The organism is Mycolicibacterium palauense (genome assembly GCF_002592005.1).
Classification (GTDB): domain Bacteria; phylum Actinomycetota; class Actinomycetes; order Mycobacteriales; family Mycobacteriaceae; genus Mycobacterium; species Mycobacterium palauense.
Genome location: NZ_NVQF01000024.1, coordinates 1 through 55282 on the forward strand (window position 1 = coordinate 1; position 55282 = coordinate 55282).

56 protein-coding genes, 1 tRNA gene and 1 other RNA gene are annotated in these 55282 nt (G+C 70.4%); 25 read left to right on the forward strand and 33 right to left on the reverse strand.

Translation table 11 applies throughout. From position 1 onward, the window contains the following. The first annotated feature begins 180 nt into the window (after positions 1 to 180). Complete coding sequence (locus tag CSR00_RS11825; protein WP_099022600.1) at positions 181 to 1428, forward strand: Mur ligase family protein; 1248 nt, start codon at positions 181 to 183, stop codon at positions 1426 to 1428. Continuing rightward, positions 1421 to 2134 carry a type 1 glutamine amidotransferase gene (locus tag CSR00_RS11830; RefSeq protein ID WP_099022601.1) on the forward strand — a complete coding sequence of 238 codons (714 nt, stop codon included), beginning with the start codon at positions 1421 to 1423 and terminating at the stop codon, positions 2132 to 2134. Before CSR00_RS11825 ends, CSR00_RS11830 begins: the two co-directional genes overlap by 8 nt. Positions 2135 to 2146: 12 nt before the next feature. On the opposite strand, the gene recR is transcribed toward CSR00_RS11830, so the two are convergent. Both recR and CSR00_RS11840 read right to left on the reverse strand, forming a co-directional pair. Next, entirely contained in the window at positions 2147 to 2758 is a 612-nt protein-coding gene (gene recR, locus CSR00_RS11835; protein ID WP_099022602.1) for a recombination mediator RecR, read from the reverse strand. Positions 2759 to 2769: 11 nt separating this feature from the next. Next, entirely contained in the window at positions 2770 to 3108 is a 339-nt protein-coding gene (locus CSR00_RS11840; RefSeq protein WP_176562029.1) for a YbaB/EbfC family nucleoid-associated protein, read from the reverse strand. A 160-nt stretch (positions 3109 to 3268) separates the two neighbouring features. On the opposite strand from CSR00_RS11840, the gene CSR00_RS11845 reads away from it, so the two are divergent. Beyond that, positions 3269 to 3985 carry an Rv3717 family N-acetylmuramoyl-L-alanine amidase gene (locus tag CSR00_RS11845; protein ID WP_099022656.1) on the forward strand — a complete coding sequence of 239 codons (717 nt, stop codon included), beginning with the start codon at positions 3269 to 3271 and terminating at the stop codon, positions 3983 to 3985. A gap of 43 nt (positions 3986 to 4028) precedes the next feature. On the opposite strand, the gene CSR00_RS11850 is transcribed toward CSR00_RS11845, so the two are convergent. Then, entirely contained in the window at positions 4029 to 4946 is a 918-nt protein-coding gene (locus CSR00_RS11850; protein ID WP_099022657.1) for an SDR family oxidoreductase, read from the reverse strand. A 77-nt stretch (positions 4947 to 5023) separates the two neighbouring features. Here CSR00_RS11850 and CSR00_RS11855 point away from each other — a divergent pair, with 77 nt between their 5' ends. Then, positions 5024 to 5590, forward strand: a complete 567-nt coding sequence (locus CSR00_RS11855) for a TetR family transcriptional regulator (protein ID WP_099022604.1) — start codon at positions 5024 to 5026, stop codon at positions 5588 to 5590. Positions 5591 to 5605: 15 nt separating this feature from the next. On the opposite strand, the gene CSR00_RS11860 is transcribed toward CSR00_RS11855, so the two are convergent. Next, positions 5606 to 6043 carry an SRPBCC family protein gene (locus CSR00_RS11860; protein ID WP_099022605.1) on the reverse strand — a complete coding sequence of 146 codons (438 nt, stop codon included), beginning with the start codon at positions 6041 to 6043 and terminating at the stop codon, positions 5606 to 5608. Positions 6044 to 6144: 101 nt separating this feature from the next. On the opposite strand from CSR00_RS11860, the gene CSR00_RS11865 reads away from it, so the two are divergent. Further along, the gene (locus CSR00_RS11865) at positions 6145 to 7524 is read left to right on the forward strand and encodes an FAD-binding oxidoreductase (protein WP_099022606.1); all 1380 of its coding nucleotides are present in this window, start codon (positions 6145 to 6147) and stop codon (positions 7522 to 7524) included. Beyond that, positions 7521 to 8840: a class I SAM-dependent methyltransferase gene (locus CSR00_RS11870; RefSeq protein ID WP_099022607.1), complete on the forward strand. Its 1320-nt coding sequence runs from the start codon at positions 7521 to 7523 to the stop codon at positions 8838 to 8840. Before CSR00_RS11865 ends, CSR00_RS11870 begins: the two co-directional genes overlap by 4 nt. An 11-nt stretch (positions 8841 to 8851) precedes the next feature. Here CSR00_RS11870 and CSR00_RS11875 read toward each other — a convergent pair whose 3' ends face one another. The 3 genes from CSR00_RS11875 to ffs all read right to left on the reverse strand — a co-directional run bounded on the left by CSR00_RS11875 (position 8852) and on the right by ffs (position 12339). Continuing rightward, on the reverse strand, positions 8852 to 10852 hold the full coding sequence (locus tag CSR00_RS11875) for a DNA polymerase III subunits gamma/tau (protein ID WP_099022608.1): 2001 nt from the start codon (positions 10850 to 10852) through the stop codon (positions 8852 to 8854). A 62-nt stretch (positions 10853 to 10914) separates the two neighbouring features. After that, complete coding sequence (locus tag CSR00_RS11880; RefSeq protein WP_099022609.1) at positions 10915 to 12204, reverse strand: aspartate aminotransferase type Ic; 1290 nt, start codon at positions 12202 to 12204, stop codon at positions 10915 to 10917. Positions 12205 to 12244: 40 nt separating this feature from the next. After that, positions 12245 to 12339, reverse strand: an RNA gene (gene ffs / locus CSR00_RS11885) — signal recognition particle sRNA small type. Positions 12340 to 12447: 108 nt separating this feature from the next. On the opposite strand from ffs, the gene CSR00_RS11890 reads away from it, so the two are divergent. From CSR00_RS11890 to CSR00_RS11905, 4 genes are all read left to right on the forward strand, one after another. Next, positions 12448 to 12533: transfer RNA gene (locus CSR00_RS11890), tRNA-Ser, on the forward strand. A gap of 68 nt (positions 12534 to 12601) precedes the next feature. Beyond that, positions 12602 to 13429, forward strand: a complete 828-nt coding sequence (locus tag CSR00_RS11895; protein ID WP_099022610.1) for a lipid uptake coordinator LucA — start codon at positions 12602 to 12604, stop codon at positions 13427 to 13429. Between the two features lie 119 nt (positions 13430 to 13548). After that, positions 13549 to 14592: an NAD(P)H-dependent amine dehydrogenase family protein gene (locus CSR00_RS11900; protein ID WP_176562033.1), complete on the forward strand. Its 1044-nt coding sequence runs from the start codon at positions 13549 to 13551 to the stop codon at positions 14590 to 14592. Between the two features lie 66 nt (positions 14593 to 14658). Continuing rightward, positions 14659 to 15741: a S1C family serine protease gene (locus CSR00_RS11905; RefSeq protein ID WP_099022612.1), complete on the forward strand. Its 1083-nt coding sequence runs from the start codon at positions 14659 to 14661 to the stop codon at positions 15739 to 15741. A gap of 9 nt (positions 15742 to 15750) precedes the next feature. On the opposite strand, the gene ligD is transcribed toward CSR00_RS11905, so the two are convergent. Further along, a complete protein-coding gene (ligD, locus tag CSR00_RS11910) occupies positions 15751 to 16809 on the reverse strand; it encodes a non-homologous end-joining DNA ligase (protein ID WP_099022613.1) in 1059 nt (352 codons plus the stop codon). Between the two features lie 13 nt (positions 16810 to 16822). After that, positions 16823 to 17887, reverse strand: a complete 1065-nt coding sequence (locus tag CSR00_RS11915; RefSeq protein ID WP_176562030.1) for an ATP-dependent DNA ligase — start codon at positions 17885 to 17887, stop codon at positions 16823 to 16825. Positions 17888 to 18093: 206 nt separating this feature from the next. Between CSR00_RS11915 and CSR00_RS11920 the strand changes: the two genes are divergently transcribed. The 3 genes from CSR00_RS11920 to CSR00_RS11930 all read left to right on the forward strand — a co-directional run bounded on the left by CSR00_RS11920 (position 18094) and on the right by CSR00_RS11930 (position 20507). Then, positions 18094 to 18549 (forward strand): hypothetical protein, encoded by a 456-nt coding sequence (locus tag CSR00_RS11920; protein WP_099022615.1) that lies wholly within the window; start codon positions 18094 to 18096, stop codon positions 18547 to 18549. A gap of 114 nt (positions 18550 to 18663) precedes the next feature. Beyond that, positions 18664 to 19320, forward strand: coding sequence for a response regulator transcription factor (locus CSR00_RS11925; RefSeq protein WP_099022616.1), 657 nt, complete (start codon positions 18664 to 18666; stop codon positions 19318 to 19320). Then, on the forward strand, positions 19317 to 20507 hold the full coding sequence (locus CSR00_RS11930; protein WP_099022617.1) for a sensor histidine kinase: 1191 nt from the start codon (positions 19317 to 19319) through the stop codon (positions 20505 to 20507). Before CSR00_RS11925 ends, CSR00_RS11930 begins: the two co-directional genes overlap by 4 nt. On the opposite strand, the gene CSR00_RS11935 is transcribed toward CSR00_RS11930, so the two are convergent. Further along, a complete protein-coding gene (locus CSR00_RS11935) occupies positions 20501 to 20875 on the reverse strand; it encodes a hemophore-related protein (protein ID WP_099022618.1) in 375 nt (124 codons plus the stop codon). The genes CSR00_RS11930 and CSR00_RS11935 overlap by 7 nt on opposite strands. A 174-nt stretch (positions 20876 to 21049) precedes the next feature. On the opposite strand from CSR00_RS11935, the gene gluQRS reads away from it, so the two are divergent. Further along, complete coding sequence (gluQRS, locus tag CSR00_RS11940; RefSeq protein ID WP_099022619.1) at positions 21050 to 21925, forward strand: tRNA glutamyl-Q(34) synthetase GluQRS; 876 nt, start codon at positions 21050 to 21052, stop codon at positions 21923 to 21925. Positions 21926 to 21971: 46 nt separating this feature from the next. After that, on the forward strand, positions 21972 to 23342 hold the full coding sequence (locus CSR00_RS11945; RefSeq protein ID WP_099022658.1) for a flavin monoamine oxidase family protein: 1371 nt from the start codon (positions 21972 to 21974) through the stop codon (positions 23340 to 23342). Here CSR00_RS11945 and CSR00_RS11950 read toward each other — a convergent pair whose 3' ends face one another. Continuing rightward, entirely contained in the window at positions 23343 to 24107 is a 765-nt protein-coding gene (locus CSR00_RS11950; protein WP_099022620.1) for an SDR family oxidoreductase, read from the reverse strand. Positions 24108 to 24129: 22 nt separating this feature from the next. Further along, on the reverse strand, positions 24130 to 24972 hold the full coding sequence (locus tag CSR00_RS11955; RefSeq protein WP_099022621.1) for an alpha/beta fold hydrolase: 843 nt from the start codon (positions 24970 to 24972) through the stop codon (positions 24130 to 24132). Positions 24973 to 25191: 219 nt separating this feature from the next. Between CSR00_RS11955 and CSR00_RS11960 the strand changes: the two genes are divergently transcribed. Beyond that, on the forward strand, positions 25192 to 25845 hold the full coding sequence (locus CSR00_RS11960; RefSeq protein WP_099022622.1) for a response regulator: 654 nt from the start codon (positions 25192 to 25194) through the stop codon (positions 25843 to 25845). On the opposite strand, the gene CSR00_RS11965 is transcribed toward CSR00_RS11960, so the two are convergent. Continuing rightward, the gene (locus CSR00_RS11965; protein WP_245905960.1) at positions 25823 to 26242 is read right to left on the reverse strand and encodes a response regulator transcription factor; all 420 of its coding nucleotides are present in this window, start codon (positions 26240 to 26242) and stop codon (positions 25823 to 25825) included. The two genes, CSR00_RS11960 and CSR00_RS11965, sit on opposite strands and share 23 nt — an antisense overlap. A 241-nt stretch (positions 26243 to 26483) precedes the next feature. On the opposite strand from CSR00_RS11965, the gene CSR00_RS11970 reads away from it, so the two are divergent. From CSR00_RS11970 to CSR00_RS11980, 3 genes are all read left to right on the forward strand, one after another. Then, the gene (locus CSR00_RS11970) at positions 26484 to 28286 is read left to right on the forward strand and encodes a sensor histidine kinase (protein WP_245905961.1); all 1803 of its coding nucleotides are present in this window, start codon (positions 26484 to 26486) and stop codon (positions 28284 to 28286) included. Positions 28287 to 28349: 63 nt separating this feature from the next. After that, positions 28350 to 30080, forward strand: coding sequence for an oxalyl-CoA decarboxylase (gene oxc, locus CSR00_RS11975; RefSeq protein WP_099022623.1), 1731 nt, complete (start codon positions 28350 to 28352; stop codon positions 30078 to 30080). Between the two features lie 19 nt (positions 30081 to 30099). Then, entirely contained in the window at positions 30100 to 31623 is a 1524-nt protein-coding gene (locus CSR00_RS11980) for a FadD7 family fatty acid--CoA ligase (RefSeq protein ID WP_099022624.1), read from the forward strand. Between the two features lie 151 nt (positions 31624 to 31774). Here CSR00_RS11980 and CSR00_RS11985 read toward each other — a convergent pair whose 3' ends face one another. From CSR00_RS11985 to CSR00_RS11995, 3 genes are all read right to left on the reverse strand, one after another. Further along, positions 31775 to 33007, reverse strand: coding sequence for a cytochrome P450 (locus tag CSR00_RS11985; protein ID WP_099022662.1), 1233 nt, complete (start codon positions 33005 to 33007; stop codon positions 31775 to 31777). Between the two features lie 34 nt (positions 33008 to 33041). After that, positions 33042 to 34268 (reverse strand): tRNA guanosine(34) transglycosylase Tgt, encoded by a 1227-nt coding sequence (gene tgt / locus CSR00_RS11990; protein ID WP_281259702.1) that lies wholly within the window; start codon positions 34266 to 34268, stop codon positions 33042 to 33044. A gap of 114 nt (positions 34269 to 34382) precedes the next feature. Beyond that, the gene (locus CSR00_RS11995; protein ID WP_099022663.1) at positions 34383 to 35129 is read right to left on the reverse strand and encodes an HAD family hydrolase; all 747 of its coding nucleotides are present in this window, start codon (positions 35127 to 35129) and stop codon (positions 34383 to 34385) included. A 137-nt stretch (positions 35130 to 35266) separates the two neighbouring features. On the opposite strand from CSR00_RS11995, the gene CSR00_RS12000 reads away from it, so the two are divergent. Together CSR00_RS12000 and CSR00_RS12005 are read left to right on the forward strand one after the other, a co-directional pair. Then, positions 35267 to 35713 carry a lipoprotein LpqH gene (locus CSR00_RS12000; RefSeq protein WP_328514705.1) on the forward strand — a complete coding sequence of 149 codons (447 nt, stop codon included), beginning with the start codon at positions 35267 to 35269 and terminating at the stop codon, positions 35711 to 35713. A 186-nt stretch (positions 35714 to 35899) separates the two neighbouring features. Then, positions 35900 to 36421: a lipoprotein LpqH gene (locus tag CSR00_RS12005; protein WP_099022625.1), complete on the forward strand. Its 522-nt coding sequence runs from the start codon at positions 35900 to 35902 to the stop codon at positions 36419 to 36421. A 91-nt stretch (positions 36422 to 36512) separates the two neighbouring features. On the opposite strand, the gene CSR00_RS12010 is transcribed toward CSR00_RS12005, so the two are convergent. The 6 genes from CSR00_RS12010 to CSR00_RS12035 form a co-directional block, all read right to left on the reverse strand. After that, complete coding sequence (locus CSR00_RS12010; protein WP_099022626.1) at positions 36513 to 37010, reverse strand: NUDIX hydrolase; 498 nt, start codon at positions 37008 to 37010, stop codon at positions 36513 to 36515. Between the two features lie 2 nt (positions 37011 to 37012). Next, positions 37013 to 38401 carry a WS/DGAT/MGAT family O-acyltransferase gene (locus CSR00_RS12015; RefSeq protein ID WP_099022627.1) on the reverse strand — a complete coding sequence of 463 codons (1389 nt, stop codon included), beginning with the start codon at positions 38399 to 38401 and terminating at the stop codon, positions 37013 to 37015. 65 nt (positions 38402 to 38466) lie between these two features. Then, positions 38467 to 39738, reverse strand: a complete 1272-nt coding sequence (locus tag CSR00_RS12020; RefSeq protein ID WP_099022628.1) for a sulfotransferase family protein — start codon at positions 39736 to 39738, stop codon at positions 38467 to 38469. Continuing rightward, positions 39735 to 40844: a DUF1214 domain-containing protein gene (locus CSR00_RS12025; RefSeq protein ID WP_245905962.1), complete on the reverse strand. Its 1110-nt coding sequence runs from the start codon at positions 40842 to 40844 to the stop codon at positions 39735 to 39737. The genes CSR00_RS12020 and CSR00_RS12025 overlap by 4 nt, the downstream gene beginning before the upstream one ends. Further along, positions 40841 to 41437 carry a TetR/AcrR family transcriptional regulator gene (locus tag CSR00_RS12030; protein ID WP_099022629.1) on the reverse strand — a complete coding sequence of 199 codons (597 nt, stop codon included), beginning with the start codon at positions 41435 to 41437 and terminating at the stop codon, positions 40841 to 40843. Before CSR00_RS12030 ends, CSR00_RS12025 begins: the two co-directional genes overlap by 4 nt. 75 nt (positions 41438 to 41512) lie before the next feature. Next, the gene (locus CSR00_RS12035) at positions 41513 to 42856 is read right to left on the reverse strand and encodes an NAD-dependent succinate-semialdehyde dehydrogenase (RefSeq protein WP_099022630.1); all 1344 of its coding nucleotides are present in this window, start codon (positions 42854 to 42856) and stop codon (positions 41513 to 41515) included. A gap of 77 nt (positions 42857 to 42933) precedes the next feature. Between CSR00_RS12035 and CSR00_RS12040 the strand changes: the two genes are divergently transcribed. The 3 genes from CSR00_RS12040 (at position 42934) to CSR00_RS12050 (ending at position 46966) form a co-directional block, all read left to right on the forward strand. Further along, positions 42934 to 43593: an SGNH/GDSL hydrolase family protein gene (locus CSR00_RS12040; protein WP_099022631.1), complete on the forward strand. Its 660-nt coding sequence runs from the start codon at positions 42934 to 42936 to the stop codon at positions 43591 to 43593. 86 nt (positions 43594 to 43679) lie between these two features. Further along, positions 43680 to 44102: an MmpS family transport accessory protein gene (locus tag CSR00_RS12045; protein ID WP_328514706.1), complete on the forward strand. Its 423-nt coding sequence runs from the start codon at positions 43680 to 43682 to the stop codon at positions 44100 to 44102. Then, positions 44099 to 46966 carry an MMPL/RND family transporter gene (locus tag CSR00_RS12050; RefSeq protein ID WP_407662430.1) on the forward strand — a complete coding sequence of 956 codons (2868 nt, stop codon included), beginning with the start codon at positions 44099 to 44101 and terminating at the stop codon, positions 46964 to 46966. Before CSR00_RS12045 ends, CSR00_RS12050 begins: the two co-directional genes overlap by 4 nt. 26 nt (positions 46967 to 46992) lie before the next feature. On the opposite strand, the gene CSR00_RS30660 is transcribed toward CSR00_RS12050, so the two are convergent. From CSR00_RS30660 to CSR00_RS12080, 7 genes are all read right to left on the reverse strand, one after another. Continuing rightward, the gene (locus tag CSR00_RS30660; protein ID WP_176562031.1) at positions 46993 to 47169 is read right to left on the reverse strand and encodes a hypothetical protein; all 177 of its coding nucleotides are present in this window, start codon (positions 47167 to 47169) and stop codon (positions 46993 to 46995) included. A 301-nt stretch (positions 47170 to 47470) separates the two neighbouring features. Then, entirely contained in the window at positions 47471 to 47809 is a 339-nt protein-coding gene (locus tag CSR00_RS12055) for a hypothetical protein (protein ID WP_099022632.1), read from the reverse strand. Then, positions 47806 to 48732 (reverse strand): hypothetical protein, encoded by a 927-nt coding sequence (locus CSR00_RS31245; protein ID WP_245905963.1) that lies wholly within the window; start codon positions 48730 to 48732, stop codon positions 47806 to 47808. Before CSR00_RS31245 ends, CSR00_RS12055 begins: the two co-directional genes overlap by 4 nt. A 1-nt stretch (position 48733) precedes the next feature. Next, the gene (locus CSR00_RS12065; RefSeq protein WP_099022633.1) at positions 48734 to 49612 is read right to left on the reverse strand and encodes a phage major capsid protein; all 879 of its coding nucleotides are present in this window, start codon (positions 49610 to 49612) and stop codon (positions 48734 to 48736) included. A gap of 128 nt (positions 49613 to 49740) precedes the next feature. After that, positions 49741 to 50232: a hypothetical protein gene (locus tag CSR00_RS12070; RefSeq protein ID WP_245905964.1), complete on the reverse strand. Its 492-nt coding sequence runs from the start codon at positions 50230 to 50232 to the stop codon at positions 49741 to 49743. Beyond that, positions 50229 to 51590, reverse strand: a complete 1362-nt coding sequence (locus tag CSR00_RS12075; RefSeq protein WP_099022634.1) for a phage portal protein — start codon at positions 51588 to 51590, stop codon at positions 50229 to 50231. The genes CSR00_RS12070 and CSR00_RS12075 overlap by 4 nt, the downstream gene beginning before the upstream one ends. After that, complete coding sequence (locus CSR00_RS12080) at positions 51587 to 53044, reverse strand: terminase large subunit domain-containing protein (protein WP_099022635.1); 1458 nt, start codon at positions 53042 to 53044, stop codon at positions 51587 to 51589. Before CSR00_RS12080 ends, CSR00_RS12075 begins: the two co-directional genes overlap by 4 nt. 14 nt (positions 53045 to 53058) lie before the next feature. Here CSR00_RS12080 and CSR00_RS12085 point away from each other — a divergent pair, with 14 nt between their 5' ends. After that, positions 53059 to 53466 (forward strand): hypothetical protein, encoded by a 408-nt coding sequence (locus CSR00_RS12085; protein WP_099022636.1) that lies wholly within the window; start codon positions 53059 to 53061, stop codon positions 53464 to 53466. Here the strand turns inward: CSR00_RS12085 and CSR00_RS12090 are convergent. From CSR00_RS12090 to CSR00_RS30110, 4 genes are all read right to left on the reverse strand, one after another. Beyond that, entirely contained in the window at positions 53412 to 53939 is a 528-nt protein-coding gene (locus CSR00_RS12090) for an HNH endonuclease (protein WP_099022637.1), read from the reverse strand. The genes CSR00_RS12085 and CSR00_RS12090 overlap by 55 nt on opposite strands. Beyond that, complete coding sequence (locus tag CSR00_RS12095) at positions 53936 to 54229, reverse strand: hypothetical protein (protein WP_099022638.1); 294 nt, start codon at positions 54227 to 54229, stop codon at positions 53936 to 53938. The genes CSR00_RS12090 and CSR00_RS12095 overlap by 4 nt, the downstream gene beginning before the upstream one ends. Next, positions 54226 to 54534 (reverse strand): hypothetical protein, encoded by a 309-nt coding sequence (locus tag CSR00_RS12100; protein ID WP_141564343.1) that lies wholly within the window; start codon positions 54532 to 54534, stop codon positions 54226 to 54228. Before CSR00_RS12100 ends, CSR00_RS12095 begins: the two co-directional genes overlap by 4 nt. A 69-nt stretch (positions 54535 to 54603) precedes the next feature. Further along, the gene (locus CSR00_RS30110) at positions 54604 to 54900 is read right to left on the reverse strand and encodes a hypothetical protein (RefSeq protein WP_141564344.1); all 297 of its coding nucleotides are present in this window, start codon (positions 54898 to 54900) and stop codon (positions 54604 to 54606) included. Positions 54901 to 55282: the final 382 nt, after the last annotated feature.

A 55282-nucleotide genomic window follows, 5' to 3' on the forward strand; every position in this document is an offset into this window, starting at 1 on the left:
GTGTGATGGCAGTCTGAGACGGGGAGAGGGTGGGTACGGTGGGTATCGTCGGATGTGTATAAGCGAGAGGGCTACGCGGGCGCCCGCGCCCGCGTATCCCCGCGCGCCCGCGCCCGCGTATCCCGGGCGCCCGCCCCCGCGCCGGCGGAGCCCTCGTCGCGATCGAACTAAACTGCTGCGATGATCACCACCCGAGGTCGTCTGGCCCTGGCCGCCGGCGCCGGCGCCCGCTGGGCGTCCCGGGTCAGTGGCCGCGGCGCCGGGGCGATGATCGGCGGCCTGGTGGCCATGACGTTGGACCGGTCGATCCTGGGCCAGCTCGGCCGGGGCCGCCGCTCGGTCGTCGTGACCGGCACCAACGGAAAATCCACCACCACCCGGATGACCGCCGCCGCACTGGGCACGCTCGGCCCGGTCGCGACCAACGCCGAGGGCGCCAACATGGACGCCGGGCTCATCGCGGCGCTGGCCGCCGCGCCCGACGCGCCGCTGGCCGCCCTCGAGGTCGACGAGATGCACGTCCCGCACGTCGCCGACGCGATCTCCCCCAGCGTCATCGTGCTGCTCAACCTCTCCCGCGACCAGTTGGACCGCGTCGGAGAGATCAACCACATCGAACGGACCCTGCGCGCGGGCCTGGCCCGCCACCCCGACGCGGTGATCGTCGCCAACTGCGACGACGTGCTGATGACCTCGGCCGCCTACGACAGCCCGCACGTGGTGTGGGTGGCGGCCGGAGGCGGGTGGGCCGGCGACTCGGTGAGCTGCCCGCGCAGCGGCGAGATCATCGTGCGCGACGGCGGAACCGACCCCGCATGGTGGTCGACCGGCACCGACTTCAAACGCCCGACCCCGCACTGGTGGTTCGACGACACCACCCTCTACGGGCCCGACGGCCTGCAGTTGCCGATGACCCTGGCGCTGCCCGGCGCGGTGAACCGCGGCAACGCCGCCCAGGCCGTGGCCGCCGCGGTCGCCCTCGGGGCCGCGCCCGCCGCGGCCGTCACCGCCGTCTCCGGTGTCGACGAGGTCGCCGGCCGCTACCGCACCGTCCGGCTGGGCGAGCACAGCGTGCGGATCCTGCTGGCCAAGAACCCCGCCGGCTGGCAGGAGGCGCTCTCGATGGTCGACACCGCCGCCGGCAGCGTCGTCATCGCCGTCAACGGTCAGGTCCCCGACGGCGAGGACCTGTCGTGGCTGTGGGACGTCAATTTCGAGCACTTCCGGGATCTGCCGGCAGGCAGGGTGGTCGCCGCCGGGGAACGGGGCACCGATCTCGCCGTGCGGCTCGGATACGCCGACGTCGCGCACCGACTGGTGCACGACACCGTCGCGGCCATCGAGTCCTGCCCGCCCGGGCACGTCGAAGTGGTGGCGAACTACACCGCGTTCCTGCAGCTCAACCGGATCCTGGAGCGCCATGGCTGACGTCGTGCGGATCGGGCTGGTGCTGCCCGACGTGATGGGCACCTACGGCGACGGCGGCAATGCCGTGGTGCTGCGGCAGCGGCTGCACCTGCGCGGTATCGCCGCCGAGATCGTGGCGATCACGCTGGCCGACCCGGTCCCCGAGTCGCTGGATCTCTACACCCTCGGCGGCGCCGAGGACTACGCACAGCGGCTGGCCACCAAACACCTGCTGCGCCATCCGGGTCTGCAGCGCGCGGCCGCCCGGGGGGCACCGGTACTGGCGATCTGCGCGGCCATCCAGGTGCTGGGGCACTGGTATGAGACCTCTGCCGGGGAACGTGTGGACGGGGTGGGTCTGCTCGACGTCACCACCTCCCCCCAGGAATCCAGGAGCATCGGCGAGGTCGCGTCGACACCGCTGCCGGAGGGACTCACCGAGCCGCTGACCGGCTTCGAAAACCATCGGGGCGGCACGGTGCTGGGGTCGGCGGCCCGCCCGCTGGCCGCCGTGACCAAGGGGGCGGGCAACCGGGCCGGCGACGGCTACGACGGCGCGGTGCAGGGCAGCGTGGTGGCCACCTATCTGCACGGCCCGTGCCTGGCGCGCAACCCGCAGCTGGCCGACCATCTGCTGGCCCAGGTGGTCGGGCCGCTGGCCCCGTTGGACCTGCCCGAGGTCACGCTGCTGCGCCGCGAGCGGTTGGCCGCCCCGCGGCGGGTGTGAGGCGGGACGGGATCAGGCCAGGGCGCGCCGGCCGGCCAGGGCCCGGCCCAGGGTCAACTCGTCGGCGAACTCCAGGTCGCCGCCCATCGGCAGCCCCGAGGCGATGCGGGTGACCGTCAGCCCGGGGATGTCGCGCAGGATGCGCACCAGGTAGGTGGCCGTGGCCTCGCCCTCGGTGTTGGGGTCGGTGGCGATGATCACCTCGGCGACGTCGACGCCGTCGACGCGGTCGCCGAGGCGGTTGAGCAGCTCGCGGATACGCAGCTGCTCGGGCCCGATCCCCGACAGCGGGTCCAGGGCCCCGCCGAGCACGTGGTAGCGGCCCCGGAACTCGCGGGTTCGCTCCACGGCCTGCACGTCCTTGGGTTCCTCCACGACGCACACCAGGGTGCCGTCGCGGCGGGGGTCGCTGCAGATCCGGCAACGCTCGGCGTCGGAGACGTTGCCGCACACCGCGCAGAAGGTGACGCCGTCACGCACCCGGCCCAGCGCCGCGGTGAGCCGGTCGATGTCGGGCGGTTCCACCGACAGCAGGTGAAACGCGATGCGCTGCGCGCTCTTCGGGCCGATGCCCGGCAACTTGCCCAGTTCGTCGATCAGATCCTGGACGGGACCTTCAAACATCGCGGTGCGGCTCAGAACCCGGGCAGGCCCAGGCCCTCGCCCATGCCCCCGGCCAGCGGACCCAGCCGCGACTGGGCCAGCAGCGTCACCTGCTTGGATGCGTCGGCCAGCGCCCCCACGATGAGGTCCTGCAGGGTCTCGATGTCATCGGGGTCGACGACCTTGGGGTCGATGGACACCCCGACCACCTCACCGCTGCCCTTGACCGTCACCTGCACCAGGCCGCCGCCGGCCTGTCCGTGCACCTCGGAGTTGGCGAGCTTCTCCTGGGCCTCCATCAGCTGCTGCTGCATCTGCTGCGCCTGGGCGAGCAGTGCCGACATGTCGGGTGCGTCTCCACCGGGTTGCATGACTTGGTCCCCTTCACGTGCCGGTTGCGGCTGGGTCTCGACTTGATTTCGCATCTGCGTTTTGGCGTTCTGGCCCCTTCAAGCCTAGACGCCGCCGGGCTACGGTGGCGCCGTGCACGTACCAGCCTGCCTGCGTGTCGGCGCGCCGCTCGTCGCCGGCATGCTCGTCGCCGCCAGCATTCTCGTCTCGCCCACCGCCCAGGCAGTGCCGGGCAGCATCGCGGGCATGATCGTGTTCCTCGACCCCGGACACAACGGCGCCAACGACGCCTCGATCAGCCGCCAGGTTCCCAACGGGCGCGGCGGCACCAAGGACTGCCAGGCCAGCGGCACCGCCACCGACGACGGTTACCCCGAGCACACCTTCACCTGGGACACCACCCTGCGTATCCGGCAGGAGCTGACCAAGCTGGGGGTGCGCACCGCGATGTCGCGCGGCAACGACAACGCGCTGGGGCCCTGCATCGACGAACGCGCCGCCATGGCCAACGCGATCCGGCCCAACGCCATCGTCTCCATCCACGGTGACGGCGGGCCCGCCTCGGGCCGCGGGTTCCACATCCTGTACTCCAACCCGCCGCTGAACAACGCCCAGGCCGGGCCGGCGATCCGGCTGGCCCAGTCGATGCGCGACCAGCTGGTGGCCTCCGGAATCCCGGCGGCCAACTACATCGGGTCCAACGGCCTGGACCCGCGCTCGGACATCGCGGGACTGAATCTGGCGCAGTACCCGGCGATCCTGGTGGAGCTGGGCAACATGAAGAACCCCGCCGACTCGGCGCTGATGAAGACCGAGTCGGGGCGCCAGAAGTACGCCAACGCCGTGGTGCGGGGGGTGGCCGCCTACCTGGCCACCCAGCAGTCCGGCGCGGCGTGACCGGCCCGGGCCACGGCGCCCGGGGTGATCGGCACGTCGACGGTCATCGGGGTCCGCCCCGGGCGGCCGTCGCGGCGAAGTAGTGCCGGTCGAGATCGTCGAGCAGCCCGATCTCGGTTGGCTCCCATCCGAATTCGCGCCGGGTTGCGGCACTGGAGGCGGCCAGGTCGGTGCCGAAGAAGCCGCCCAGCCAGCCGAAGTGCTCGGCGACCGACTCGGGCGCGACAGCCGCCGCGGGCAGGCCCAGCCGCCGGGCGATGACCTCGGCGATATCGCGCACCGGGATGCCCTGCTCGCCGACGGCGTGCAACACCGTTCCGGCCGGCGCGGACTCCACGGCGAGCCGGTACAGCCGTGCGGCGTCATACCGGTGCACCGCCGACCAACGGTTGGCCCCCTGCCCGGGATAGCCGGACACCCCGCGCCGGCGGGCGATGTCGATCAGCCGCGGCACGAAGCCGTGGTCGTGCTCGCCGTGCACCGTCGGCGGCAGCCGCAGCACGCTGGCGCGCACCCCGCGCTCGGCGAACGGCAGGCAGGCCTGCTCGGAGACCCGGGGCAGGCCGCCGGGGGCCCGCCGGTCCTCGGTGAGCACCTCACCGGGGGCATGGCCGGCGATGCCGCTGGTCACCACGAGGGGCCGGCCGCTACCGGCCAGCGTCTCGCCGAGCGCCTCGATCGCGCGCCGGTCCAGCTCACCGGCCTCGGCGAACACCTCGGCGAAGTTGTCGAAGTCGTGGTGGAAGGCCAGGTGGATGACGGCGTCGGCGGCCTCGGCGCCCCGGCGCAGGCTGTCGAGGTCGGTGAGGTCGCCGCGGTGGGCATCGGCCCCGGCCGCGGTGACGGCGGCCGCCGAGGCGTCCGAGCGGGCCAGGCCCGACACCCGGTGACCGGCCCGGATCAGCTCGGTGACCACGGCGGATCCGACGAACCCGGATGCACCCGTGACGAAGACGTGCATGGAGGACTCCTTCATGTCAGTTACTGTCGTCACTCGCAACGCGATGTCAGCCGCTGTCATTCCCATAGGATCGGCACATGGCCCGATGGCAGCCCAACGCACGCCTGCGGTTGGAGGAGGCCGCACTGCAGCTCTACGCCGAACGGGGGTTCGACCACACCACCGTGGCCGAGATCGCCGAACGCGCCGGCCTCACCGAGCGCACGTTCTTCCGGCACTTCGCCGACAAGCGCGAGGTGCTGTTCTGGGGTCAGTCCACGTTGATGCAGGAGATCGTCGACGGCATCGCCGCGGCGCCGGGGTCCATGACCCCCATCGACGCGGTCGCCGCGGCGTTGAAGCGGGGCGGCGCCGTCTTCGACACCCGCCGGGAACGCGCCCGGCAACGCCGGGCCGTCATCGCGGCCAACCCGGCTCTGCACGAACGCGAGCTGAGCAAGCTGGCGACGCTGGCCGACGCCATCACCGAGGCGCTGAGCGCGCGGGGCGTCGCCGCGACGACGGCGCGGCTGACCGCGGAGACCGGTGTGGCGATGTTCAAGGTCGCCTTCGAGCGCTGGGTCGCCGACCCGGCGGACCCCGACTTCGGCGCCGTCGTCGACGCGTCGCTGCGGGAGCTGAAGTCACTGACCGGCCCGCCCTGAGGACGGGCCGCGGGTTCAGCCCTCCAGCTGCTTCTTGAGGTTCTCCAGGACCTCGCCCTGGATCTTCTTCAGCCCCAGCGGCGCGAATGTCTTCTCGAAGAAGCCCTTGACCCCGCCGGCGCCGGTCCAGGTGGTCTTGAGGGTCACGGTCGACCCGGTGCCGGCCGGCGCGACGGTCCAGTTGATCACCATCGAGGAGTTGGCGTCCTTCTCGATGACGGTGCGGCCCGCCACATCGACGTGGGCCTGGACCTCCCGCACCCGGGACTTGGTGGCCTGCAGCCGCCACTTGGCCACCGTTCCGGCGCCCTGCCCGCCCTGCAGCACCTGGTAGTCGCTGTACTGCGGGGACAGGATCTTGGGCCGCACGTTCTGGTAGTCGGCGACCGCGGTGAGCACGGCGTCCGGCGTCGCGTTGATCAGGACCGTACTGGCAGCGCTGACCTGTCCCATCAGGTGAAACTCCTCGTGTCGCGGAAGGTCGGTTCGGACCTCGAAACGGATACGGCAGCAGTGCGGTCGCATCGGCTGCGGCTGCGGACTAGCGTATATGTGTGTCTGTTGTGGCAACCGACGCGCTGTCTGCCCATGCGGCTGGTGTCGAGAAACTCCTCACCAGCTACCGCGCCATACCGTCGTCGTCGACCGTGCGCCTGGCCAAGCCCACCTCGAACCTGTTCCGGGCGCGGGCCAAGCGCGACGCCCCCGGCCTGGACACCTCGGGACTGACCGGGGTCATCGCCGTGGACCCCGACGCCCGCACCGCCGACGTGGAAGGCATGTGCACCTACGAGGACCTGGTCGACGCCACCCTGCCGTACTGTCTGGCCCCGCTGGTCGTCCCCCAGCTGAAGACCATCACCCTCGGCGGCGCGGTCACCGGACTCGGTATCGAGTCCACCTCGTTCCGCAACGGGCTTCCGCACGAATCCGTGCTGGAGATGGACATTCTGACCGGGGCGGGCGAACTGGTCACCGCCTCCCCGGACCGGCACGCCGACCTGTTCCGCGCGTTCCCCAACTCCTACGGGACGCTGGGCTACTCGGTGCGGCTGAAGATCGAACTCGAGCCGGTCCGGCCGTTCGTCGCGCTCAACCACCTGCGCTTCGGTTCGCTGTCCGAGCTCATGGCCACCATGGACCGGATCATCGAGACCGGCGGCTACAACGGGGTGCGGGTCGACTACCTGGACGGGGTGGTGTTCAGCGCCGAGGAGTCCTACCTGTGCCTGGGCATGCAGACCGGCACCCCGGGACCGGTCAGCGACTACACCGGCCGTGACATCTACTACCGGTCGATTCAGCACGCCGAGGGCGAGAAGCACGACCGGCTGACCATCCACGACTACCTGTGGCGCTGGGACACCGACTGGTTCTGGTGCTCCCGCGCGTTCGGCGCGCAGAATCCCGCGATCCGACGGTGGTGGCCGCGGCGGTACCGCCGCAGCAGCTTCTACTGGAAGCTGATCGGCTACGACCAGCGCTTCAACATCGCCGACCGGATCGAGAAGCGCAACGGCCGGCCGCCGCGCGAACGCGTGGTGCAGGACGTCGAGGTGCCGCTGGAGCGTTGCGCGGAATTCCTCGACTGGTTCCTGACCAGCGTGCCGATCGAACCGCTCTGGCTGTGCCCGTTGCAGCTGCGCGGTGGCGACAGCTGGCCGCTGTATCCGTTGCGTCCCGGCCGTCCCTACGTCAACGTCGGTTTCTGGTCCTCGGTGCCCGAAGGCCCGACACCCGGGTATACCAACCGGATGATCGAAGACAAGATCACCGAGCTCGACGGCCACAAATCGCTGTATTCGGATGCGTTCTACGGCCGCGAGGAGTTCGATCAGCTCTACGGCGGCGAAACCTACAAAGCGGTCAAGAAGGCCTACGACCCCGACTCCCGGTTGCTGGATCTCTACGCCAAGGCGGTGCAACGACGATGACCACGTTCAAACAGAACACCGACGATCCCCGCGCCGGGGGCCGGCTCAGCCTGGCCGAGATCCTGGAGATCTTCGCCTCCGGCGACAGTCTGCCCCTGCGGTTCACCGCCTACGACGGCAGTGCCGCCGGGCCCGAGGACGCGACGCTGGGGCTGGATCTGCTGACCCCGCGGGGTACCACCTATCTGGCCACCGCCCCGGGTGATCTCGGGTTGGCGCGCGCCTACGTCTCCGGGGACCTCGAGCCCCACGGCGTGCACCCCGGCGATCCCTATGAGCTGCTCAAGGCGCTGGCGCACCAGCTGGACTTCAAGCTGCCCAAGCCCAGGGTGCTGGCCCAGATCGTGCGCTCCATCGGGATCGAGCACCTCAAGCCGATCGCACCGCCGCCGCAGGAGGCGTTGCCGCGCTGGCGCCGTATCGCCGAGGGCGTGCGGCACAGCAAGACCCGCGACGCCGAGGCCATCCACCACCACTACGACGTCTCGAACACCTTCTACGAATGGGTGCTGGGCCCGTCGATGACCTACACCTGCGCGTGTTACCCCGGCGCCGAGGCGACGCTGGAGGAAGCCCAGGACAACAAGTACCGGCTGGTCTTCGAGAAGCTGCGGCTCAAGGAGGGCGACCGGCTGCTCGACGTGGGCTGCGGCTGGGGCGGGATGGTCCGCTACGCGGCACGCCACGGGGTGCGGGCCGTGGGTGTGACGCTATCGGCCGAGCAGGCGGACTGGGCGCAGAAGGCGATCGCCGAGCAGGGTCTGTCGGAGCTGGCCGAGGTGCGCCACGGCGACTACCGCGACGTGGCCGAGTCCGGGTTCGACGCGGTGTCCTCGATCGGGCTGACCGAGCACATCGGCGTCGCGAACTATCCGGCGTATTTCCGTTTCCTGCAGTCCAAGCTGCGTACCGGGGGGCTGTTGCTCAACCACTGCATCACCCGGCACGACAACCGCACGGGTGCGGCCGCGGGAGGTTTCATCGACCGCTACGTCTTCCCCGACGGCGAGCTGACCGGGTCCGGGCGCATCATCGCCGAGGCCCAGAACGTCGGGCTGGAGGTCGTCCACGAGGAGAACCTGCGCCACCACTACGCACTGACCCTGCGGGACTGGTGCCGCAATCTCGTGGAGCACTGGGACGAGGCCGTCGCCGAGGTCGGGCTGCCCACCGCGAAGGTGTGGGGCCTGTACATGGCCGGGTCCCGGCTGGGCTTCGAGACCAACGTCGTGCAGCTGCACCAGGTGTTGGCCGTCAAGCTCGACGACCGCGGCGGCGACGGCGGGCTGCCGTTGCGGCCCTGGTGGCAGGCCTGAGGGCGCCCCGGCTAGCCCTCGATCCTGCGGGCGCCCAGCTCGTTCTGCAGTAGTTCCAGGGCGACCTCCTCGGGGTCGCGCCGCGGCCCGGTCCCCCCGGTGTTCTCGGCCGCCTCGGCGAGCATGCTCTCCTCCTCGGCGCGCTCGTCGGGCGCGGCCGGCGGCGGAGGCGGGGGCGGGGCCGCTCGCTTGTCGGTGGCCGGCGACGGCGGGCTTTCCGGCGGCGGCGCTGCTGGGCCCCCGGGCTCGCAGCGCACCGTCCAGGCCACCCCGAGCGCATCCTGCAGCGCCTCCCGGATCACGTCGGCGTTGCGTTGCTCGTTCAGCCGCTTGGCCAGGGGCACCGATTCGTGGCTCAGCACCAGAGTGTGGCCGTCGACGGCGCGCACCGTGGCGCCGGCGAGCATCACCTCGGTGGTGCGGCTGCGCTGACGCACCTTCTCCCGCACCGTGCTCCACATGCTGCGCACCGCGGCGGCATCGGGCTCTCCGCCGGGCTGGGGTCGCGGCTGGGCGGCCGCCGGCGGTGGCGGCTGGGCGGCCGCCGGCGGTGGAGTCGGCGGAGCGACCGGCGGGCCGGTTTCGGGTGGGGCCGGCCGCGCCGGCGGGGCGGCAGCCGCAGGCGGCGGCGACGGCCGGGTCGGGGCGCGCGGAGCCGGCTCCGGCGGTGCGGGCTCCGACGGCGTGGGGACGGGCTCCGGTGGCGTGGGCGCCGCGGCGGGAGACTCGGCCGCGCCCGGCGCGGCGGGAGACTCGGCCGCGCCCGGCGCGGCGGGAGACTCGGCCTGCTGCGTCTTGCGCACGTACTGTTTGGCCGGCCGTGGCCCCGCCTCGGCGGCCTCACCGGCCGGGATCGACATGTCCAGCCGGGTCTCGATGCGTTCCACCCGGTGCAGCAGGGCGGCCTCGGTGTCGCTGGCCGACGGCAGCAGCAGCCGGGCGCAGACCACCTCCAGCAACAACCGCGGCGCGGTCGCCCCCCGCATCTCACCGAGCCCGGCATGGACCACCTCGGCATAGCGGGTCAGGGTGGCCATGCCGATGCGGCTGGCCTGGTCGCGCATCTTGTCCAGCTCGTCGACGGGAGCGTCGACGACACCGCGGGTCGCCGCATCCGGAACCGCCTGCAGCACAATGAGATCGCGGAAGCGCTCCAGCAGGTCCGAGGCGAACCGGCGCGGGTCGTGGCCGGCGTCGATGACCGATTCCACGGCGCCGAACAGTGCGGCGGCGTCATCGGCGGCCAGCGCCTCGACCGCGTCGTCGATCAGCGCCAGGTCGGTGGCACCCAGCAGGGCCAGGGCCCGCTGGTAGCCGACGTGGTTACCCTCGGCGCCGGCGAGCAACTGGTCGAGCACCGACAGGGTGTCACGCGGGGAGCCCGCCCCGGCGCGGATCACCAGCGGATAGACCGCGTCGTCGACGCGGACATCCTCGGCGTCGATGATCTTCTCGACCAGCGCGCGCATGGTGCGCGGCGGCAACAGCCGGAACGGGTAGTGGTGGGTGCGCGAGCGGATGGTCGGCAGCACCTTCTCCGGCTCGGTGGTAGCGAAGACGAAGATCAGGTGTTCCGGCGGCTCCTCGACGATCTTGAGCAGCGCGTTGAAACCCGCGGTGGTGACCATGTGTGCTTCGTCGATGATGAAGATGCGGTAGCGCGACTGCGCGGGCGCGTAGAACGCGCGGTCCCGCAGTTCCCGGGTGTCGTCGACGCCGCCGTGACTGGCGGCGTCGAGTTCGACGACATCGACGTTGCCCGGCCCGTTGGGGGCAAGCGCGACACAGGAGTCACATACGCCGCACGGCGTCGGGGTGGGCCCCTGCTCGCAGTTCAGCGAGCGGGCCAGGATGCGCGCCGACGACGTCTTGCCGCACCCGCGCGGGCCCGAGAACAGGTAGGCGTGGTTGATCCGGCCGGCGGCCAGAGCCGTGGACAGCGGAGCGGTGACGTGCTCCTGACCCACCACTTCGGCGAACGTCGCCGGCCGGTACTTGCGGTAGAGAGCCACGCAAGCAGGCTACCGAGGACCGGTGACGACGCCGACCCGGAGGGCCGCTCGGGCGGGCACGGCTACGCCGACCCGCCCAGCAGCGACTCGGTGGCCGCGAGCAACGTGCAGGTCGCCAGTCCGTCGATGGCGTCGCCCAGATCCGACAGCGACGGGAACGTCGGAGCGATCCGAATGTTCTTGTCCTCGGGGTCTTTCCGGTAGGGGAACGACGCCCCCGCCTCGGTGACCGCGATCCCGGCGTCCTTGGCCAGCGCCACGGTGCGCCTGGCGGTGCCCGGCAGCACGTCGAGGCTGACGAAGTAGCCCCCCTTGGGGTCGGTCCACGAGGCGACCTTGGAATCACCCAGGCGATCCTCGAGAATCTCGGCGACCAGGGCGAACTTCGGCGCCAGCAGTTGCTGATGGCGTTGCATGTGCAGCCGCACCCCGTCGGCGTCGCCGAAGAAGCGCAGGTGCCGCAGCTGATTGACCTTGTCGGGGCCGATCGACTTCTTTGCCGCGTACTGCAGGTACCAGGCGATGTTGCCCAGGGAACCGCCGAAGAAGCTGACGCCGGCCCCGGCAAAGGTGATCTTCGAGGTCGAGGCGAACACGTAGGGGCGGTTCGGGTTGCCCGCGGTGGCGGCCAGACCGAGCACGTCGACCTGCCGGATGAAATCGTGGGTCAGCGTGTGCACCGCGTAGGCGTTGTCCCAGAACAATCGGAAATCGTTTGCCGCCGTTTTCATCTGAACCAGCCGACAGACGTTCTCGAAGGAGTACGTCGCCCCGGTCGGGTTCGCGTAGACGGGCACGCACCACATTCCCTTGATGGCCGGGTCCGCGGCCACCAGCTCCTCGATCATCCCGACGTCGGGGCCGTCCTCGGCCATCGGCACGGTGATCATCTCGATGCCCAGGGTCTCGGTGATGGCGAAGTGGCGGTCGTACCCCGGGGCCGGGCACAGGAACTTCACCACCGGCTCGGCGGCCCAGGGCCGCGGCGAGTCGACGCCGCCGTGCAGCATCGAAAAGACCACGGTGTCGTGCATCAGCTCCAGGCTGGCGTTGTTGCCGGCGATCAGGTTCTGCACGGGGATGCCCAGCAGCTCACCGAAGATCTCCCGCAGCTCGGGCAGACCGTGCAGGCCGCCGTAATTACGGGTGTCGGTGCCCTCGCCGTCCCGGTAGGAGCCCTCGGCGGTGCCGGGGAGCCCGAGCAGCGCGTTGGACAGATCCAGCTGCTCCGGGGAGGGTTTACCGCGGGTCAGGTCCAGCTTGAGCCGCTTGGCCTGCAGCTCTGCGTAGTTGCGAACCTGCCGCTCGTGTTCGGCCGCGAGCTCTTCACGGCCAAGGGAGGAAAACGACACCTTGGGGGCCTTTCGCCGGCGAAGCCGCGGAACCGGAAAATCAAGGGGACCCCGCGCACCCGCCAGAGCCCGTTGACCCTTGCTGCCTTCCGGCCCTGGGGGAGTTCACAGGATAGACGCCGCACGGGGTCCACGGCGAGTCTAATACTTCGGGCCGCCGGGGCCGAACGGCCCCCGGGTCGCCCCGCCGGTTCCGGGGAAGCGATTCTGGCATCCGATGCTCCTCGGGTTACCATGGCCGGCGGAGGATTCGCCTAGTGGCCTATGGCGCTCGCCTGGAACGCGGGTTGGGTTAACAGCCCTCGCGGGTTCAAATCCCGCATCCTCCGCACTGGGCCCGGGGTGCCGCCGCTCGCCTGCGGCGGCACCCCGGCCACGTCAGAACCCAAGGAGGGGTATGCGGCGCTGGATCGCGGTGCTCTGGCACTTGTCGTCCCTGCTCCTGGCGGCCGCCCTCTACTTCCTCTTCGTGCTCCCGCGTTGGTGGGAGCTCACCGGTGACATCTCCCACACGCTGGGGACCGCGATGCGCATCGCCTGCGGCGTCCTGGTGGGTCTGACCGCGCTGCCGGTGGTGTTCACCCTGCTCAAGAGCCGCCGGCCGGAGTTCGGCACGCCGCGGCTGGCGCTCTCGCTGCGGGTCTGGTCGATCGTGGCCCATGTGCTGGCCGGGCTGCTGATCCTGGGCACGGCGATCGCCGAGATCTGGGTGAGCCTCGATGACGCCGGCCAGATCCTGTTCGCCTGCTACGGCGCGGCCGCCGCGATCGCCGTGCTGGGCGCGCTGGCGTTCTACCTGGCCTACGTCGCGGAGATGCCGCCACCCCCGCCGAAGCCGCTCAAACCGAAGACGGAGAAGAAGCGGGGGCGCAAGCGCGACGCCGAGCACGCCGCCGAAGAAGACGCCCACGAGGCCACCAAAGAAGACACCGAAGACACCACAGAAGACACCGAGCCCGCAGAGCCAGCAGCGGGTGAACCCGTCGCCGGCGCGGACGCCTCCGCCGGGGACGAGGCCGACGGCCAGGACCAGGACGGACTCGAGGACGGTGCCCCCGGCCCCGACGACACCGACGAGCCCAAAGACACCGACGAGCCCGAAGACGCCGACGAGCCCGCCGAACCCGAGGGCGCCGAATCCGCATCGGGCCGGCGGCTGCGCAACCGACGCCCCCGCGGCAAGGGCCGGGGCGCCCCCGGCGGCGTCGCTGTCTCCGAGGACTGAGAACACCGACGCCGACTCGTCCGGGCCCCGCGACCGGCGCCCACCCGATGTGGAATTCCGGCCCGCGGACCCTTGCCCCACCCTATGCTGAGCGAGTGCTCAACAAGGCTCCCTATCGCGTGGTCCAGTGGACCACCGGAAACGTCGGCAAGAGTTCTGTAGCGGCCGTCGCCGCCAACCCCACCCTCGACCTCGTGGGTTGTTACTGCTGGTCCAAGGACAAGGTCGGCCGCGACGCCGGTGAACTGGCGGGCATCGACCCGGTGGGCGTGGCCGCGACCGACGACATCGACGCCCTGCTGGCGCTCAAGCCCGACGTCGTGGTCTACAACCCGATGTGGATCGACGTCGACGAACTGGTCCGCATCCTGTCGGCGGGCATCAACGTGGTGGCCACCGCGTCGTTCATCACCGGGCACAACCAGGGTGAGGGCCGCGAACGCATCGCCCAGGCCTGCGCGCAGGGCGGGGCGACGATGTTCGGCTCGGGCATCAGTCCCGGCTACGTCAACCAGCTGTCGGTGGTGGCCGCCGGCATCTGCGACCGCGTCGACAAGATCACCGTCAACGAGGCCGCCGACACCACCTTCTACGACTCCCCGGCCACCGAGAAACCGGTCGGCTTCGGTCAGCCGATCGGCAATCCCGACCTGCCGGCGATGACCGCCCAGGGCACCGGGGTGTTCGGCGAGGCCGTCCGCATGGTGGCCGACGCGCTCGGCATCGAACTCGACGAGGTCCGCTGCGACGCCGAGTACGCCCAGACCACCGAGGATCTGGATCTGGGCTCCTGGACCATTCCGGCGGGCTGCGTGGCCGGGGTCTACGCCAGCTGGAAGGGCATCTCCGGCGGCCAGACCCGCGTCGAGATCAACGTGCGCTGGCGCAAGGGACAGACCCTGGACCCGGACTGGCAGATCGACCAGGACGGCTGGGTCATCGAGGTCGCTGGGCGCCCCACGGTGACCATGAAGGTCGGCTTCCTGCCGCCGCCGGACTTCGAGGCCACCACGCTGGAGGAATTCATGGTGCTCGGGCACATCATGACCGCAACGCCGGTGCTCAATGCCATTCCGGCCGTCGTCGCCGCGCCCCCGGGCATCGTGACCTACAACGACCTTCCGCTGATCCTGCCGCGCGGGGTGGTACCGGCCGGCGGCTAGCACACGAGATTGCCAGGCAGAATGGGAGAAGGTAACGATCCGATCCCGACCGCCGAGAGGCAAGTAATGGCCGTCCAACCACATCGACCCGCCCGGCGCGGGGTGTCGAGCCTGCTCGGCGCTCTCCTGCTGACGTTGGCGGCCCTGGTGGCGGCACCCGGGATCGGGCATGCGGCCCCGCCGCGCCCGGCGCCGGGCGCGCCGCTGGACACCGCCGCGGTGGTCGGGGCCGTCGAGCCGGGACTGGTGCAGATCACCACCCTGGTGGACTTCCAGGGCGTGATCGGCAACGGCGCGGGCATCGTGCTGACCCCCGACGGGCAGGTGCTGACCAACCACCACGTGGTCCAGGGGGCCAACTCGATCCGGGTGAGCAACCCCACCACCGGGCAGCGCTTCGACGCCGACGTCCTCGGCTTCGACCGCGACGACGACATCGCGCTGCTGCAGCTGCGCGGCGCCTTCGGGCTGCCGGTGGCCCCGTTGGGCGACTCGAACACCGTCGCGGTGGGTGAACCGGTCGTCACCATCGGCAACGCCAACGGCACCGGCAACCCGTTCACCCACGAACAGGGCGAGGTCACCGGGCTCAACCGGCAGATCGACGCCGAGGACGAGATGACCGGGGCCTCGCACTCCCTGGGCGGGCTGATCCAGTCCTCGACCAACCTGCGTTCCGGCGATTCCGGGGGCGCGCTGGTCAACGGCGCCGGCCAGGTGATCGGCATGAACGCCGCGGCCACCTACAACTTCCGCATGGACGGGGCCTCGTCCCCCGGCGGCGAGGGCTTCGCGATCCCGATCAACGAGGCGATCGGCATCGCCAACCAGATCCGCTCCGGACTGGCCACCCCGGAGGTGCACATCGGGCCGTCGGCGATGCTGGGCATCGGCATCGACGCCGACAACAAGCCCCGCGACGGGCTGCCGATCCGCTCGATCCTGCGCGGCGGCCCCGCCGAACAGGCCGGCATGCGCCCCGGGGACATCCTCACCGTGATCGACGGCACCCCGGTCAACACCGCCAACACCCTGACCGCCCTGATGGACCAGCGCTACCCGGGCAACATCATCGACGTGACGTGGGTGAACCCGGCCGGCCAGATCTTCAACGCGAAGATCACCCTGGTGCCCGGACCGGTGGGCTGAACGGGCCGCTCAGTCCCCCACCGGGTTGCCGTGCTCATCCCAGTGCGCGGCCACCTTCTTGCTGGGCTGCACCCGCGGCGGTTCGCCGGGCATCTTCGGATAATTCGGCGGGTAGGGCAGATCGCCCAGCCCGCGTTCCTCGTCGGCGGCCACCATGTCCAGCAGTGGCTGCAGCGACTGCGCGTTCGCGTCGATGTCGGCCCACGGGTCCTCACGCGCGGCGAGGATGCCGGGCACCGTGAGCATGGTGAAGTCGTCGGGGTCGGCGCCGCCGAGCTCGTCCCACGCCAGCGGCATCGACACCGTGGCGATCGCGGTGCGCCGCACCGAATACGGCGAGGCCATGGTGCGGTCGCGGGCGTTCTGGTTGAAGTCGACGAAGATGCGCCGGCCGCGCTCCTCCTTCCACCACGACGTCGTCACCTGCTCGGGTGCCCGCCGTTCCAGCTCGCGGGCCAGCGCGATCCCGGCCCGGCGCACCGCGATGAAGTCCCAGTCGGTGCCGATCCGCAGGTACACGTGAATTCCGCGCCCGCCGGAGGTCTTCGGGTAGGCGACCAGCCCCAGCTCGTCGAGCAGCGGTTTGAGCACGTCGAGGGCCACCGTGCGGGCCTCGGCGAATCCGGTGCCCGGCTGCGGGTCCAGGTCGATGCGCAGCTCGTCGGGATGCTCGGTGTCCGGGCAGCGCACCGGCCACGGATGCAGCGTCACCGTGCCCATCTGGGCCGCCCACACGATCGCCGACGGATGGGTGACCTTCAGCGCGTCGGCGGTGCGCCCGGAGGGGAAGGTGACCACGCAGGTCTGCAGGTAGTCGGGGTGTTTGGCGGGCACCCGTTTCTGGTAGACCTCCTCGCCGTCGATGCCGTCGGGGAAGCGCTGAAGATGGGTGGGCCGGTCGCGCAGCGCGGTCAGCATCGGCCCGTCGGCGACGGTGCGGTAGTAGTCGATGAGCCGGCCCTTGGTGCCCCGCTCACCCAGCCGGGGGAAGAACGGCTTGTCCGGGTTGGTGATCCGCACCGACACCCCGGCCACGTCGAGGTACTGCGCTGTGGGCTTGCCGGCCATCAGGCTCCCGTCCTCATGCTTCCAGCACGTCGTAGAGGTCGTAGTGCACCGGCACCTCCAGCTGGTCGAAGGTGCAGCTGGCGGGGTCGCGGTCGGGGCGCCAGCGCACGAACCGCACGGTGTGCCGGAACCGCTGCCAGCCGGCGTCGACCCCCTCCATCTGGTCGTAGGCCACCTCGGCGACCTTCTCCGGCCGGATCGGGATCCATCGTTTGTCGGCCGCGGAGTTCCAGCGGCTGGGTTCGCCGTCGTTGACCACGTCGTCGCCCTTGCGCAGCGGCTCCAGTTCGGTGAGCAGCTGGGCACGGGCCTTGGCGGTGAAGGACGCCGCGCCCCCGACCATCTGCAGCTCCCCGTCGTCGCGGTAGAGCCCCAGCAGGATCGAGCCCACGCCCTGCCCGCTCTTGTGGATGCGGTACCCGATGGCCACGCAGTCGGCGTCACGGGCGTGCTTGACCTTGATCATCTCCCGCTTGCCGGGGCGGTACGCGTCGTCGAGGCGCTTGGCGATCACACCGTCCAGGCCGGCGCCCTCGAACGTCGTCAACCAGTGCGCACCGAGCTGCGGATCCTCGGTGGTGCGGGTGACATGGCACCACCGGCCCGGCCCGACCAGCTCGACGAGCTCCGCGCGGCGCTGCCGGAATGGGTGCTCCAGCAGGGAGGTCTCGCCCGCGGCCAGGGCGTCGAAGCCGATGAAGTGGGCCGGGGTCTGCTCGGCGAGCATCCGTACCCGGCTGGCCGCGGGGTGGATGCGCTGCGACAGCGAATCCCAGTCCAGACGCACCCGGCCGCCGATCTCGCGGGGCACCACCACCTCGCCGTCGAGCACACAGCGCGGAGCCAGCTCGTCGCGCAGCGCCTCGACCAACTCCGGGAAGTAGCGCCCCAGGTCCTTGCCGTTGCGTGACTGCACGCGCACCTCGTCGCGGTCGCGGAACACCAGCGCCCGGAAGCCGTCCCACTTCGGTTCGTACGACCACACCCCGGGATCGTCGGGAACCCGGGCCGCCGCCTTGGCCAGCATCGGGTCCACGGGCGGGGTCACCGGTAGGTCCACGTGTCCATCCTGATTCATCACAACGCCGATGCACCACCACTTCGGTGGCTGCGTGTCGATAGACCCGGCCGGGGCCGAAAACTCATCGCCGTTCGCCACACGGCCCACAAACGTCGCACTGGCCACCATGGATCGTGCACCCGGCGTTCGACGGCGAACGCATCGGACCACACGATGGGAGAACACCGATGACATCAGCAACCACATCAGTCATGACATCAGCCATGACGCGCCACAAGACCGTGATACGAAGGGCGGCAGCGGCTCTGGCCGGCACGGCGGCCATCCTGGCGATGCCCGTCGCCGTCGCGGGCGCCGATCCGGGTATCGGCTGGGGTGCCCCCGGCCCCGGCATCCTGCCCGGCCCCGGGCTCGGCGGTGTCGGTGGGCCCGCCTCCGGACTCGGTGTGCTGCCCGGCGCCGGTCTGGGTCTGCCCGGCGTCGGGGTGGGCGGTGTGGGCGGCCCCGCATCGGGAATCGGCGTGCTGCCCGGCCCCGGCGCGGGCCTGCCCGGCGTCGGCCTGGGCGGCGTGGGTGGCCCGGCATCGGGAATCGGCGTCCTGCCCGGCCCCGGCGCGGGCCTGCCCGGCGTCGGCCTGGGCGGCGTGGGCGGACCCGCCTCCGGACTGGGCGTGCTGCCCGGCGCCGGCATCGGCCTGCCCGGCCCCGGACTCGTCTAGCGATCACCCCACGGACCGGGGGTGCCGCGCCATCGTCGGGGCGCGGCACCCCCACCTCCGTCCCCGCCGGCCTCCTCACAACACACCAACGCCGTAACCGGGCACCATGGACGGGTGCGAGTGCTGGTAGTCGAGGACGAGAAACTTCTGGCCGACGCCATCGCGGACGGCCTGCGCCGCCACGCCGTGGCCGTGGACACCGTCTACGACGGCGAGGCCGCCCTGGAACGAACGTCGGTCAACGACTACGACGTCGTCGTGCTGGACCGGGATCTGCCCAAGGTCTCCGGCGACGCGGTGTGCACGTCGATGACCGAGAACGGCGGCACCGCCCGCATTCTGATGCTCACCGCCGCCACCGCGGTCTCCGACCGGGTGGCCGGCCTGCGGCTGGGCGCCGACGACTATCTGAGCAAGCCGTTCGCCTTCGCCGAGCTGGTGGCCCGGGTCCAGGCGCTGGCACGACGCTCGCGGCCCGCGAGCCCGCCGGTGCTGCGGCGCAGCGGCATCGAACTGGACCTGCACCGGCGCACCGTCACCCGCGACGGAAACCCGATACCGCTGTCCCGCAAGGAGTTCGCGGTGCTGGCGGAGTTGCTGCTGGCCGAGGGCGGCGTGGTCTCGGCCGAGCACCTGCTGGAGAAGGCCTGGGACGAGCACATCGACCCGTTCACCGCGGTGGTGCGCTACACCATCATGATGTTGCGCCGAAAGCTCGGGGACCCGCCGCTGATCAGCACGGAGGCCGGAGTCGGGTACCGGCTCACATGAGGATCCGCACGCGCCTGACACTGCTGTACGCGGTGGCGTTCTTCCTCGCCGGCGCCATCCTGATCGCGCTGACCTATGTCAATCTGCGCCAGTCCCTGGAAAGCCGGCCCGGCACCGAGGCTCTCGTGGAGCAGTTCGTCGGCCGGTTCGGTGGGCTCAGGAACTTCCCGGTGCTCGACAGCCTGTTCGGTGCGATGGCCGCGCAGGCCGAACAAGACCGCGCCGACACCCTCAACTCCATGCTGCTGTGGTCGCTGGTATCGCTGTGCCTGGTGGGGGTCGCCGCCGTCGGGTTCGGCTGGCTGCTGGCCGGGCGCGCGCTACAGCCGCTGCAGGCGGTGACGGCCACGGCCCGCCGGGTGGCCGACCGCAATCTGCACGAGCGGATCTGGCTGGCCGGACCCGACGACGAGATCAAGGAACTCGCCGACACCTTCGACGCCATGCTGGAACGGCTGGACCGGTCCTTCGACGGCCAGCACCGGTTCGTCGCCAACGCCTCCCACGAACTGCGCACCCCGCTGGCCATCAACCGCACCCTCATCGAGGTGGCGTTGGAGGACCCGGCCACCCCGGAGGCCACCCGCACCCTGGGTAGGTCACTGCTGGCGGTCAACCAGCGCCAGGAACGGCTGATCGACGGCCTGCTGGTGCTGGCCAGTTCCGAACAGCACCTGGACACCCACACCCCCGTCGAGCTCGGCGAGGTCGCCGAACGCGCGGTCCGCGCGGCCGACGCCGCGGCCCGCGGCTCCGGGATCTCCGTGCAGGTCGAGCTGGACCGGCCCGCGCCGGTCAGCGGTGATCCGGCACTCCTGGAGCGGCTGGCGGGCAACCTCGTCGACAACGCGGTGCGCTACAACGTCCGCGACGGCTGGGTCGGGGTGGTGGTGACCACGGCCGGCGGGCATGCGCGGCTCACGGTGCAGAACACCGGACCGGTGATCGCCGCCGACGACGTCGAGGGACTGTTCGAGCCGTTCCGGCGACTGCACCACGGTGCCGAAGGCACCGAATCGCCGGCCGCCGCCGGCGGCACCGGGCTGGGGTTGTCGATCGTGCGCTCGGTGGCCGCCGCCCACGGCGGCCGGGTGCGGGCGGCACCGCGTCCGCAGGGCGGTCTGCTCGTCGAGGTGGAAATCCCGCTGAATCCCGGCGGGACGCGACCAGTAGTCGGCGGTCAGTAGTTGTGGCACGTCCCGGCGACCCGGTCGGCCAGCGCCTGCTTCTCCTGACCCTCCGGGGTGGCGCGCTTGGCGTCGAACTTCGCCCGCCACTCCGGATTGCGCGCGAACAGGTCGTCGACGCGGGCCTTGCGCTGATCCGGGGCAAGAGCGACGAACTCCTGGATCTTGGCCTGGGCCTCCGGGCGCTGGGCCAGCATGTCGGCCAGACCCGGGTCCTCGGCGCTCAGGGCCGCATTCAGCTGGGCATAGCTGCAGTCGGTGTTGATCAGCGGTCCGTCGATCGGCGCGGCACCGGCCACCCCGGTCGCGGCTGCCAGGCCGACCAGGGCCGCGGTCACCGACACCCCGAACGCGGTCAGCAGCTTCATCGTAGGAATCCCTTCTCGTCTGGTGTTCCGCCGGTCGGCGGTGAGCCCAGTTCAGCAGCGGACCCGTTTGGTCGGCGCTAGCCGGCCGACCGCACCGTGTTGGCGCTAGCCGACCCCGACCGCACCGTGTCGGCGCTAGCCGGCCCGATCACGCCGTGGGCTACATTGCGGGACGTGACCTCCCGCGCTCCCGCGGGCCGGTTCGCCCCGAGCCCGTCGGCCGACCTCCACATCGGCAACCTGCGAACGGCCCTGCTGGCCTGGCTGTTCGCCCGCTCCAGCGGCCGCCGCTTCCTGATCCGGGTCGAGGATCTCGACGACCGCACGTCCGGGGAGACCGCCGCGCGGCAGATCGCCGACCTCGCCGCGATCGGCATCGCCTCGGACGATCCCCCCGAATACCAGACCGCCCACACCGAGCGCTACACCCGCGTCATCGATGCCCTCAGCGGGCGTGGCCTGACCTACGAATGTTATTGCAGCCGAAAGGACATCCGGTCGGCGCCGCGCGCCCCCCATGCCCCGGAGGGGGCCTACCCGGGCACCTGCCGGAACCTGACCGCCGAGCAGCGCGCCGAACGCCGCGCGTCGGGCCGCCCGCCCGCGCTCCGGCTGCGCTCGGAGGTCACCGAGTACGCGGTTCGCGACCTGTTGCACGGCACCTACACCGGGGTGGTCGACGATCTGGTGCTGCGCCGCGGCGACGGCGTCCCCGCCTACAACCTGGCCGTCGTCGTCGACGACGCCGCCCAGGGAATCGACCAGGTGGTCCGCGGCGACGACCTGCTGTCGTCGTCACCGCGCCAGGCCTATCTGGGATCACTGCTGGGCTACCCGCAGCCGGTCTACGCCCACGTCCCGCTGGTGCTCAACGCCGAGGGCAAGCGGCTGGCCAAACGCGACGGTGCGGTCACCCTGGCCGAGATCGGCGTGACCGAGACGCTGCACCGCATCGCCGGTTCCCTGGGCTTCACGGCCGAGGACCCGCAGCAGATGCTGGCCGAGTTCGATCCCGCCCGGCTGCCGCGGCAGCCCTGGATCTACCCGTAGCCGGTGCCGTGCCGGCAACGTCACCGGTTGTGGGAGAGTGGCGACCATGTCCGCGACAACACGCCAGGTCGATGTCATCGTCGTCGGGGCCGGGCTCTCCGGGTTGATCGCCGCGCGCACGGTCCTGGCCGCCGGCCTTTCGCCGCTGGTCCTCGAGGCCGACGACCGGGTGGGGGGCCGCATCCTGACCGAGGAGCCGCTGCCCGGGCTGCCCCTGGAGCTGGGGGCCCAGTGGATCGGCGATACCCACCACCGGATGTTCGCCCTGGCCGACGAGCTGGGAGTGCAGACCTTCCCGCAGTACGAGGAGGGTGAGAGCTCCTACGATCTGGGTGGCTCGGGTGTGCTGCGGGAGAACGAGTTCCACGCGCGGTTCGGCTCGGAGCTGGCCGAACTCGAACGCGTGCTCAGACTGCTCGACGAGCTGGCCGCCGAGGTGCCGCCCGAAGCGCCGTGGCGGGCCCCGCGGGCCGCGGAATGGGACGCCATCACCGCGGGCGCCTGGTACGACGGGCAGGGCCTGTCGCCGGTGGCCCGAACACTGCTGGAGATCTGCACGGTGGGCATCCTGGCGGTGCCGACGGTCGAGGTGTCGTTCCTGCATCTGCTGTTCACCATCCAGACCTGCGGGGTGACCGCCGAGCTGTTCGCCGAGTCGGAGGGCGGCGCACAGACCACCCGGTTCGTCGGTGGCACCGCCGAGATCCCCAAACGGTTGGCGGCCCTGATCGTCGACCACATCCTGCTCGGTGCCGCGGTCCAGCTCATCGAGCACACCGCCGACAGCGTCACGGTGCACTGCCGGGGCGGCCTGATCGTGCGAGGCCGGCAGGTCATCGTCGCGATCTCGCCCACCCTGGCCGGCCGGATCATGTACGACCCGCCGCTGTCGGGGATCCGCGACCAGCTCACCCAGCGGATGCCCAACGCGTCGGCGATGAAGGCGTTCTTCGTCTATGACGAACCGTTCTGGCGTGCCGACGGCCTCAACGGACAGTTCATCTCCGATATCGGACCGGCACGGATGTCCAACGACACCTGCATCCCCGGCGACGACCACGGCGTGATCCTGCTGTTCCTCGAGGGCGAGCAGGCGCGCACCTTCGGCCGGCTGCCGCAGGCCGAACGGCGCACGGCGATGACCGCGGAGCTGGTGCGTCACTTCGGCCCCCGGGCCGCGCACCCGGAACTCTACGTCGACGGGGAGTGGGCCGACCGGCAATGGACGCGGGGCTGCTACAACGCCAACCTCGGCCCGCTGGTGTGGACCAACTACGGTTCGGCCCTCGCCGAGCCCGTCGGCGTCATCCACTGGGCCTCAACCGATACCGCGGTGCGGTGGAGCGCCTACATGGAGGGCGCGGTGGAGGCCGGTGAGCGGGCGGCCAACGAGGTGATCGAGCAGCTGCTCCCGTAGCTAGTCGCCGTGCGGGTCGGCCGCGTTCAGTGTGGCCACGACGTCGTCGTAATCGCCGCGGGCCTCGCCGTAGCGCAGGAACTTGACCCGTTGCACCTGGATCTCCCGGGCGTCCGGCTGTGTCTCCAGCAGGCCGACGACCTCCGCGACGAACTCGTCGAGCGGCATCGCGAACTCGCTCTCCTCCTGGCCCGGCAGCAGCGCGGTGCGGACCGCGGGCGGGACGAGTTCGACGACCTCGACGCTGGTGTCGGCGAGCTGCAGCCGGATCGATTCGCTGAGCATGTGGATCGCGGCCTTGGAGGCGTTGTAGCTCGGGGTCGCCTTCAGCGGGGCGAAAGCCAGGCCGGAGGAGACCGTGATGATCGTCGAATCCGGCTGTGTCTGAAGATGTTCGATGAATGCGGCGATGAGCCGCACCGGTCCCAGAACGTTGGTGGTGATCACCGACTCGGCCGAGGCGAGGAACGACGCCCGATGGTGCCAGTCCTCGACCTTCATGATTCCGGCCATCGCGACCACCACGTTGAGGTCGGGGTGGTCGGCCAGCACCCGGGCGGCCGCCGATTCGACGCTGGCCGGGTCGGTGGTGTCGATGCGCACCGCGTCCAGGCCGGGGTGCTCGGCACGGATCCGGTCGAGTTGCTCGGAGCGCCGGCCGCCGACGATCACCGTGTTTCCCCTGGCCTGCAGGGCCAGTGCGAGCGCCAGCCCGATACCGGTGGTGGAGCCGGGGATGAAGATGGTGTTGCCCGAAATCCTCATGGCCTCAATTCCTTTTCTTTGCTCAGCGGGACAGGAACTCCAGCAGGGTCTTGTTCACCTCGTCGGCGTGCGTCCACACCATGCCATGTGGGGCGCCGGCGATCTCGACGAATTCCGCGGCCGGCAGCGCCTCGGCGAACGGGCGTCCGGTGGCGTCGATGGGCAGGATCCGGTCCGCGGTGCCCTGCAGGATCAGCGCGGGGATGCCGGCGGCGGCCACCGCGGCCACGTCGGGGCGGAAGTCCTCGTGCCAGGTGGCCACGGACGCCGAGGAGGCGAACCACGACGCCGCGGCGGCGACCTCGTGGCTGTGCCGCAGCGCCTCCTCACTGATCCGGCTGCCCAGGTTCTCGTCGAGGGCGTAGAAGTCGTGGTAGAAGGTGGTGAAGTAGGCGTAGCGGTCGGCGGTGGCCGCGGCGGTGATCTGGTCGAACACGTCCTGGGGCAGCCCGGTCGGGTTGTCCTCGGCCTGCAGCAGATAGGGCTCCAACGGCGCGATGAAGGCCAGCTTGGCCACCCGCGCGTCCCCGTACCTGCCGACGTAGCGCCCGAGTTCGCCGGTGCCCATGGAGAAGCCGATCAGGACCACCTCATCGAGGTCGAGGGTCTCCAGCACCACGGCCAGGTCGTGGGCGAAAGTGTCGTAGTCATAGCCCGTGGTGGGCTGGCTGGACCTTCCGAAACCTCTACGGTCATAGGCGATCACGCGGTATCCGGCCTCCAGCAGGGCGCGTTCCTGCTTCTCCCAGGAGCGCCCGTCCAGCGGGTAGCCGTGGATCAGGACCACCGGCTGTCCCGCACCGTGATCCTCGTAGTACAGCTCGATCGGGGTGGTGTTCTCGTGTCCCACGGTGATGTATCCCATGATCGGTTCCTTTCCCGCGCCAAGGTTTGTGTACTGCCGTCACCGACGACTCTTCTCCGCGCGTCGCGCGTTGTCGTCGACGCTGACCCCCAACCCGGCTTCGGGTTGACCACCGAGGCCGCTACCGGCTAGCGGTAATCCCCACCGGTCCTGGCCGACCCGCCCGCATCCAGGTGAGACACTGGTGCACCGGATCGGGCGGCACACCCAGGAGGACAGATGACAGGCACGCGCGTGGTGCTGGCCGACGACGACGTTCTCCTGCGCGAGGGGCTCAGCAGCCTGCTGACGCGCTCCGGCTTCGACGTCGTCGGCGCCGCCGGTGACGGTCGGGACCTGCTGGACCTGGTCCGCCGGCAGCGGCCCGACCTGGCCATCGTGGACATCCGGATGCCGCCCGACCACCACACCGAGGGGCTCGATGCGGCCGCGGTGATCCGCCGGGAGGTGCCCGAGACCGCGATCCTGGTGCTCTCGGCGCACGTCGACGTCGACCACGCGATGGAGTTGCTGTCCGGTGGGCGGTCCGTCGGCTACCTGCTCAAGACCCGGGTCACCGACGTCGACGACTTCCTGACGACCCTGCACCGGATCGCCGACGGCGCCTCGGTGGTCGACCCGGCGCTGGTTCAGGAGCTGGTGTCGGCCAGGCGCCGCAACGACCCGCTGGCGGCGTTGTCCGGCCGGGAGCACGAGGTGCTCACGCTGATGGCCGAGGGACTGTCCAACGGCGGGATCGCGCGTCGGCTGTTCGTCACCGAGGGCACCGTGGAAAAGCATGTGCGCAGCATCCTGACGAAGCTGGATCTGCCCGAGACCGGTGACGACCACCGCCGGGTGCGCGCGGTGATCATGTATCTGGAGTCCCGCTGACCGGCTGGTTGTCGTGCTGTCCCGTGGCGGCGGCACCGGCGACGAGGTCGCGCACCGCGCGCGGCGAGAAGGCGAACTTCGGCAGGAATCCCGCGACCGGGCTCTCGGTGATCAGGTCGGCGAAGTCCGACTCGGCGTGGGTGGAGATCACGATCAGCGCCGACGCCGGGGCCCCGGCGTCGTGCAGCGCCCGCACGAGGTCGAACCCGCTCTCGGCTCCGAGGTCGACGTCGACGAGGGTGACGTCGGGCGACAGCGTGCGGTACTGCTCGAGCGCCTCGGTGATGCTGGATGCCATTCCAACGACGTCGATCCCACCGCGCTGCAGGATGGTGCCGGCGGTGGTGCGGAACTGGGCGCTGTCATCGACGATCAGGCAGCGCATGCCGAACCCCACGAGCGAAACATACTGCGAGCATGACAGAACCGGCCGCGGCCCGGCATTACCGCTAGCAGCAATTTCCCACCCCCCGCGCAGCCACTAGCATCGGGAAATCACCTTTCACCCACGGAAACCCCGACCCGACGGCACCGGGTCCGCACCCACGGTCGAGGCGGCGCCGCGCGGCGATTCGCTGCGCGGCCGGCTGCTGCGTGTGGTGCTGCGGCCCACACCGCCCCCGCTGATCTGGGGGGTCGTGACGGCTCTGGGGTTCATCGGCGCCGAGATCGCGGTGGTGCATCTGCTGAAACGGATCGCGCCGGACAATGCCTTCGGGGCACTGTTCCTGCTCGGGGTACTGGTGGTCTCGGCGGGGTGGGGTTTCGGCCTGGCCGTGGCGACCTCGCTGGCCAGCGCCCTGGCCTACGTGTGGTTTCACGCTCACGAGGGCAGCGAGAGCCTGGCGCCGGCCGTCGTGGTGTTCCTGACGCTGGCGCTGCTGACCAACGTTCTCGTCGGGCAGGCCCGGCTGCGGGCCGCCGAGGCGGTTCAGCGGCGCTCCGAGGCCGATCTCGCCGCCGAGCTGGCCCGCCTGATGCTGCGCACCGCCGACCTGGATTCGGCGCTGCGCGGCGCCGGTCAGCGGTTGGCCCAGGTGCTGGAGATCCCGTTCGCGGTCCTGCGGCTCGACGACGGCACCCCGGGCGTCGACGGGCACCACTGCACCACCATTCCGCTGCGGGACGCCACCAGCCCGGGCGGCGCACTGCTGGTGCCACAGGATCTGGCCCCGGCCGCCCTGCAGCGGGTGCACCGCATGCTGCCCTCGCTGGAGGCGCTGCTGGCCGCGGCGCGCGACCGTCAGCGGATCAGCGCCGAGCTGGCGGCCAGCCACGCCCAGACGCGGGCGCTGGCCGATCAGCAGTCCGCACTGCGGCGGGTGGCCACCCTGGTCGCCCGGGGCGCTCCCCCCGACGAGGTCTACCCCGCGGCGGTGGCCGAGGTCGCCCACGGGCTCGACGTCCACCACGTCAACCTGATGCGCTACTGCCCGCAGGGCTGTGTCATCGTGGCCTCCCACGACGCCGAGCGTGAGCGCCGCCGGCCGACCGGCGAGGTGATCCCGCTCGACGGCGACACCGTCGCGTCGCGGGTGCGTGACCGCGCCCAGCCCTCGCGCATCGACGACTACGGCGCGGCGGCGGGAGCCACCGCCGCGCGGCTGCGCCGGATGGGCCTGCGTTCCGGGGTGGGCGCGCCGATCACCGTCAACGGCGCGGTGTGGGGTGCGCTCATCGTCGACACCGAGTCCGTCGAGCCGCTGCCGCGCCGCACCGAGGACCGGGTGGCCGACTTCGCCGACCTGGTGGCCACCGCCGTCACCAACGCCGAGACCCGCGCCGAGCTCACCGCGTCGCGCGCGCGCATCGTCGCCGCCGCCGACCAGGCCCGGCGCGGGTTCGAACGCGACCTGCACGACGGCGCCCAGCAGCGCATCGTGTCGCTGGGGCTGGAGCTTCGGGCGCTGGAGGCGGGGCTGCCCGAGGAACTGCCCACGCTGCGGGCCGAGTTGGCGCAGATCGTCGACGGCCTGGCCAGCCTGCACTCCGACCTGCAGGAGCTGTCGCGGGGCATCCATCCGGCGATCCTGTCCCGGGGCGGGCTCGGGCCCGCCATCAAGAACCTGGCACGGCGCTCGGCGGTGCCGGTGCTGCTGGAACTCGGCGACCTCGGCGTGCAGGAACGCCTGCCGGAGCCGGTGGAGGTCGCCGCCTACTACGTGATCGCCGAGGCACTGACCAACGCGGCCAAACACGCCCGGGCCTCCGAGGTCAGAATCGACGTGCACGCCGACCGCACCGGGCCGACCGCCGGGCTGTATCTGCGGATCGCCGACGACGGGGTGGGGGGCGCGGCCGCCGGGCACGGTTCGGGGCTGATCGGCCTCAAGGACCGCATCGAGGCGCAGTCGGGCCGGTTGCGGATCGTCAGCGAACCCGGTGCGGGCACCACCCTGGAGGTCACCATCCCGGTGACATCCGCCGCGGCTGGGGGCTAACCCCCAGCGAGGTCTCCGGCTGGTTTCGTAGTGGATCCGGCTGCGGGCGTGCAGACTTGGCCCATGAACGCCACCGAGTCCGGCAACGACCGCCCGGAGTCCGTCACCGACGGATTCCATCTGGTGGTCGACGCGCTCAAGCTCAACGACATCGACGTCATCTACGGCGTGGTCGGGATCCCCGTCACCGACCTGGCGCGGCTGGCGCAGGCGTCGGGTATCCGCTACATCGGGTTCCGGCACGAGTCGGCGGCCGGGCACGCCGCCGCGGCAGCCGGATTCCTCACCGGCCGGCCCGGGGTGTGCCTGACCGTCTCGGGCCCCGGATTCCTCAACGGCATGGTCGCCCTGGCCAACGCCACGGTGAACTGCTTCCCGATGGTGCACATCGCCGGTTCCAGCGATCGCGCCCTGGTGGACCTGCAGCGCGGCGACTACGAGGAGCTCGACCAGCTGGCCGCGGCGCGACCGTTCGCCAAGGCCGCCTACCGGATCGACCGGATCGAGGACATCGGCCGCGGCATCGCCCGGGCCATCCGCACCGCGGTGTCCGGCCGGCCCGGCGGTGTCTACCTCGACATCCCGGCGCACGTGCTGAGTCAGAGCATGGGCGCCGCCGCCGGGGCGGCCACCGTGTGGCGGGTCGTCGACCCGGCGCCGCGGCAATCCCCCTCGGACGCAGCCGTTTCGGCGGCGCTGCGACTGCTCGGCGCGGCCGAGCGGCCGCTGATCGTGTTGGGTAAGGGGGCCGCCTACGCGCGCGCCGAGCATCAGATCCGCGACTTCGTGGAACAGACCGGCATCCCGTACCTGCCCATGGCGATGGCCAAGGGCCTGCTGCCCGACGATCACCCGCAGTGCCTGGCGGCGGCGCGGTCGCTGGCGCTGTCCCGCGCCGACGTGGTGCTGCTGGTGGGTGCCCGGTTGAACTGGCTGCTCGGCCACGGCGCGTCCCCGCAGTGGTCCGCGTCGGCACAGTTCATCCAGATCGACGTGGACGCAGCGGAATTCGACAGCAATCAGCCCACGGCCGTCCCGCTGGCCGGTGACATCTGCTCGACGGTCGAAGCGCTGTCCGCCGGGCTGCACGAGGTGCCGGTGCACTGCCCCACGGGCTGGCGCGAGGAGCTCGACGCCCGCCGCACCCGCAACGCGGCCGCGCTGGAGCACCGGCTCGCCGAGGATCCCCGGCCCATGCGGTTCTACAGCGCGCTGCGGGCGGTGCGCGCCGTGGTCCGCCGGCACCCGGAGGTCTACCTCGTCAACGAGGGCGCCAACACCCTGGACATCACCCGCAACGTCATCGAGATGCAGCTCCCCCGGCACCGGCTGGACTGCGGCACCTGGGGGGTGATGGGCGTGGGCCTGGGGTACGCGATCGCCGCGGCGGTGCAGAGCGGCCGGCCGGTGATCGCGATCGAGGGCGACAGCGCGTTCGGGTTCAGTGGGATGGAGATGGAAACCATCTGCCGCTACCGGCTGCCCGTCGTGGTCGTGGTCTTCAACAACGGCGGGGTCTACCGCGGCGACGAGGTCGCATCCACCGGTACCGACCCGGCCCCCACCGTGCTGAGCCCCGGCGCCCACCACGAACGGATCATCGAGGCCTTCGGCGGCACCGGCCACCACGTGCGCACGCCAGACGAGCTGACCGCCGCCCTGACCGCCGCACTCGCCGACCCGGGCCCGGTGCTCATCGACTGCGAGCTCGACACCTCCGCGGGCACCGAGAGCGGACACCTGACCAACCTCAACCCGCGTGTCACCGTCCCCGTGCGGACGACGACGGCCTGATCCCCGGCCAGGAGAACCGATGACGAATCCGACACCCCCACACACCGTGCCGGCCGGCCTGCTCGCCACCCTGGCCGACCGGGAAGCCGCCGCGCGGCCCGACGCTCCCGCGCTGCTGTTGCCCGGCCCGGCCGGCAGGGTCAGCTACCGGCAGCTGGCCCGGGCGGTGGCCGACACCGCCGACACGTTGGGCGGATACGGCCTGTCCCCCGGCGCCGTGGTGGGACTGCGCTGCGCCAACGGCGCCGAATTCGTGATCGGGCTGCTGGCGGCGGCCCGCGCCGGGCTGGTCACCGCGCCGCTGGATCCGGCGCTGCAACCCGCCGAGCAGCAGCACCGGATGCAGCGCCTGGGCGCACAGGCGATCCTGACCGACGTGCCCGGTCATCCCGGCGACTGCCCGGAGCTCGTCCTGGGCCTGCGGACACCCGACCGGGGCTGCACCCTCACCGGTGACCGGCCGCGGCCGGCGGCCCCGGTCGCGGGGCTGACCGCCGCCGACGCCCTGGTGATGTTCACCTCCGGCACCACCGGACTCCCGAAACTGGTGCCCTGGACCCACGACAACATCGCCGCGTCGGTGGCCGCGGTGGCGCAGACCTATGACCTCGGGCCCGGGGACGCCACCGTCGCGGTGATGCCGATGTTTCACGGACACGGGCTGATCGCGGGCCTGCTGGCCACACTGGTCACCGGCGGCTGCGTGGGGCTGCCGGCGAAGGGGCGGTTCTCGCCGAGCACGTTCCTGGGCGACGCGCTGGCCGTCGGGGCCACCTGGTACACCGCGGCGCCGACCATCCACCAGATCCTGCTGGAGACCCTGCCCGCCGGTGACCCCCTGCCCGCCCTGCGGTTCCTGCGCAGCTGCAGCGCACCGCTGCCGCCCGCGGTCGCCGAACGGCTCGAGGAGCGGTGGCAGGCACCGGTGCTGCCCGCCTACGGGATGACCGAGGCGACCCACCAGGCGTGCGGTGTGACCCCGTCATCGGACACCGAGGTGCGGCGACACACCGTCGGTGTGCCGACGGGCACCCGGGTACGCATCGTCGGCGAGGACGGGGCGGACTGCCCGGCCGGAACCACCGGTGAGGTCTGGGTGTACGGGCCGGGTGTGGTGCGCGGCTACCTCGGCAACGAGGCCGCCACCGCCGCCACCTTCGTCGACGGCTGGTTGCGCACCGGGGATCTCGGAGCGCTCGGCCCGGACGGGGCGCTGCGGCTGCGGGGCAGGATCAAGAACGTCATCAACCGGGGCGGGGAGAAGCTGTCCCCGGAACACATCGAGGACGTGCTGCTGGCCTGCCCGGGCGTGGTCCAGGCGGCCGCGTTCGGGATTCCCGACGAGATCTACGGCGAGCAGGTCGCCGCGGCGGTGGTCCTCGGCGACGGAGAACGCTTCGACGCCGATGCGCTGCTGCAGTTCTGTGGCCGGCGGCTGGCGAAATACGAAGTACCGGTGCGGATCACACGGGTGGACGCGCTGCCGCTGACGCCCAAGGGAGCCGTCGACCGAAACCGGCTCGCCGCCGCCATCCCCCGCTGAGACGTCCGGGCCGGAGCGCACCCAGTGTGCGCCCAGACCGCTCCGCACGGCGTTCGGCCGGTCTGGGCGCACACTCGGTGCGGTAGGACGGGTGCGGCAGGACGGGTGCCGTGGGACGGGTGCGGCAGGACGGGTGCCGCGGGATGGGGTGCTAGAGCGCCATCGGCAGGACGGACATCCCGCGCAGCGTGACGTTGCTCTTGTACACCGGGTCGGATTCGAGCCGGGCCGCCGGGAACCTCGCCGTCAGCGCCGACAATGCGATGCCGGCCTCCAGCCGTGCCAGCGGGGCGCCCAGGCAGAAGTGCGGCCCGAGGCCGAAGGCCAGGTGACGGATCGCGCCGCGGTCGGGGTCGAACACCGTCGGCCGGTCGTAGAACTCCGGGTCACGCTGGGCGGCGGCCAACAACAGCATCATGGTGTCGCCCTTGGGGATCGGCGTGCCCCCGATCTCCATGTCCTCGGCGGCGACCCGGCCGGTCATCTGCACCGGCGGATCGGTGCGCAGGGTCTCCTCCACCAGGGCCGCGGCCTTGCCGGGGTCGGCGGCCAGCGCGCTCCAGTACTGGCGGTGACGCAGCATGGCCAGCACCGCGTTGGCGATCAGGTTGACCGTCGTCTCGTGCCCGGCGATCAGCAGCAGGTTGCACGTCGCGACGATCTCCTCCTCGGTGAGCTGATCGCCGTCCTCCTCGGCGGCGATCAGCTCCGAGATCAGGTCCTCGCGGGGCTCGCGGCGCCGTTGGTCGACCAATTCGCCCAGGTACCGGCGCAGCCACTGGCCGGCTTCCAGCCGCTCCTCGAAGTTCTCGGAGACCTCGCCGGTGAAGGCCAGGAACGGATCCAGCCCCTGGGCCAGCAGCGCCGAGGCGCGGCTGAACAGCGGTTCGTCCTCCAACGGCACCCCGAGGAGCCGGCAGATGACCGCGACCGGCAGCGGGTAGGCCAGGTCGGCGATCAGGTCGCAGCGGCCGCGTTCGGCGATCGGCTCCAGCAGCGCGTCGACGATGGCGGCGATGTCGGGTTCGAGGGCCTTGATGACGCGCGGCGAGAACGCCTTCTGCGCCAGCTTGCGCAGCCGGGTGTGGTCGGGCGGGTCGAGGAACAGGAAGCCCGGCGTGCCGAACGGGCGCGGCGCCGCGCCCTCGGCGATGGCCTTCTGGGCAGCGGTGGACTTCAGCCGGTCGCTGGCCGAGGAGGGATGCCGCAGCGCCTCGTCGCAGTCCGCGAAGCGGGAGAACACAACGAGATTGGCCTCGGGCAGCCGCAGCGGGCCCAGATCGCGGATCTCGTCGTAGACCGGGTAGGGATCGGCACGGCTGGCCGGATCCAGCAGCCGCGCGAGAAGGTGTTGGGGTTCGGCCAGATTCGGTGCGCCAGGCATGATCTCATTCTGCACGAGCCACAGAACCCGCAGGTCAGCGCCGGTAGTAGCGCCCCAGGAAGTCTGCGCGCAGCTCGTCGAAGGTGCCGTCGGTGATGGCGTCGCGGATCGCGTCGACCAGCCGGATGATGAACCGCTCGTTGTGGATGGTGGCCAGCGTCGACGCCAGGATCTCCTTGGCCTTGAACAGGTGGTGCAGGTACGCGCGGGTGTAGTGGGCGCAGGTGTAGCAGTCGCAGTCGGCGTCGACGGGAGTGAAGTCCCGCTTGTAGCGCGCGCCGGTGATGTTGAACCTCCCGGTCGGCGCGTAGAGGGCCGCGTTGCGCGCGACCCGGGACGGGGACACGCAGTCGAAGGTGTCGGCGCCGGCGGCCACGGCGTCGAACAGGTCGTCGGGTTCGCTGATGCCCAGCAGGTGCCGGGGTTTGTCCTCGGGCAGCTCGTCGACGACCCAGCCGACGATGGTCGCCAGGTTCTGCTTCTCCAGCGCGCCGCCGATGCCGTAACCGTCGAACCCCCCGCCGGTGTCCAGCCCGACCAGACCGCGGGTGGCGGCCCGGCGCAGGTCCTCGTACTGGGCCCCCTGCACCACACCGAACAGCGCCTGCGGCGGCTTGTCGGGCCGCGCACGTCGGTCGGACTCGGCGATGCGGGCGTGCTCGACCAGGCAGCGCAGCGCCCAGTCGTGGGTTCTGCGCACCGAGGTCTCCTGGTAGCCGCGGGTGTTGACCAGGGTGGTCAGCTCGTCGAAGGCGAAGATGATGTCCGCGCCGAGCTGGTGCTGGATCTGCATCGAGATCTCGGGGGTGAACCGGTGCCGCGACCCGTCCAGATGCGAGGTGAAGGTCACCCCGTCGTCGTCGACGCGGGCCAGCCGCTCCTTGCCCTCGGCGATGATGTCGTCGGCCTGCACGCGGTTGGCGTCCATCGACAGCACCTTGCGGAACCCCGCCCCCAGGGACAGCACCTGGAATCCGCCGCTGTCGGTGAACGTCGGTCCCGGCCAGTTCATGAACGTGCCCAGCCCGCCGGCCTCGTCGACGACGTCCGGGCCGGGCTGCAGGTAGAGGTGGTAGGCGTTGGCCAGCACCGCCTGGGCACCCAGGTCCGCCATGGTCTCGGGCAGCACCGCCTTGACGGTGGCCTTGGTGCCGACCGCGATGAACGCGGGGGTGCGGATGTCGCCGTGCGGGGTGTGCATCACCCCGGTTCGTCCGCGCCGGCCCGGCAGGGTGTCGACCACCTCGAAGAATTCACCCACGCCGGTATTCAACCGGATCGGGGGTGGGCGCCCCGGCCGCGGGTCGGCCCGAACCGGCCGGGAATCACAACGGTGTCATTCATCCACACTGGGGATAACCCCTGTGGATAACGTTCACCGGGCCGCGCCGCGGCGCCCCGGGCGGGTCACCCGCAGCACCGGCCACCCGGCCCGCGCGGCCACCGCGGCCAGCCCCGGGCGCGGATTCACCGGGCGCGGATTGCCGACCTCATGCATCAGGGGCGCGTCCTCGTCGCCGTCGGCGTAGAAGTAGCTGTCGGGCAGCTCCACCCGGTGCTCGGCGCTGAACCGCCGCACCGCCTCGGCCTTGCGCCGGCCCCAGATGATCGGTTTGACGATCCCCCCGGTCAGCCGGCCGCGCTCGTCGACCTCGAAGTGGTTGCAGATGACATGGGCGACGCCCAGCGCCCGGGCGACCGGCACCGCGTGCACCGTCAGCGCCGACGAACTGAGCACCACGGTGTGTCCGCGGCGCTGATGGGCGGCGACCACCTTCTCCATCTGCTGGAACATCCGGACCCGGTTGTGCCGGTGGAACAGCTGTTCGCCGAGCTCCTCGAGTTCGGCCAGCGGGGTACCCCTGAGGTAACCGCCCGCGCGCACCACCAGCCGGTCGAACTCCATCCGGCCCAGGCGGTAGCGCACCGCGGCCTCGACCACGCCGAGCACCTCACCGATCGTGGCCTGCCGGTTGCGGATGCGGTGCCGGGCGTGGGCGACGGGGGTGAAACCGTCCACGAGGGTGCCGTCGACGTCGAAGAACGCCCCGACCCGCGGGCCCGCCGGGCCCGCGGCGATCGCCGCCACCGGATCGGCCAGCGACGGTGTCCCGGGGTCCAGAGTCACGGTCCAACCTCACGAACCTGTGGCCGCGGGCCTGTCCCGGGCGTGTCCTCCCAGTCTAGAGACGCCCGGCCGATGCGTCCGCCACGTTGAAAGCGGTCCGTGACAGCGCTTCACGGGATAGATTCGTCGGCGTGCACAAACCGCTGATCCAGACCGTGGCCGTCGGTGCGGTGCTCGCCGCAGCGGCCACTGGTTGCTCGTCGAAGCCGGCCCCGCAGGAACCCCCGCCTGGCGCCCTGGTCTCCGGCACCGCGCAGATCACCGTCAACGACACCGACCTCGGCCCGTTCAAGACCGTGCAATGCACGCCCGCCGGCTCGCTGATGATGATCACCACCGGCAACGAGGCCTCGGGGTCCTCGGCGTTCGTCTCCAATGCCGACGGCCTGGTGGCCAGGACGGTGAGTCTGACCGATCTCGGCGGCTTCACCGGCAGCTACAACCAGGACCTGCAGGGCACCGCCGAGGTCAGCATGACCGGCAACACCTACGTCATCACGGGCACCGCGCGCGGCTTCGACACCGCCGAGCCCAGCTTCACCACCGAGGCGGACTACACCATCAAGGTGGGTTGCTGACGGGTTCTCCTCGCCGTTAGCTGAGCCGGCCCGCCGCCGCGTATTTCCGGTGCGATCGCCGCTGGACCGCCGGAAGAGATTTCGCCGAAACGCGGCACCCGCGGGTCATGGGGGTCCGATACTTCACCCAGGTCCGTCCATGGTGGCCGGGCCCGGAAGGTGAGGAGTGACCAGATGACGCGTGGCATGAGACATGGCAGGAAACATGGTCTTGTGATCGCCGTGGGTGCAGCGGCGGTCGTGGTCGGGGGTCTGGTTGGCTGTTCCAGCGACACATCGAGCACCTCGACCAGCGAGGAGACCACCGCGACGACGACCGAGACCCAGGCGGAGGGCACCACCGAGGCACCGGCCACCGGCAGCGCCGCCGGCGCCACCCAGGTGACCATCGACGGTCAGGAGCAGACGGTCGAGGGCAGCGTGATGTGCACCAACGTCGGCGGCAACGTGCAGATCGCCATCGGCAACGCGACCGGGGGTCTCGGTGCCCAGGTCACCGAGGGTGATGCTCCCCAGGTCAAGCAGGTTGGGCTGGGCAACGTCAACGGGGTCGCCCTGGGTTACGCCGAGGGCGCACCCGGCGGCGAGGCCACCGCGACCAAGGACGGCAACACCTACACCATCACCGGCACGGCCACCGGCGTGGACATGTCCAATCCGCTGGAGCCGATGAAGAAGCCCTTCGAAATCGTGGTCACCTGCCCGTAGCGGGTGCCTCCGGGAGCTCCACTAGATCTCCACCGCGATCGCCCCGCCGCTGTCCAGGAGCCGGCGGGGCGATCGTCGTCGGCGCCCCCGGTCACCGCAGGGCGACGAGCAGCCGGTCGAGCACCGGCAGCTGGGACTTCAGCAGCTTGGCCCGGGCCTCGTCAAGGCCGAACCAGCCGGCCCGGTCCACCTCGGGGAATTCGCGCAGCCGGCCCGATCCGCGCGGCCACTCCAGCTCGAAGGTGTTGCTGACGATCGCCGCGGCGTCGAGGTCGCCCCGCACCGCGAACACCGTCACCACCTTGCCGCCGCCCTGACGGATCTCCCCCAGGTCGATCCGCGGTCCGGCCGGTGGGCCCGTACCGAGTTCCTCGGCGAACTCCCGCTGGGCGGCCCGCCAGGGATCCTCGCTCTCGTCGTACTCCCCCTTGGGAATCGACCACGCCCCCTCGTCCTTGCGGGCCCAGAACGGCCCACCCGGGTGCGCGAGGAGAACCTGCAGTTCGGGGCCTTTTCCGGGGCCTTTTCCGGGGCCTTTCTCGGGCCCCTCGTACCGGTAGAGCAGGACACCGGCGCTGCGCCGCGGCACGGTCAGGCGCCGACGGCGCGTTCGAGGTCCTTCAGCGCGTCCTCGAGGTGGTTGAGCAGCCGCTGCAGGTGCGGGACGCTGCGCCGGCACCCCACCAGGCCGAAGTCGAGGTGGTCGTTGTTGCTGACCAGCGTGATGTTCAGTGCGAGCCCGTCCAGCACGATGGAGAACGGGTAGTGGCCGCCCAGCCGCGCACCCTGCCAGTACAGCGGCTGACTCGGGCCGGGCACGTTGGAGATCACGACGTTGAACGGCGGCGGTGCGGAGGCCACGAATCCCGGCACCGATCCCAGCCCCAGCGGCGCGATCATCAGCGCCGACAACGCCAGCGCCTGCAGCCGCGGAAGCTCGGAGAACACCTTCTTGTTGCCGCGGGTGGACTCGCCGATCGCGGTGAGCCGCGCACCGGCGTCCTCGACGTCGGTGGCCAGGTTGCACAGGATGGTGCCGACCTGGTTGCCGCCGGCGTTGGCCTCCGCCTCGGTGCGCAGGCTCACCGGAACCATCGCCACCAGCGGGGCGTCCGGCAGCGCGTTCTGTTCCTGCAGATACATCCGCAGCGCACCGGCGCACATGGCCAGCACGATGTCGTTGACCGTCACCGGACCGGCGGCGGCCTTCACCCGGCGGATGCGTTCCAGGGGCCAGGACTGTGCGGCCACCCGGCGCGCCCCGCCGATCTTGACGTTGAACATGGTCTTGGGCGCGCGGAACGGCAGGGTCAGCTGCTGTTCCACCAGGGCGGCGCGAGCCAGGGTCAACGCCGAGGGAGCCAGCCCGGCAAGCGATTCGGCGGCACCGCCGAGGGTGCCGCCGAGAGTACTGAGGGCCCGGTTCGCCGCCGAGGCCGGCAGCGAGCGCTTGGGGCGCTCGCGCGGCGGCAGGCTCCACGGCACCCGGACCTCGGTCTCCTCCGGGTCGGTCGACAGCGTCCGTTCGGCCAGCCGCAGCGCCGACACCCCGTCGAGCAGGCAGTGGTGCACCTTGGTGTAGACGGCGAACCTGTCGTCGGGCAGCCCCTCGATCAGGTAGGCCTCCCACAGTGGCCGGTGCCGGTCGAGCAGGGTGCCGTGCACGCGGGAGATCAGTTCCAGCAGATCGCGGATCCGCCCGGGGCGCGGCAGGGCCGAACGCCGCAGGTGGTAGTCGAGGTCGACGTCGTCGTCCAGCGTCCAGCCCAGATCGACGATGCCGCCCAGGACTGTGGCCGGGTGCTTGCGGAAGGTGGGCTGGAAGTCGGTGTAGGCGACCATCTGCTCGTGCAGGTCGCGGACGAAGTCCGGTCCGGCGCCGGCGGGCGGCTCGAACAGTTGCAGGCCGCCGACGTGCATGGGGTGCTCGCGCGACTCTCCGAGCAGGAACACCGAGTCGACGGGCGAGATGAGTTGCATGAAGCCATTAGTACCCCGCCCCCGCCGGTTGGTATGCGGATTCGGGCGCCGGCGTCGGAGAGAGCTCAGGCCAGGAAGCGTTCGCGGTAGCCGGCGAGCCGGCGGGCCACCTCGGCGACGTCGAGGCCGACGTCCTCGGGGCGGTAGAGGACGCCGCCGTAGCGGCCGCGGGGGTGCTCGGCGCGGAAGCGCGCCATGGCGGTGCGCGCGCTGGCGTCGAAGGGCTGCCCGGCCAGCTCGTAGATCGCCGCCACGGTGCCCTCCTCGTCGGCCATGAAGTCGTCGAAGGCGACATCGACCGATTGCCCGGCCGGCAGCACGTCGCGGTCGCGCACACAGCCGCCCAGCAGGTCCTCGGCCCGGTCCAGCCAGTAGGCCGCGATCGCGTGCGGGTCCGGATGCTCGGCGCCCATCCGCGACGCGTAGCCGATCATCGTCGCCATCGACAGCGTCACCTCCACCGGATCACGATGGGTGACAACGAAAACCGCGTCGGGGAAGGTGGACACCAAGGTGGGGAACTGTTCGAGGTGCTGCGGCGACTTCAGCACCCACCGGGTGCCGCCGCGCAGCCACTGCAGCGCCTGCAGCGTGCGTTTGAGGTAACGGTAGGACGGCCCCTGATCGTGGGCCTTGTAGTGCGCCGAGAAGCCCGGCACCCGATAGGTGGTCTCGAACAGCATCCCGGAGATGTCGTTGGCCAGCAGCTGGATCTCCTCGTGCGCGTGATCCACGGTCATCTCGTGCATGCGCTTGAACTCGGGCATGCAGACGTCGACGAGTTCCAGGCCGGCCGCGCAGCGTTCCCGACGGCCCTGCTCGCCGCGGCCGGCGAGCAGATCGTCGGGGGCGGCGACGGGCTCCAGACTCTCCCAGTAGGGCAGGTGGCGCAGCGCTGGATCGGCGGCGATGAGGTTGTGCAGGTGGGTGGTTCCGGTGCGGGGCAGCCCGCAGACGATGATCGGGCGGTCGATCACCACGTCGTCGATCTCCGGGTGGGCGGTGAACAGGTCCTGCAGTCGCAGCCGGTTGACCAGGTTGCCCACCAGCTGCTCGAACACCACCGCCACCCCGGCGGCCGACAGCCCGGCCTCGTCGCGCAGGCTGGCGCACAACACGTCCAGGCGTTCGGCGAATCCCGGGTCGCCCCAGTCGCTCAGCCCCGTCCGTTCCTGCGCCGCGGCGCGCAGCGCCCGCGGTGTCAGCGTCAGGGCCGCGCCGTAGTCGGCCAGCATCGCGCGGACGGGGATCGCGGCCTCGGGGAAGCGGGGATCGGCCAGGTCGGTGAGTCTGATCGGCGCCGGGCGTTGCGCGTCGCGGCGCGTGGGTGCGCTCATCGCCGGGCGTCCCCGAGTTCGACGACGCGGCAGCGCGGGCGCGCCGGTGTCCGCTCGGGCAGGAACCAGCGCAGCCAGATCAGTCCCTGCCGGCGGCCCGCGGTCGACACCCAGTTGGGGTGCCCGGGGTCGTCCTCGGCGATCACGATCTGCCAGGAGCCGTCGGGCTCGTGGTCGATGTGGGCGCCGTTGATGGTCACCGGTTCGTAGGTGTAGTCGTAGGTGTGCAGGAACGGGTTCCACAGGCACAGGTTCCAGAACACGCACGGCGGTGAGGTGCCCTCGACCACGAGCGCCTGCCCGGGTTGCAGGTCGTAGGCGCCCATCGCGTAGGCGGCGTCACCGGCGGCCCAGCCGTAGGTCTGGCTCGGCACCGGATAGGGCTCGGCGATCTCGTTGGGGGGTTGCACCCGCACGGGCAGCATCGCGAACTGTTCGCGCAGCCAGGTCCGCGCGGCGGTCATCCGCCGGGTCAGGTCCGGGCGGTCGTCGTGGCGGCGGGCCGGCGGGTCGAGCGCCTCGATGTGCCACACCGGGCGCCGGTCGGTGTCCCGGTTGTCCACGTAGTCGCGGGTCAGCGCGAACACGGCGTCGGGTTCGAGCCTGAGCCAGGGGCCCTCCTGCGGGGCGGCGGCGATGGTGAACGCGAAATTGCCCTCGGCGTCGAACTGCAGGTCGCGGTCGTTGATGGTGGCCACGATCCGGTCGCTGTAGCGCCCGTCGTCGGGACCGCCGTACACCGTCATCGACAGGTACACCGCGTCGCCGCGGTTGCCGGTGACGCGGTAGGTGCGCGCGGGGTCCAGCGGTGAGAGCTGGTAGTAGGCATCGGAATTGTCGCCGCCCCACTTCAGGTTGGGGCCGGAGACGTCGACCAGCCGCGGGCGGGCGCTGTCACCCCACACGTAGGCGTCGAGGGCGACCCGCAGCAGGGTGAAGGCCAGCCGGTAGCCGTCGAGGAGGTCGGCCTCGGGCAGCGGCGGGTCGGCCTCGCGCAGCGTCTGCTCGAAGCCGCGGACCTCGTCGAGCAGAGCACCGTAGGCGGCGGACAGTGCGCCGTCGGCCCCGTGCCGGGAGGTCTCGGGAGATGTCTCGCTGGAAGTCACGGGGCTCCTTCGGTTCTCGCGCGCGCTCCCTGCAGCACCAGCGCGCACAGGCGATCGACGACGGCGTCGGGGTGGTCGGTGTGCAGCACCTGGGTGGCGTAGAGGCCGGTGGCGACCAGCAGGTGGTAGAGCATCTCGGCGTCGACCTCGGCGGCCAGCACGCCGCGCCGGACCCCGGCGGCGACCAGCGTGGCGAAGCCCGCGCGGGTGCGCTCGTCGAGCAGCTGCTGTGCGCGGATGGACAGTTCGGGGTCCCGGTGCCGCTCGGCCAGGATCCCCATCGTCGCGGCCGCCACCACCGGGTCGCCCCAGAAACCGAACACGGCACGCACGAAGCGGCGCAGATCGGCCTCGAAATCGCCGGTGTCGCTGAACATCTCGGTGTCGGCCTGCGCTTCGCCGAAGACCGCGTCGAACACCACGTGCGCCTTGGAGGGCCAGCGCCGGTACACCGTGGGCTTGCCGACCCCGGCCTCGCGGGCGATCGACTCGACCGACACCCGGTCATAGCCGTCCTCGGCGAGCTGTCGGCGGGCGGCGGCCACGATCGCCTGCCGGGTGCGGGGGTCGCGGGGGCGCCCCGGCGCGGTCACAGCGGTGTGATCCCGTTCACACCACTTATGTTCCGTACCGTAACGTAATTTGTCAACGCCCGCGGGCGGCGGGTGTCAGCCGATGCGGATCAGCTTCTTGTTGACGAACTCCTCGATGCCGAAGCGCCCCAGCTCCCGACCGAAGCCGGAGCGCTTCACCCCGCCGAAGGGCAACTCGACGCCGTCGGCGCCGACGACGTTGACGAAGACCATGCCCGCGTCGATCTTGTCGGCGACCCGGCGGGCCTGCTCGGCGTCGGTACTGAACACGTAGGAGCCCAGGCCGAACGGGGTGTCGTTGGCCAGCTCGACCGCCTCGTCCTCGGAGTCCACCCGGTACACGGTGGCCACCGGCCCGAACAGTTCCTCCTTGGCCGACGCCCACTCCGGCGAGACACCGGTGAGCACCCCCGGCGGGAAGAACGCCCCGGTGCGCTGCCCCTCCGAGACCAGCGTGGCGCCGTCGGCCACCGCCCGGTCCACCTGCTCGGCCAGCCGGTTCGCGGCGGTCACCGAGGACAGCGGCGTGAGCCCGTCGGCGGCCTCGAGCACCTTCTTGGTGAACTTCTCCAGGAACTCGTCGTAGATCTCACCGGCGACGATGAAGCGCTTGGCGGCGTTGCAGGCCTGCCCGGTGTTCTCGAACCGGCCGGCCACCGCCGCCTCGACGGTCGCGTCGAGGTCGTCGGTGCTCAGCACGATGAACGGGTCGGAGCCGCCGAGCTCGAGCACCACCTTCTTCAGGTTGCGACCGGCGATCTCGGCGACGGCGGCCCCGGCGCGTTCGGACCCGGTCAGCGACACCCCCTGCACCCGCGGGTCGGCGATGGCCTGCGCGATCTGCTCGTTGGTGGCGTAGACGTTGACATAGGCGCCCGGCGGGTAGCCGGCGTCGTCGAAGATCTGCTGGATGGCCGCCGCGGACTCCGGGCACTGCGGCGCATGCTTGAGCACGATGGTGTTGCCCAGTGTGAGGTTCGGGCCGGCGAACCGCGCGACCTGGTAGTAGGGGTAGTTCCAGGGCATGATGCCCAGCAGCACCCCGACCGGGCTGCGCCGGATCAGCGCGCTGCCCTGGCCGTCGAGCAGATCGATCGGCTCGTCGGCGAGGAACTTCTCGGCGTTGTCGCCGTAGTACTCGTAGATGGCCCCGCTGAACTCGACCTCGCCCTCGGCCTGATCCATGGGCTTGCCCATCTCGCGGTGGATGATCTCGGCCAGCTCCGTCTTACGCTCGGCGTGCAGGCGGCCGACCTCGCGGATCAGCGCGGCGCGCTCGGCCAGCGTCGAGGTCTTCGACCAGGTCCGGTAGGCCCCGGCGGCCGAGGCCAGCGCCTGCTCCATCTGCTGGTCGGTGGCCGTCGGATACTCCGCGACGACCGCACCGGTCGCCGGATCGACCACTGCGTACAGACTCATTGCTCTGCCCTCGATTGCGCTCGTGCCGATATTGCCGACTCAGTAAACCCCCTCCGCGCTCGCCTAGCCTGATATCCATGACCGCTTCCCGTGTGCTGTGCTTCGGTGACTCGCTGACCTGGGGGTGGATCCCCGTCGACGAGGGAGTGCCGACCGAGCGGTACCCCGCCGACGTGCGCTGGACCGGGGTGCTCGCCGAGCACCTCGGCGAGGGATTCGAGGTGATCGAGGAGGGGCTGAGCGCCCGCACCACCTCCGTCGACGACGCCAACGACCCGCGGCTCAACGGATCGGCCTACCTGCCGAGCTGTCTGGCCAGCCACCTGCCGCTGGACCTGGTGATCATCATGCTGGGCACCAACGACACCCAGGCCCCGTACGAGCGCACGCCGCTGGACATCGCCAAGGGGATGGGACTGCTGGTCAACCAGGTGTTCGCCAGCGCCGGCGGGGTGGGCGCGGTCTACCCCGCGCCCAAGGTCCTCATCGTGGCGCCACCGCCGCTGGCCCACATCCCCCATCCGTGGTTCCGGCTGGTGTTCTCCGGTGGGCAGGAGAAGTCCGCGCAGCTCGCCGAGGCCTACGCGGCGCTGGCCTCGTTCCTGAAGGTTCCGTTCTTCGACGCCGGCTCGGTGATCAGCACCGACGGCGTCGACGGCATCCACCTGACCACCCGCAACAACCACGATCTGGGGGTCGCGCTGAGCGAGCAGGTCCGCGCGCTGCTCGACCCCTGACACCGGGCCGCCGACCCCGGGAGAAGAGGATAGGTTAGCCTTAACTCACTTCTGTTCCCGAGGGCGAGGAGCCGGCGATTCTCAGCGTGCTGCAACGGGTGTGGCTGCCGCTCACGTTGGTCGCCGTCCTCGCCGTCGGCGGTCTCACGGTGGCCAGGGTTCGCGGCATCTTCGGCTCGCACACCCTGCCGACCTACGCCGGCAGCATGGCCGACGACACCAACAACTCCGACCCCAAACGCGTGCGCTACGAGATCTTCGGCGCCCCCGGCACCGTCGCCGACATCAACTATCTCGACGCCGACGGCACCCCCATCCAGGTGCCCCGCACCGCGCTTCCGTGGTCGGTCGACGTCGTCACCACCGCCCCCTCCATCCCGGCCAACGTGGTGGCCCAGGGCGACAGCGGGTTCATCGGCTGCCGCATCACCTCCGACGGCGAGATCCAGGACGAGCGCAGCACCTCCGCGGTCAGCGCCTACGTGTACTGCATGGCGAAGTCCGCGTGATCCGGCTTTCCAGGCCTTCCGGGGACCCCGCGCCGTCCACCGTCCACAGGCCCGCGCTGGCGCGCTGGATCCGGCGCCTGGCGCTGCCGATCGTGCTGGGCTGGGTGGCGATCGTGGTGGCCCTCGGCGCGCTGGTGCCGCCGCTGGAGAAGGTCGCCGCGGCCAACTCGGTCTCACTGAACCCCACCGATGCCCCCTCGTTGCAGGCGATGACCGAGATGGGCCGGGTGTTCGGCGAGTCCAATTCCGACAGCATCGCCCTGATCGTCCTGGAGGGCGCAGAACCGCTGGGCCAGGCCGCCCACGACTACTACGACGGTCTGGTGGCACGGCTGCGGGCCGACACCGCCCACGTCCAGAACATCCAGGACTTCTGGGGCGACCCGCTGACCGAGTCGGCCGCGCAGAGCAGCGACGGCAAGGCCGCCTACGTGCAGGTCTACCTGGCCGGCAACATGGGCGAGACGCTGGCCAACGAGTCGGTGGCCGCCGTGCACGACGCCGTCGACGCCGTCGCACCGCCGGCCGGGGTGCGGGTGTACGTCACCGGCCCCGCCGCGCTGCAGGCCGACGTGGTGGACGTCGGGGAGCGCACCGTCGCGCTGATCACCGTCGTCACCTTCTCGGTCATCATCGTCATGCTGCTGTTCTTCTACCGGTCGATCATCACCGTGGCGCTGCTGCTGGTGGTGGTCGGACTGCAGCTGGGGGCGGCCACCGGCGTGGTCGCGTTCTTCGGCAACTTCGGGATCGTCGGCCTGTCGACGTTCGCGGTCAACCTGGTGGTGGCCATGGCCATCGCGGCCGGTACCGACTACGCCATCTTCCTGCTGGGCCGCTACCAGGAGGCGCGCACGGCCGGGGCCGACCCCGAGGCCGCCTACTACGAGATGTTCCGCGGCACCGCCCACGTGATCCTGGGCTCGGCGCTGACGATCGCCGGTGCGGCGTTCTGCCTGAGCCTGACCCGGCTGCCCTACTTCCAGACCCTGGGGGCGCCCTGCGCCGTGGGAATTCTGGTCGCGGTGACCGTCGCGCTGACCCTGGGGCCGGCGGTGATCACGCTGGGCAGCCGGTTCGGCCTGCTCGAACCCAAGCGGGCGATGCGCATCCGGTTCTGGCGCCGCATCGGCACGTCGGTGGTGCGCTGGCCGGTACCCATCCTGCTGTCCTCGCTGGCCGTCGCCCTGGTCGGGCTGGCCGCCCTGCCGTTCTACCAACCCAGTTACGACGACCGGGATTTCATCCCCACCGACATCCCGGCCAACGAGGGCTACATCGCCGCCGACCGGCACTTCTCCTCGGCCACGATGAACCCGGAGATGCTGCTCATCGAGGCCGACCACGATCTGCGCAACCCGGCCGACTTCCTGGTGATCGACAAGATCGCCAAGGCGGTGTTCCGGGTGCAGGGCGTGGCGCGGGTGCAGACCATCACCCGCCCGGAGGGCACCCCGCTGGAGAAGACGTCCATCCCCTTCCTGATGAGCATGCAGGGCGTGGGCATGGAGCAGAACATGAAGCTGATGCTGGACCGCCTCGACGACATGAAGGCCCAGGCCGAGGACCTCACCAACACCATCGCGATCATGCAGCGGACCTACGAGTTGATGTCACAGATGGCCGCCATCACCGACACCACCGTCGCCGACATGACCGACCTGCAGGCCGTCGCCAAGGATCTGCGCGACAGCATGGCCAACTTCGACGACTTCTTCCGCCCCATCCGTAACTACTTCTACTGGGAACCGCACTGCTTCAACATTCCGTTGTGCTGGTCGCTGCGGTCGGTGTTCGACTCGCTGGACGGCGTCAACGTGCTCACCGATCAGATGGACAAGATGATCGCCGGGATGACCGATCTGAACGCGCTGATGCCCGAGATGCTCGCGCAGCTCCCGCCGATGATCGCCACCATGAAGAACATGCAGCAGATGATGCTGACGATGCACTCCACCATGTACGGCATGTACTCCCAGATGCAGGAGATGAGCCAGGGCGCAAACGAAATGGGCAAGGCGTTCGATGCGGCCAACAACGACGACTCGTTCTACCTGCCTCCCGAGGTCTTCGAGAACCCCGACTTCCGGCGCGCCATGGACCTGTTCGTCTCCCCGGACGGCAAGGCGGTGCGGATGATCATCGCCCACCGCGGCGACCCCGCCTCGGCCGAGGCCCTCTCCCGCGTCGAGCCCATCAAGATCGCCGCGATCGAGGCGATCAAGGGCACGCCGCTGGAGGACGCCACCGTGTCGCTGGGCGGGACCGCGGCGACCTACAAGGATCTGGCCGACGGCGCCCGCTACGACCTGGTGCTCGCCGCGATCGCCGCGATCTGCCTGATCTTCACCATCATGCTGCTGATCACCCGCAGCCTGGTGGCCGCGATGGTGATCGTGGGCACGGTGCTGATCTCACTGGGCGCGTCGTTCGGGCTGTCGGTCCTGTTGTGGCAGTATCTGATCGGGCTACCGCTGCACTGGATGGTGATGCCGATGGCGGTGATCATCCTGCTGGCCGTCGGCGCCGACTACAACCTGATGATGGTCGCGCGGTTCAAGGAGGAACTGTCCGGCGGGCTCAGGACCGGCATTATCCGCGCGATGGGCGGCACCGGCTCGGTGGTGACCGCCGCGGGCCTGGTGTTCTCGTTCACCATGGCCTCGATGATCGTCAGCGAACTGCGCACCGTCGGCCAGATCGGCACGTTCATCGGGATCGGTCTGCTGTTCGACACGTTGATCGTGCGCTCGTTCATGGTGCCCTCGGTGGCCGCGATCCTCGGGCGGTGGTTCTGGTGGCCGATCAACGTGCTGAAGGTGGTGCCGCCGCGGCGGGCGGTGCGGGTGCGCCAGGACGCGTAGCCGGTTTCTCGGCCGTGCCTTCCCGCTCAGCGGATCCAGGGGCCCCACGTCGTCCGCAGGTACGGCGCGGCCCCCTGGTTCGTGTCGGGCAGGCGCTCGTCGTCGTCCCCGTCCGTCGGGGCCTCCACCTCCGCGGTGGTGTCCGCGAGGTCGGCGGTGGGCGGCAGGTGGCGGTACGTGGCCCGCGGGTCGCGCTCGGTCATCTCTCCAGTGTCCCGGACGATGTCGGCCTTGGCAGAAAAACGCCCCCTGAACTGGGGTGACAGTCAGGGGGCTATGGCGGTGGCGGAGGGATTTGAACCCTATTCGCAGGTAGGCGGCAAAGGCTGATATGCCGTTCTAGCTGCGGAAACACATCACTGTGAGTCACACTCAATCAGGCAATTTCGTGGGCAAGTGTGGGCAATATGTGGGCACGGGGGCCGTGCTGCGCGACCAGTGAGAGTGGTGGGCCGTTGGTCAAAGCCAGGCCAGGCCGCGCAGCACGGTTGCCTGTGCAGCGCGCTACGTCACGCGCTTGGAGATGAGTTCGTAATGGTGCAGCCGCCCGCGCAGCATGTGCCTCTCGACTGCACCGTCCACGCCGTACGCGATGCCCTGCCACGTCAGGGTCAGGCCGTCGCCGATGTTCTGCGGGATGTCCAGCTGCGGGCCGAGCACCACGCGGTAGCGACTGATGACGTTCACCCGGTCCTCGGACAGCACCTCGCGGGTGTCCAGCGCCACCACCTCGGCGGGCACCACCGTGTCGGTGATGTCCATGACCTCGTTGCCCGAGAGGTCGAACCGGGGCGGGGCGAACGACTTCTCCATCTGCAGCCGCACCCGGTCGTGCAGGATCATGCCGCGCGCTTCCGATACCTGTTCAGCACCGCCTGCTCGGCCAAGGTCCACCCGGCGAACGCGCCCCGGATGCCGGTCGCGCCCACGGTGGTGTCGAGCTGCTCCGGGTTGGCCATCAGCCTGGCCGAGGCGGTGATGATGACGCTGGACAGCTCAGCGTTGGGCACGGCGCCGGTGAAGCCGCGATCCCGCACGTAGGCCCGGACCATCGCTGTGATGACGGGGGTGACCTCGGCGGCCAGCAGCAGCACCTGCGGGTTGTCGGCCTGCCCGAGGAACGCCGCGACTTTCTGGGCAGCCTCGGCCACGCCGGGCAGCGCGCCGGGCTCGGGTTCTGGCTGCGGCTCCGGGTCGGGATCACCGCCACCACCGCCCGCGACGATGGCCAGCGCGCTGGACGCAGAGGCGAACGCCGCGCCGTCCCAGGCGAAGGCGTAGTCCGCTGTGTCGGCGGTGGTGCCGTCGAAGTAGTCGGCCACCGGGCTGTCGTCGTAGTCCACGCGCACCGAGACCAGGCCCATCTGCCCGGCGGTGGGGGTGCGCAGGTACAGCTCCACACCGCTGCCGGACTCCCCGGCACCGATGCTGTCGGTGATGGTGACCCACTGCCAGATACCGCCTGAGACGACGTTGGTCACCAGCTCGCTGGACCCGATGGGCCGCACGCCCATGTAGCACTGGCTGTTCACGGTGATGAGCAGCGCGCTGATAGTGAAGCTGGCGGCCTCTACCGGCACATCGGGAAGCGCGATGGTCGTGATGGTGAATCCAGCCAGCCGATTGGCCATGACGCCGCCACCGATGTCGCGCACGTCCACGCTGCCCGACGACCAGAGGCCCTTGTCGAGCGTGGGGAACGACGGCGTAGAGACCAGGTTGGCGCCAACCTGGTCCCCGTCCGCCGGATCGGTCGGGTACGGCATATCAGGCCGTGATGCCTTCCAGGGTCACGACCGCCTCGGCATTCAGCGGGGCCGCGTCGTAACGCGCCACCACGCGGATCGCCATCTGGTCGTAGTCGCCGAACGTCTGGTCCAGGATTTTCACGGTGGGCGCCAGGTCCCGCGCCACCGCAACCTGACTCGCGTCGAACAGCACCGCCGCCGATTCATCGCTACCGGCGCCGAGGTCCGAAGGGATGCGGTTGGTCACCGTGACGGGATGACCGAGCAGCCGGTAGGCGCCGGCCTCGGTCGGATCAGGCTGCACCATGTACTCGCCGGACCCGGACGCCTTGAGCTTGCGGATCGCCACGAAGTCGCGGGAGGTCATCAGCCAGCGCAGCGCAGCCGGGTCCACATTCGCCGCCAATGCCAGCCCCTCGGCGTCGTGCAGGTCGTCGATGGTGACCGCCCCGACTCCGGTCATGCTCTGGCGCCCGTCGTAGGCCAGGATGCCGGTCGGCACGCTGCCATCGGTGACCGTCGAGGCGATGAACGCGGAATCGAGCGTGGCGGCCACATCGGTGACCAACCGCTGCCGCAGCGCCGCATCCAGCGATACCACCGACTGCCGCGCAAGCTCATTCGAGAACTTCACCAGGCACTTGACCGACTGCATCGTGTCCGGCAACAGCACGACCTCGCCGAACTCGGGGTTCACATCGTCGATCAGCTCGTTTTCCCCATGCCACGACGGGGTGGTCGGCGGCGCCTGCTTGGGAATGCGCACGGCGCTGCCGTTGGTGTCGAAGATCCGCACCCCGGAGGCCAGGAAAACGGAGGCCTGCTCAAGCGGCTGGACCAGGATTTTCTGGACCTGTTCCTGAGTGAGTTCGGTGGTGGTCGTGGTTTCGAGTGCCATGCGGGTGCGCTCCTACGCGAAGGTGGTTCAGCGGATGGTGGTCACGCTGCCCCGCCGGGAGGCCTCACGTAGGAACGGCATCGGGCCGTCGTGGTCAGTGTAGCCGGGCCTTGTCGGCTCGGCTCTGTCTATGCCCGTGACCGCAGCATGTCGGCCAGGTTCACATCGGCGGCCTTGACGCCCCCGGCGCCCTGCCCCACGTCACCGATCACCCGGCGAGACTTCAGGTGCGGTTTCCGTGTCACTAGGTCGTCGATGGCGGCCTTGAGCTTGTCCGGGTCATCCAGGTGGGATTCATCAAACGTCAAGTCAGTGGGGTCCTGCAGCCTGCCGGTGGCAGCGACCAGCGCGCTGTGTAGCCGCTGCGCCAATTGGTCAGCGCGCTGCGCACGTTCGCGGTACCCGGCGCTTTCCTTGCGCAGCTGCTGGACGTATTCGCGCGGGAACTGCTCGGGGTCATCGTCCTCGCCGTCGCCGTCGCCGCCGGTCTCGGTGTCGGCGTCCTGGTCGTGCTCGGTGGCCGTGGCCGTGTCGGCAGGTGGTGCACCGTCTAGGACCTCGGCCTGCTGGTCCTCGGTGATCTGCTGCTCGTCGGTCGTGCTGGTGTTGGGCTGCGTCATGACGCGGTCCTTTCGGTGTCGGTGACCGGCGCGGGCGCCGGACTCACTGGGGTGGTGGTGTTGGTGTCGTCGATGCCGAGGTCGGCGCGCACTTCCTCGCGGGTCAGGATGCCCTCGGCGTGGAGCTTCACCTTGGCGTCGGCCTCTTGCGCCACGGAGCGGGTTGCCGGGTTGGCCCAGCGCACGCGGACCCGGTAGTCGTCGGGGTCGGCCTGATTTTCGACGGCCAGCATCAGGCGACCGACCTGCTCCCAGGCGCGGCCAAACATCTGCTGGCGGGCCTCGGCGCGGGCAGTCAACGATGCCTCGGCGGCGCGCAGCGCGTCCGCAGACGGCGGTGTGTCGGTGAATACGCCGATGTAGTGGCTCGGCAACGCGCTGACCGCCATGATCTGTCCGAGCAGGACGTTGACCGCGTTTTCGTAGCCGGTCATGTCCGCGCCGGACAGCTGCCCGAACTTCGCTTCGGAGTTCTCCGCGATCATGGCGCGGTTGCCCTCCGGGATCGGGTTGGTCGTGCGCACAACGGGTTCCCCGTCAGCATCCAGCACGGGGTTGCCGTCGTCGTCGAGCACGGGTTCTTCCACCAGCTCGATGCCTGTGGCCCAGCGGCGTGGCCGTGCGGTGTACTCCGAGGCCACCATCATGTCGGTGAGCTGCTTATTCAGCGCATCCACTAGCGGCGCCAGGTCGTCAATCTCGGACACTCCACGGCTGCCCGAGTTCGGCAGCAGCGGGTCATCCAGAATCCGGTCAGCGTTGAGCAGTGTTGCCACCGGCACCTGACCAAGCGGGTTGTCGATCACCTCGGTAGCGGTGAAGGACGTTGCGCTCGTTGACTTCCCGACATATTTGGTGATGCTGTCGGGTTCAAACAGCGTTGCGAATGTCCGCTCAGGCACACCCGCCGGGGTCAGCACTTCCCAGCGTTTGACCGCCCGGATCACCTCGCGGCTGCCCGCGTCGATCTGCACCGCCATCTGCCGGGCGCTCTCGATGCTCACCCGTGCCCGCCCGTTGCGGTCGCCCCACACGATGATGTGGCTGCGGCCCAAGGTCAGCGCTTCGCGGTGCGCTACTGGGGCGAGCTGGTCAAGATCGTTACGCAACCACCCGTCCCACACCTGTTCGGCGCCGCTGCCGGTGAAGCCGTTGACCCGTAGGCGCTCGGCCAGCGATGCGACGGCCAGGCGTGGAATGTTCGACGCGATACGGCCCAGCCGGTTACCCAGCGCAGCCTTGGCCTCCGGGCTCAGGAACGCCAACGGTTGGGTGCCCGTGGCGTACTTCTCTAATTGCGCCAGCCGGGCCTGGTCGGCGTCTAGCACTGAAAGCAGCTGTGCTAGTTCATCACTCATGATGCGAAGCTCCTAACTCGCTTACGTGTTCCCTTTGTTGAATGCCATGCCGCCCGGTCGTAGGCCACGATGGCGGCCACCGCCGCGTCGATCTTGCGGGGGCTGCCCCGCTTGTCCTTGCTCACCAAATCTCCCATCGGTGTTCGTTTCGCCACGCAGTGCGCGATATGGGCGGCGAGTCGCTGGTCCCCGTCGTGGGTCACGGTGCGGTCCACCACGGCCTGGTAGAGGCGGTCGGTGGCCGGGGCCATCCGCGATGCGTTCGCCGTATTCCATTCGATGACGCGGCGCTCGCCGTGGCGCTTGGCCCACGCCTCGATCTCGGAACGCCACCCCCATGGGTCGCAGGCCAGCTCGGCTACGTCGTAGCGCGCGAACGCGGCATCGACCGCAGTGCTCACGTCCTCACGCGGCACCCGCCAACGCGGATCGCCGGGGTTCTCCCACAGCCCCTCCACGAACAGGTGGCCGTCCAGCGTGCAGCCGACCAAGGCGGTGGAGTCACCGCTGGCGCTGCCGTCGAACGCCAACACGACACGCTCGCGCGGCACCACCGTGCGGTCAGTCTCGCGGCTCTCCCACAGGCCCCACGGCAGCCAGGCGTCTACCCCGGTGACCCACTGACCCAGGCGCAGCTGCCGGAATACAGGCTCGCGGAGCGTCCGGCGGGCTGCTTCCAGACCGTCCTCCGCTAGGAACGGGTCACGGCATGCCAGCGCCGGGTTAGCCACCCGCCACGCCTTGGGGTCATCAGCGGCGCAGCCCTCCGGTGCAGCGAACTCACGGAAGTAGAACGACGGGTCGTCGCCCCGGCGCCCATGCTCCACCAACCGCCACATCACGCTGTCCGGCGAGCTGGCCGGGGTGCTGATCGCCAGCGTCAGCGACTGCGGGCGCTTGCCCGCCACCGAGGTGACCGCCTCCCACACCGCCTCGGTGACCACGTGCAGCTCGTCCACGATCAGCAGCGACGGGTCATGCCCGTGCAGCGCGCCCGGCTCGGCGGGCAGCGGCAACAGCGTGGCGTCATTCTCCGGGAGGTATAGCCGGTCGGCGTACACCTGGACCCGCTCGGCCAGCTCGGGGCGCAGTTCGACCATCCGCTTCGCGTAGCGCAGGGTGATGTTGGCCTGGCGTTGGTCAGACGCCACCACCAGCACCTCGGCGCTCGGCGCCCCGGCGAACAGCTCGGCAAGCGCCAGCGCAGCGGCCAACATGGTCTTGCCATTGGCGCGCGGGATCGACACCAGGGCCGTACGGCGGCCCGGCGCGAACGCACCCCGGACCAGCTCCCGCTGGAACGGGCGCAGCCGGAACGGCTCGCCCGCACCCCGCCCGCGCGGCGTCACCAGGTACTCACCGATGAACCGTTCACGACGGCGAGCGCGGCCACGGGGATAGCGCGACAGGTCCAGAGGTTCGGCGTCAACGGTGCCCTTGGGTCCGGCCCTCATGTGAGAATCCCGCCATGAGCCGAGCAGACGGAGTCAGCCAAGACACACTCGATGCGCTTGCGGTCCTTACCGCAAGCTACGAGAACGACACCACGTTTGGGACGCTCATCAGCGACATGGCCAACGAAGCCGAGGAGGACACAGAACTGGCCGTGAAATTGCTCGGGCTGGTCAGCGGCATGGCCAGCGTTGGAAAACTGCTGATCGAGTACTGTGCTGATGTCGCCGGAGACGACGATCAGGCTCACGACGTGCTGACCGACGTCGTGCTTGCTACGAGTACAACAACCGCTCCTAAGGTGACGGAACTGCTTACCACTGCAAGGCGCCTTGTCGACTACTGCTGTCAAGTGACCGGTGTCGACCATCAGGGGGTCCTGACTTCGCTCGGAATTGACCTACATACCGGGCCGGATGAGTAACGCAAACTCGGCCTCCGAGCGGGGGTGGGCTCGCCCTGGTCGGGGGCATCCCCCCTGGCTTGTGCAGCGCGCTGCGCGGCCTCTACCCGTTCACGTCCCTTGCGGGTGGGCTTGCGCTTGTGGGCAGCACGGAGGCGTTCCACGACTTGCAGCGCTTCGGCCTCGGTGCAGCCGGTCTGACCGCGCCGCGCGTTGCAGGACCGGCACCGCACTGCCAGGTTCTCGGGCGCATGGACCAGCTCGGGCGCAGCTGACTTCGGAATTACGTGATCTGCGGTCAGATCCTCGGTAGCACCACAGTCTGAGCACCACGGCTGTGCCCGTCTCGCCCGGATGGAGAGCGCTCTCCACACTTGGTCATGGGCGGCTTGACCGGGGCCACGACGGACGCGACAGTCCTTGGGCGTGTGCTCGTCGCAGTAGGTTCCGGTGGCGATGACCTCGCCGCAGGTCGCACATGGGCGCGCAGTCACTCTGCACCTCGCTGGTTGTGCTCGGCGATGTCCAGTTGCAGAAGGGCCTGGCGGTCGAGGTAGGTCGTCGCGTGCTGGCGGTAGCAGGTGCGGGCCAGCGCGACCTGGTCCACCGCCAGGCTCATGATCACGTAGAGCGCGCGGTTGCCAGTGGCGATCTCGCTCACGATGGCGTGCACAGCGTCGTCGTCACCGTGAGCCAGGGCCGCGCACAGGCGGCGACCAGTGGCGGCGTCCCGGCTGGCGCGGGTGACCTCAGCGCGGATGTCATCGGGCAGTTCGGGATTCACGGGATTCTGTCCTCGTCATCGAAATATCGGTCGTATAGCGGGTTCATGGCACGGAGGCCGTAGTCGTTGAGGGCGTCTTCGTTGAGCTGGTCGATCCACGCCTGAAGCGACGAGGATGCCTGCAGGTTGTTGATCTGCTGGCACACGAGGACGAACTCTGCGTTGCTCAGGCCACTGAAGTTGGGCCAGGGCAGGGCCTGCTCTCCGCGCTGGCGTCGATGGCGTTCCGTAGTGATCGCAGCGCGGGCTTGCCGTCCCCACGCGGCGATGCGCGGCGGTTCTGCGCTCGCCAGCGTGTCGGCCAATGCAAGCAGGGTGTCGAGGTCCAGGACGTTGACGTCTCGTAGGTGGGGTATCACTTCGCTCTCCTTCGCTCAGACCACGACCAGCGCGTCGCGGTTGGGGTGCTGGGTGCAGCGGCGCACCTGGTCGCCGTCGTCCACGAGGCCCCGCTCGTCGCACTCATCGCAGTGCGCGATCTGAGTCAGGATGCGCCGGTTGAGTCCGGCGCGCGCTGCGGCGTCCTGGGCGGCGGCCTTCTCTCCGTGCTCACGGACCGCTTGGCACTGACGGCACGGCGCGGTCGTTCCCTCCGGGTGGCGCTCGCATCGAGGTGGTGGGGGCGGCCACGGTAGAGGTGGAGGCTCGGTCTCGGCTTTGCTATTGCTCACGACCTTGAGCCTGGGAGGAGAGGTGGGCGCGGACGCGCCTTCTCTCTCTTCTCTCTCTTTCTCATATAGAGGTGCACTCGCCGCTACGGGCACACAGTCCGCCGCTGCGGGCGCGTGGTTCGCCGCTACGGGCGAATAGTCCGCCGCTAGCGGCGAATCGCAGGTCAGAGGCTCGCCCCTATCGGCAAATCGCAGGTCAGAGACGTTTGTGCGGTACGCCAGCCGCCGATTGTCCAACGGCGGCAGGTTGTTTGCTAGAAGCGCGCCAGCGCGTTTCAGCTTGGCGATGGATGTGCGTATCGACTTCACCGAAAGCCCGATCTCTTGGGCCATATCTGCGTGCGACACCCGCCACCAGGTCTGACCGTCGTGCACCTCAAGG

What these genes read in the sequence shown, in the direction of transcription:
- CSR00_RS11825 (WP_099022600.1), top strand. Translation starts at nt 181, where the DNA reads ATGATCACCACCCGAGGTCGTCTGGCCCTGGCCGCCGGCGCCGGCGCC.
- CSR00_RS11830 (WP_099022601.1), top strand. Translation starts at nt 1,421, where the DNA reads ATGGCTGACGTCGTGCGGATCGGGCTGGTGCTGCCCGACGTGATGGGC.
- recR (WP_099022602.1), bottom strand. Translation starts at nt 2,758, where the DNA reads ATGTTTGAAGGTCCCGTCCAGGATCTGATCGACGAACTGGGCAAGTTG.
- CSR00_RS11840 (WP_176562029.1), bottom strand. Translation starts at nt 3,108, where the DNA reads ATGCAACCCGGTGGAGACGCACCCGACATGTCGGCACTGCTCGCCCAG.
- CSR00_RS11845 (WP_099022656.1), top strand. Translation starts at nt 3,269, where the DNA reads ATGCTCGTCGCCGCCAGCATTCTCGTCTCGCCCACCGCCCAGGCAGTG.
- CSR00_RS11850 (WP_099022657.1), bottom strand. Translation starts at nt 4,946, where the DNA reads ATGCACGTCTTCGTCACGGGTGCATCCGGGTTCGTCGGATCCGCCGTG.
- CSR00_RS11855 (WP_099022604.1), top strand. Translation starts at nt 5,024, where the DNA reads ATGGCCCGATGGCAGCCCAACGCACGCCTGCGGTTGGAGGAGGCCGCA.
- CSR00_RS11860 (WP_099022605.1), bottom strand. Translation starts at nt 6,043, where the DNA reads ATGGGACAGGTCAGCGCTGCCAGTACGGTCCTGATCAACGCGACGCCG.
- CSR00_RS11870 (WP_099022607.1), top strand. Translation starts at nt 7,521, where the DNA reads ATGACCACGTTCAAACAGAACACCGACGATCCCCGCGCCGGGGGCCGG.
- CSR00_RS11895 (WP_099022610.1), top strand. Translation starts at nt 12,602, where the DNA reads ATGCGGCGCTGGATCGCGGTGCTCTGGCACTTGTCGTCCCTGCTCCTG.
- CSR00_RS11905 (WP_099022612.1), top strand. Translation starts at nt 14,659, where the DNA reads ATGGCCGTCCAACCACATCGACCCGCCCGGCGCGGGGTGTCGAGCCTG.
- ligD (WP_099022613.1), bottom strand. Translation starts at nt 16,809, where the DNA reads ATGGCCGGCAAGCCCACAGCGCAGTACCTCGACGTGGCCGGGGTGTCG.
- CSR00_RS11915 (WP_176562030.1), bottom strand. Translation starts at nt 17,887, where the DNA reads ATGAATCAGGATGGACACGTGGACCTACCGGTGACCCCGCCCGTGGAC.
- CSR00_RS11920 (WP_099022615.1), top strand. Translation starts at nt 18,094, where the DNA reads ATGACGCGCCACAAGACCGTGATACGAAGGGCGGCAGCGGCTCTGGCC.
- CSR00_RS11930 (WP_099022617.1), top strand. Translation starts at nt 19,317, where the DNA reads ATGAGGATCCGCACGCGCCTGACACTGCTGTACGCGGTGGCGTTCTTC.
- CSR00_RS11935 (WP_099022618.1), bottom strand. Translation starts at nt 20,875, where the DNA reads ATGAAGCTGCTGACCGCGTTCGGGGTGTCGGTGACCGCGGCCCTGGTC.
- CSR00_RS11945 (WP_099022658.1), top strand. Translation starts at nt 21,972, where the DNA reads ATGTCCGCGACAACACGCCAGGTCGATGTCATCGTCGTCGGGGCCGGG.
- CSR00_RS11950 (WP_099022620.1), bottom strand. Translation starts at nt 24,107, where the DNA reads ATGAGGATTTCGGGCAACACCATCTTCATCCCCGGCTCCACCACCGGT.
- CSR00_RS11955 (WP_099022621.1), bottom strand. Translation starts at nt 24,972, where the DNA reads ATGGGATACATCACCGTGGGACACGAGAACACCACCCCGATCGAGCTG.
- CSR00_RS11960 (WP_099022622.1), top strand. Translation starts at nt 25,192, where the DNA reads ATGACAGGCACGCGCGTGGTGCTGGCCGACGACGACGTTCTCCTGCGC.
- oxc (WP_099022623.1), top strand. Translation starts at nt 28,350, where the DNA reads ATGAACGCCACCGAGTCCGGCAACGACCGCCCGGAGTCCGTCACCGAC.
- CSR00_RS11980 (WP_099022624.1), top strand. Translation starts at nt 30,100, where the DNA reads ATGACGAATCCGACACCCCCACACACCGTGCCGGCCGGCCTGCTCGCC.
- CSR00_RS11985 (WP_099022662.1), bottom strand. Translation starts at nt 33,007, where the DNA reads ATGCCTGGCGCACCGAATCTGGCCGAACCCCAACACCTTCTCGCGCGG.
- CSR00_RS12005 (WP_099022625.1), top strand. Translation starts at nt 35,900, where the DNA reads ATGAGACATGGCAGGAAACATGGTCTTGTGATCGCCGTGGGTGCAGCG.
- CSR00_RS12015 (WP_099022627.1), bottom strand. Translation starts at nt 38,401, where the DNA reads ATGCAACTCATCTCGCCCGTCGACTCGGTGTTCCTGCTCGGAGAGTCG.
- CSR00_RS12020 (WP_099022628.1), bottom strand. Translation starts at nt 39,738, where the DNA reads ATGAGCGCACCCACGCGCCGCGACGCGCAACGCCCGGCGCCGATCAGA.
- CSR00_RS12035 (WP_099022630.1), bottom strand. Translation starts at nt 42,856, where the DNA reads ATGAGTCTGTACGCAGTGGTCGATCCGGCGACCGGTGCGGTCGTCGCG.
- CSR00_RS12040 (WP_099022631.1), top strand. Translation starts at nt 42,934, where the DNA reads ATGACCGCTTCCCGTGTGCTGTGCTTCGGTGACTCGCTGACCTGGGGG.
- CSR00_RS30660 (WP_176562031.1), bottom strand. Translation starts at nt 47,169, where the DNA reads ATGACCGAGCGCGACCCGCGGGCCACGTACCGCCACCTGCCGCCCACC.
- CSR00_RS12055 (WP_099022632.1), bottom strand. Translation starts at nt 47,809, where the DNA reads ATGATCCTGCACGACCGGGTGCGGCTGCAGATGGAGAAGTCGTTCGCC.
- CSR00_RS31245 (WP_245905963.1), bottom strand. Translation starts at nt 48,732, where the DNA reads ATGCCGTACCCGACCGATCCGGCGGACGGGGACCAGGTTGGCGCCAAC.
- CSR00_RS12065 (WP_099022633.1), bottom strand. Translation starts at nt 49,612, where the DNA reads ATGGCACTCGAAACCACGACCACCACCGAACTCACTCAGGAACAGGTC.
- CSR00_RS12070 (WP_245905964.1), bottom strand. Translation starts at nt 50,232, where the DNA reads ATGACGCAGCCCAACACCAGCACGACCGACGAGCAGCAGATCACCGAG.
- CSR00_RS12075 (WP_099022634.1), bottom strand. Translation starts at nt 51,590, where the DNA reads ATGAGTGATGAACTAGCACAGCTGCTTTCAGTGCTAGACGCCGACCAG.
- CSR00_RS12080 (WP_099022635.1), bottom strand. Translation starts at nt 53,044, where the DNA reads ATGAGGGCCGGACCCAAGGGCACCGTTGACGCCGAACCTCTGGACCTG.
- CSR00_RS12085 (WP_099022636.1), top strand. Translation starts at nt 53,059, where the DNA reads ATGAGCCGAGCAGACGGAGTCAGCCAAGACACACTCGATGCGCTTGCG.